52 protein-coding genes and 1 pseudogene are annotated in these 57091 nt (G+C 60.9%); 26 read left to right on the top strand and 27 right to left on the bottom strand.

The features are described 5' to 3' along the window. Window positions 1–257 precede the first annotated feature (257 nt). The 3 genes from GR197_RS21530 (at window position 258) to GR197_RS21520 (ending at window position 4285) form a co-directional block, all read left to right on the top strand. Window positions 258–665, top strand: coding sequence for a carboxymuconolactone decarboxylase family protein (locus GR197_RS21530; protein WP_164013175.1), 408 nt, complete (start codon window positions 258–260; stop codon window positions 663–665). Between the two features lie 273 nt (window positions 666–938). Continuing rightward, window positions 939–1760, top strand: coding sequence for a DUF1206 domain-containing protein (locus GR197_RS21525; protein WP_164013173.1), 822 nt, complete (start codon window positions 939–941; stop codon window positions 1758–1760). A gap of 200 nt (window positions 1761–1960) precedes the next feature. After that, window positions 1961–4285 (top strand): bifunctional diguanylate cyclase/phosphodiesterase, encoded by a 2325-nt coding sequence (locus tag GR197_RS21520; protein WP_164013171.1) that lies wholly within the window; start codon window positions 1961–1963, stop codon window positions 4283–4285. A 40-nt stretch (window positions 4286–4325) separates the two neighbouring features. Here GR197_RS21520 and GR197_RS21515 read toward each other — a convergent pair whose 3' ends face one another. Together GR197_RS21515 and GR197_RS21510 are read right to left on the bottom strand one after the other, a co-directional pair. Then, on the bottom strand, window positions 4326–5048 hold the full coding sequence (locus tag GR197_RS21515) for a response regulator transcription factor (protein ID WP_164013169.1): 723 nt from the start codon (window positions 5046–5048) through the stop codon (window positions 4326–4328). Between the two features lie 11 nt (window positions 5049–5059). Further along, the gene (locus GR197_RS21510) at window positions 5060–6298 is read right to left on the bottom strand and encodes a GAF domain-containing sensor histidine kinase (RefSeq protein WP_164013167.1); all 1239 of its coding nucleotides are present in this window, start codon (window positions 6296–6298) and stop codon (window positions 5060–5062) included. Window positions 6299–6575: 277 nt separating this feature from the next. Between GR197_RS21510 and GR197_RS21505 the strand changes: the two genes are divergently transcribed. From GR197_RS21505 to ligD (GR197_RS21470), 8 genes are all read left to right on the top strand, one after another. After that, window positions 6576–7592, top strand: coding sequence for an ABC transporter substrate-binding protein (locus tag GR197_RS21505; protein ID WP_164013165.1), 1017 nt, complete (start codon window positions 6576–6578; stop codon window positions 7590–7592). Window positions 7593–7664: 72 nt separating this feature from the next. Beyond that, window positions 7665–9119: a sugar ABC transporter ATP-binding protein gene (locus GR197_RS21500; RefSeq protein ID WP_164013163.1), complete on the top strand. Its 1455-nt coding sequence runs from the start codon at window positions 7665–7667 to the stop codon at window positions 9117–9119. Next, a complete protein-coding gene (locus GR197_RS21495; protein ID WP_164013161.1) occupies window positions 9116–10063 on the top strand; it encodes an ABC transporter permease in 948 nt (315 codons plus the stop codon). Before GR197_RS21500 ends, GR197_RS21495 begins: the two co-directional genes overlap by 4 nt. Continuing rightward, complete coding sequence (locus tag GR197_RS21490) at window positions 10060–11010, top strand: ABC transporter permease (RefSeq protein ID WP_164013159.1); 951 nt, start codon at window positions 10060–10062, stop codon at window positions 11008–11010. The genes GR197_RS21495 and GR197_RS21490 overlap by 4 nt, the downstream gene beginning before the upstream one ends. A gap of 14 nt (window positions 11011–11024) precedes the next feature. Beyond that, complete coding sequence (locus GR197_RS21485; RefSeq protein WP_164013156.1) at window positions 11025–11939, top strand: SMP-30/gluconolactonase/LRE family protein; 915 nt, start codon at window positions 11025–11027, stop codon at window positions 11937–11939. 311 nt (window positions 11940–12250) lie between these two features. Further along, entirely contained in the window at window positions 12251–13147 is an 897-nt protein-coding gene (locus tag GR197_RS21480) for a Ku protein (protein ID WP_164013154.1), read from the top strand. A 14-nt stretch (window positions 13148–13161) separates the two neighbouring features. Next, window positions 13162–13992: a Ku protein gene (locus tag GR197_RS21475; RefSeq protein WP_164013152.1), complete on the top strand. Its 831-nt coding sequence runs from the start codon at window positions 13162–13164 to the stop codon at window positions 13990–13992. Further along, window positions 13989–15044 (top strand): non-homologous end-joining DNA ligase, encoded by a 1056-nt coding sequence (ligD, locus tag GR197_RS21470; RefSeq protein ID WP_164013150.1) that lies wholly within the window; start codon window positions 13989–13991, stop codon window positions 15042–15044. Before GR197_RS21475 ends, ligD (GR197_RS21470) begins: the two co-directional genes overlap by 4 nt. Before the next feature lie 61 nt (window positions 15045–15105). On the opposite strand, the gene GR197_RS21465 is transcribed toward ligD (GR197_RS21470), so the two are convergent. The 5 genes from GR197_RS21465 to GR197_RS21445 form a co-directional block, all read right to left on the bottom strand. Next, window positions 15106–16296, bottom strand: a complete 1191-nt coding sequence (locus GR197_RS21465; protein WP_164013148.1) for a M20 aminoacylase family protein — start codon at window positions 16294–16296, stop codon at window positions 15106–15108. A 71-nt stretch (window positions 16297–16367) separates the two neighbouring features. Beyond that, a complete protein-coding gene (locus GR197_RS21460) occupies window positions 16368–17147 on the bottom strand; it encodes an amino acid ABC transporter ATP-binding protein (protein ID WP_164013146.1) in 780 nt (259 codons plus the stop codon). After that, complete coding sequence (locus GR197_RS21455) at window positions 17144–18073, bottom strand: amino acid ABC transporter permease (protein WP_164013144.1); 930 nt, start codon at window positions 18071–18073, stop codon at window positions 17144–17146. Before GR197_RS21455 ends, GR197_RS21460 begins: the two co-directional genes overlap by 4 nt. Then, window positions 18070–18960, bottom strand: coding sequence for an ABC transporter substrate-binding protein (locus GR197_RS21450; protein WP_164013142.1), 891 nt, complete (start codon window positions 18958–18960; stop codon window positions 18070–18072). The genes GR197_RS21455 and GR197_RS21450 overlap by 4 nt, the downstream gene beginning before the upstream one ends. A gap of 60 nt (window positions 18961–19020) precedes the next feature. Then, a complete protein-coding gene (locus GR197_RS21445; RefSeq protein WP_164013140.1) occupies window positions 19021–19983 on the bottom strand; it encodes a phosphate/phosphite/phosphonate ABC transporter substrate-binding protein in 963 nt (320 codons plus the stop codon). A 100-nt stretch (window positions 19984–20083) separates the two neighbouring features. On the opposite strand from GR197_RS21445, the gene GR197_RS21440 reads away from it, so the two are divergent. Next, window positions 20084–21409: a PLP-dependent aminotransferase family protein gene (locus GR197_RS21440; protein WP_164013138.1), complete on the top strand. Its 1326-nt coding sequence runs from the start codon at window positions 20084–20086 to the stop codon at window positions 21407–21409. Window positions 21410–21427: 18 nt separating this feature from the next. Here GR197_RS21440 and GR197_RS21435 read toward each other — a convergent pair whose 3' ends face one another. The 5 genes from GR197_RS21435 to GR197_RS21415 form a co-directional block, all read right to left on the bottom strand. Next, window positions 21428–21709, bottom strand: a complete 282-nt coding sequence (locus tag GR197_RS21435; protein WP_164013135.1) for a hypothetical protein — start codon at window positions 21707–21709, stop codon at window positions 21428–21430. A gap of 173 nt (window positions 21710–21882) precedes the next feature. After that, window positions 21883–22347 (bottom strand): NUDIX domain-containing protein, encoded by a 465-nt coding sequence (locus GR197_RS21430; protein ID WP_164013133.1) that lies wholly within the window; start codon window positions 22345–22347, stop codon window positions 21883–21885. A gap of 269 nt (window positions 22348–22616) precedes the next feature. Beyond that, window positions 22617–25877, bottom strand: a complete 3261-nt coding sequence (locus tag GR197_RS21425; protein WP_164013132.1) for an error-prone DNA polymerase — start codon at window positions 25875–25877, stop codon at window positions 22617–22619. After that, window positions 25877–27391 carry a Y-family DNA polymerase gene (locus GR197_RS21420; RefSeq protein ID WP_164013130.1) on the bottom strand — a complete coding sequence of 505 codons (1515 nt, stop codon included), beginning with the start codon at window positions 27389–27391 and terminating at the stop codon, window positions 25877–25879. The genes GR197_RS21425 and GR197_RS21420 overlap by 1 nt, the downstream gene beginning before the upstream one ends. Continuing rightward, window positions 27312–28073, bottom strand: coding sequence for an ImuA family protein (locus tag GR197_RS21415; RefSeq protein ID WP_164013128.1), 762 nt, complete (start codon window positions 28071–28073; stop codon window positions 27312–27314). Before GR197_RS21415 ends, GR197_RS21420 begins: the two co-directional genes overlap by 80 nt. Window positions 28074–28246: 173 nt before the next feature. Here GR197_RS21415 and GR197_RS32420 point away from each other — a divergent pair, with 173 nt between their 5' ends. Then, a complete protein-coding gene (locus GR197_RS32420; RefSeq protein WP_246724653.1) occupies window positions 28247–28510 on the top strand; it encodes a hypothetical protein in 264 nt (87 codons plus the stop codon). Between the two features lie 3 nt (window positions 28511–28513). Beyond that, complete coding sequence (dinB, locus tag GR197_RS21410) at window positions 28514–29605, top strand: DNA polymerase IV (protein ID WP_164013125.1); 1092 nt, start codon at window positions 28514–28516, stop codon at window positions 29603–29605. Window positions 29606–29650: 45 nt separating this feature from the next. Here dinB and GR197_RS32780 read toward each other — a convergent pair. Next, a pseudogene (locus tag GR197_RS32780) lies at window positions 29651–29749 on the bottom strand (SOS response-associated peptidase family protein); the annotation flags it as partial. A 51-nt stretch (window positions 29750–29800) separates the two neighbouring features. On the opposite strand from GR197_RS32780, the gene GR197_RS21405 reads away from it, so the two are divergent. Next, a complete protein-coding gene (locus GR197_RS21405; RefSeq protein ID WP_164013116.1) occupies window positions 29801–30391 on the top strand; it encodes an SOS response-associated peptidase in 591 nt (196 codons plus the stop codon). A 50-nt stretch (window positions 30392–30441) separates the two neighbouring features. On the opposite strand, the gene GR197_RS21400 is transcribed toward GR197_RS21405, so the two are convergent. After that, on the bottom strand, window positions 30442–30840 hold the full coding sequence (locus GR197_RS21400; protein ID WP_164013417.1) for a RidA family protein: 399 nt from the start codon (window positions 30838–30840) through the stop codon (window positions 30442–30444). A gap of 156 nt (window positions 30841–30996) precedes the next feature. Here GR197_RS21400 and GR197_RS21395 point away from each other — a divergent pair, with 156 nt between their 5' ends. Then, window positions 30997–31590, top strand: coding sequence for a TetR/AcrR family transcriptional regulator (locus GR197_RS21395; protein WP_164013114.1), 594 nt, complete (start codon window positions 30997–30999; stop codon window positions 31588–31590). Window positions 31591–31604: 14 nt separating this feature from the next. Here GR197_RS21395 and GR197_RS21390 read toward each other — a convergent pair whose 3' ends face one another. The 8 genes from GR197_RS21390 to ligD (GR197_RS21355) all read right to left on the bottom strand — a co-directional run bounded on the left by GR197_RS21390 (window position 31605) and on the right by ligD (GR197_RS21355) (window position 41541). After that, the gene (locus GR197_RS21390; protein ID WP_164013112.1) at window positions 31605–32285 is read right to left on the bottom strand and encodes a redoxin domain-containing protein; all 681 of its coding nucleotides are present in this window, start codon (window positions 32283–32285) and stop codon (window positions 31605–31607) included. 125 nt (window positions 32286–32410) lie between these two features. Then, window positions 32411–33310, bottom strand: a complete 900-nt coding sequence (locus GR197_RS21385) for a carbohydrate ABC transporter permease (protein WP_164013110.1) — start codon at window positions 33308–33310, stop codon at window positions 32411–32413. A gap of 10 nt (window positions 33311–33320) precedes the next feature. Beyond that, entirely contained in the window at window positions 33321–34253 is a 933-nt protein-coding gene (locus GR197_RS21380; protein WP_164013108.1) for a carbohydrate ABC transporter permease, read from the bottom strand. Between the two features lie 86 nt (window positions 34254–34339). After that, complete coding sequence (locus GR197_RS21375) at window positions 34340–35644, bottom strand: ABC transporter substrate-binding protein (protein ID WP_164013106.1); 1305 nt, start codon at window positions 35642–35644, stop codon at window positions 34340–34342. Window positions 35645–35785: 141 nt separating this feature from the next. Further along, entirely contained in the window at window positions 35786–36853 is a 1068-nt protein-coding gene (locus GR197_RS21370) for an ABC transporter ATP-binding protein (RefSeq protein ID WP_164013104.1), read from the bottom strand. Window positions 36854–36930: 77 nt separating this feature from the next. Next, window positions 36931–37923: a D-erythronate dehydrogenase gene (denD, locus tag GR197_RS21365; RefSeq protein ID WP_164013102.1), complete on the bottom strand. Its 993-nt coding sequence runs from the start codon at window positions 37921–37923 to the stop codon at window positions 36931–36933. 51 nt (window positions 37924–37974) lie between these two features. Next, window positions 37975–38703: a FadR/GntR family transcriptional regulator gene (locus tag GR197_RS21360; protein ID WP_164013415.1), complete on the bottom strand. Its 729-nt coding sequence runs from the start codon at window positions 38701–38703 to the stop codon at window positions 37975–37977. Window positions 38704–38895: 192 nt separating this feature from the next. Then, the gene (gene ligD, locus GR197_RS21355; protein ID WP_164013100.1) at window positions 38896–41541 is read right to left on the bottom strand and encodes a DNA ligase D; all 2646 of its coding nucleotides are present in this window, start codon (window positions 41539–41541) and stop codon (window positions 38896–38898) included. Between the two features lie 223 nt (window positions 41542–41764). Between ligD (GR197_RS21355) and GR197_RS21350 the strand changes: the two genes are divergently transcribed. Further along, window positions 41765–43531 (top strand): SLC13 family permease, encoded by a 1767-nt coding sequence (locus GR197_RS21350; RefSeq protein WP_164013098.1) that lies wholly within the window; start codon window positions 41765–41767, stop codon window positions 43529–43531. 64 nt (window positions 43532–43595) lie between these two features. Here GR197_RS21350 and GR197_RS21345 read toward each other — a convergent pair whose 3' ends face one another. After that, window positions 43596–43835 carry a hypothetical protein gene (locus GR197_RS21345; protein ID WP_164013096.1) on the bottom strand — a complete coding sequence of 80 codons (240 nt, stop codon included), beginning with the start codon at window positions 43833–43835 and terminating at the stop codon, window positions 43596–43598. 138 nt (window positions 43836–43973) lie between these two features. On the opposite strand from GR197_RS21345, the gene GR197_RS21340 reads away from it, so the two are divergent. After that, complete coding sequence (locus GR197_RS21340) at window positions 43974–44459, top strand: DMT family transporter (protein WP_164013095.1); 486 nt, start codon at window positions 43974–43976, stop codon at window positions 44457–44459. After that, window positions 44456–44896, top strand: coding sequence for a DMT family transporter (locus GR197_RS21335; RefSeq protein ID WP_164013093.1), 441 nt, complete (start codon window positions 44456–44458; stop codon window positions 44894–44896). The genes GR197_RS21340 and GR197_RS21335 overlap by 4 nt, the downstream gene beginning before the upstream one ends. 49 nt (window positions 44897–44945) lie before the next feature. On the opposite strand, the gene GR197_RS21330 is transcribed toward GR197_RS21335, so the two are convergent. The 4 genes from GR197_RS21330 to yghX all read right to left on the bottom strand — a co-directional run bounded on the left by GR197_RS21330 (window position 44946) and on the right by yghX (window position 49059). Next, on the bottom strand, window positions 44946–45170 hold the full coding sequence (locus tag GR197_RS21330; RefSeq protein ID WP_164013091.1) for a hypothetical protein: 225 nt from the start codon (window positions 45168–45170) through the stop codon (window positions 44946–44948). Window positions 45171–45570: 400 nt separating this feature from the next. Continuing rightward, window positions 45571–47331, bottom strand: a complete 1761-nt coding sequence (locus GR197_RS21325; protein ID WP_164013090.1) for an MOSC and FAD-binding oxidoreductase domain-containing protein — start codon at window positions 47329–47331, stop codon at window positions 45571–45573. 306 nt (window positions 47332–47637) lie between these two features. Beyond that, a complete protein-coding gene (mug, locus tag GR197_RS21320; RefSeq protein ID WP_164013088.1) occupies window positions 47638–48159 on the bottom strand; it encodes a G/U mismatch-specific DNA glycosylase in 522 nt (173 codons plus the stop codon). A 12-nt stretch (window positions 48160–48171) separates the two neighbouring features. After that, the gene (gene yghX, locus GR197_RS21315; protein WP_164013086.1) at window positions 48172–49059 is read right to left on the bottom strand and encodes a YghX family hydrolase; all 888 of its coding nucleotides are present in this window, start codon (window positions 49057–49059) and stop codon (window positions 48172–48174) included. A 330-nt stretch (window positions 49060–49389) separates the two neighbouring features. Here yghX and GR197_RS21310 point away from each other — a divergent pair, with 330 nt between their 5' ends. The 7 genes from GR197_RS21310 (at window position 49390) to GR197_RS21280 (ending at window position 56967) form a co-directional block, all read left to right on the top strand. Then, window positions 49390–50547 (top strand): Gfo/Idh/MocA family protein, encoded by a 1158-nt coding sequence (locus GR197_RS21310; protein WP_003594794.1) that lies wholly within the window; start codon window positions 49390–49392, stop codon window positions 50545–50547. A 13-nt stretch (window positions 50548–50560) separates the two neighbouring features. Then, window positions 50561–51445 carry a carbohydrate ABC transporter permease gene (locus tag GR197_RS21305; RefSeq protein WP_164013084.1) on the top strand — a complete coding sequence of 295 codons (885 nt, stop codon included), beginning with the start codon at window positions 50561–50563 and terminating at the stop codon, window positions 51443–51445. Then, window positions 51442–52299 (top strand): carbohydrate ABC transporter permease, encoded by an 858-nt coding sequence (locus GR197_RS21300; RefSeq protein ID WP_164013082.1) that lies wholly within the window; start codon window positions 51442–51444, stop codon window positions 52297–52299. Before GR197_RS21305 ends, GR197_RS21300 begins: the two co-directional genes overlap by 4 nt. Before the next feature lie 73 nt (window positions 52300–52372). Further along, the gene (locus GR197_RS21295) at window positions 52373–53578 is read left to right on the top strand and encodes an ABC transporter substrate-binding protein (RefSeq protein ID WP_164013413.1); all 1206 of its coding nucleotides are present in this window, start codon (window positions 52373–52375) and stop codon (window positions 53576–53578) included. Between the two features lie 91 nt (window positions 53579–53669). Beyond that, window positions 53670–54803: an ABC transporter ATP-binding protein gene (locus tag GR197_RS21290; RefSeq protein WP_164013080.1), complete on the top strand. Its 1134-nt coding sequence runs from the start codon at window positions 53670–53672 to the stop codon at window positions 54801–54803. A 110-nt stretch (window positions 54804–54913) separates the two neighbouring features. Next, the gene (locus GR197_RS21285) at window positions 54914–55630 is read left to right on the top strand and encodes a hypothetical protein (RefSeq protein WP_164013077.1); all 717 of its coding nucleotides are present in this window, start codon (window positions 54914–54916) and stop codon (window positions 55628–55630) included. Continuing rightward, entirely contained in the window at window positions 55627–56967 is a 1341-nt protein-coding gene (locus tag GR197_RS21280) for a DEAD/DEAH box helicase (protein ID WP_164013075.1), read from the top strand. The genes GR197_RS21285 and GR197_RS21280 overlap by 4 nt, the downstream gene beginning before the upstream one ends. The last annotated feature ends 124 nt before the right edge of the window (window positions 56968–57091 follow it).

Here is a 57091-nt window from a genome sequence, read left to right as displayed (position 1 = left end):
CAGTTCACACGCACCCAAGGATGCATCCATTGGGCGTTCGAAATCTCATCGCTGAAGTCGACGGGGCTATGAAACCTTGTAATCTATAAAATATGTAGACAATAATTTCTATTTTTACCTGTTTTCCTGAAACAGCCGTCTTCGATTTCCTCGCCGGCGGGAAGTCTGGCGGCCGCGGTCATTTCTTCGTATCTTCCGCCGCTGCGTGGGATCGCCGCGCAAAAATCATGCTTGAGGCGCCCGGAAAGGAACTTTCGATGGCAACTGTCAAACTCCTGTCGGACCAAGAGGCCGCGGCCATTCCGGCCGTGCAAGCGGTGTTCGATGATATCAGGGCGACCCGCAAGACCGACTTCATCAACAATTTCTGGCGTGCTCTTGCAAACGATCCCGCAAATCCCAAACGCGTATGGGAAACGCTCAAATCGGTCATGACGGTCGAAGGCGCGATCGATCCGTTGACGCGCGAGATGATCTACATAGCGGTGTCAACCGCCAATGCTTGCCAGTACTGCGTTCAATCCCATACCGCTGCCGCCCGTGCGCGGGGCATGACCGATGCTCAACATGGCGAACTCCTGACGATCATCGGGCTTGCCGCCCAGACAAATCATCTCGCTCTTGCGATGCAGGTTCCGCCCGATCCGGAATTCGAGGTGCGATAGGGAACAAGGATGTGGCGCGCATCACATGCGCCGCCGTAATTAATCCCATCTGCAGTCTCACCTCCATAAACGCGGGAGTGGTGCTGCAATTTTTAAAGCAATAATAGTTCAATTTTAAAGTGTAAATGTGGCGTAATCTGTCTTATGGAACTTGTGGCAAATAATCATTCCTAACCGCCAACGACGGCGTCGCCCGGTCGCGAGTCCTTTCAGCAAACTTTCGGAAGGCTGGCGCGTTACTCTCGCGCACTGGTGTCGGATTGGGAAATGTTGATGAGCAAAAGTCTTCGATTTGATGTGCTCGCTAAGGGCGGCTACACGGCGCGTGGTGTCGTTTTCCTGCTGATAGCGGGGCTTGCGCTCTTCTCCGGCGTCGCCGGCGGGCGGCCGGAAACGAAGTCGGCGCTCTCGACGCTGCTTGGCCAGCCGTTTGGCCGTGTCTGGGTCGGATTGATTGGTCTTGGACTTCTCGGATTTGTCGCTTGGAGGCTGGCCCAGTCCTTGGCGGATAGCGATGGCCACGGCCGGGACGGAAAGGCGTTGGTGATCCGAGCGGCACTCCTTGGCAGCGCCATCACCTATCTCGGGCTTGCCGGATATGCACTCAGTCGTGCCGTCTACTTGAGCGGAGGAAGCGAAGGTTCCGGTGAGAAGGGGCTGGCGGGATGGATCATGTCGCAGCCGTTCGGTTCCTACTTGGCGATTGCCGTTGGCGCTGGCTTTGTCATCGGCGGCATCGTGACGGTCGTGAAGGGCATTACCCGAAAGTTCGAGCGCTACGTCAAGATACCGGACAACAAGGGCATCGTGACATTGATATGCGTCTACGGTCTCGTCGCCCGCGGTGTGGTATTTGCGATCACCGGCCTGCTTTTCGCCTATGCCGGCTTCCGGGTGGATCCGCAGCAAGCCGGCAGCATGGGCGACGCCTTGGAATGGGTCCACCAGCTTCCGTTCGGATCCTTTCTCTACATCATTGTTGCCGCCGGATTGTCAGCCTTCGGAATATACAACCTTGTCGCGGCGCGGTACCGCGTCATCTCCGGCCCATCATTGGCAGACGCCAAGCGTTCTCTGCCGCTGGCGGGCTCCTGATATCACCTTGCCAGAGGTCGGTTTTCTTCGGCCGAAGCCGCGGAGCCGCGGTTGCGGCCACTTCATTCGCGGTTTTCGGAGCGGCACTTGCTTCTTGTCTTTTCCTTGTGGTTTCTGCATGGATTAGTTGCATTTTAATGAAGGCTATATGATTTCGTTAGGGCCGCTTTGGCACCCTCCCCGCACCTTCGGGAGATGCCATGTTCACTGTGCTTTCATGTATCGCCGACCAGCATGACTGGACGTTGCTTTTCGTTGCTCTGTCGATCTGCTGCTTCGGCAGCCTGACGGCCGTCTTCATGCTGACGCGTGCGCAGGAATGTGTGCGCCACCATCACCACTACTGGCTCATCGCCGCTGCCGTCGTTCTCGGCGCCAGCACCTGGGCAACCCATTTTATCGCGATGCTGGCTTATGCCGGTCCGGTGCCCATCGGCTACGACGGTCCTCTGATTGTTCTGTCGATTATCGCCGCCATCGTTCTGTTTGCGGTAGCGGTTGAAATCGCTTTTATGAATGGCGGCCAGCTTGTCCAGGCGTCCGGCGGGGTCCTGTTCGGCGTTGCCATTGCGGCAATGCATTTCGTCGGGCTGCTTGCCATCACGCCTTTCAGCATGGTCTCGCTCGCCGCAGATAAATCGATCGTCGCCTGTGCGTTGGCAATCGGCTTCGGCATTGTTGCGGTTGCGGTCGTGCGGCATAGCGCAAGCAGGCGTTTCTATATTTTTGCCAGCGCGGCGTGCATCGTCCTGGCGATCTGCAGCCTGCATACCGTGTCGATGAGCGGTGTCCAGATCACCCCTTCCGCCGAGCCCGTCCATGCCGATCTCTCCTCCGTCGACCGGATCGCCATCGCCATTGCTGTCTCGATCATCTCGACGTTGATCCTGCTCGGAGCCGCCGCAGCCCTGTTCCTTGACCGTCATTTGACCGATCTGCGCGGGCTGGCGAATGCCTCGTTCGAGGGGCTGGTCATTGCCCAGGAGAATGTCGTCATCGATCTCAACGAGAAATTCGCGGCGATGGCCGGTAAGGCAGCCGCACTTCTGAAAGGGCAACCGGTCGAGGCGGTGCTTGCGATCGAAAGACGCCTTGGCATCGAGACCTGCCAAGGCGCCGTGTTCTGCGAGGGCCAGGACACGATTCCGGTCGAGGTCCTTGCTCGGACGATCGAGTATCGTGGGCGGGAGTGCCAGGTGATCGCCGTGCGCGATCTGACCGAGCGCCATGAGGCGAGCCGCAGGATCGAGCATATGGCGCGCCATGACCCATTGACCGGCCTGGCGAACCGTCGCGAGTTCGACCGGCGTTTCGAGATGGCGATTGCCGGCGCTGCCGAAACACCCAGCGGGCTGGCGCTGCTTGCCCTCGATCTCGACCGTTTCAAACTCGTCAATGACACATTCGGCCACGCCGAGGGGGATGCGGTGCTTCAGCGGGTCGCGCGGATCCTGGTCCGCACTTTGCCGCCCCATGTTACGATCGCTCGCATGGGTGGAGACGAATTCTGCATCATCCTGGAAAACGCGTCCCGCCAACAGACGGAAGCGTTGTCGGCCGCTCTGCTGAAGGCTTTCGCCGACGAGTTCGCAGATCTCGCAACCTCTTCGGGATTCGGCGCCAGCATCGGCATTGCCTTGTACCCGGAGCACGGGATTACCGATCGACGACTCAGAAACAACGCCGACATGGCCCTTTACCGGGCCAAGAGCGGCGGCCGCGGCAGAGCCTGCACATTCGAGCCGGCGATGGACATCGAGTTGCATGCCAAGCGGCAGCTCGAGCATGATCTGCGGCACGCACTCGGCAAAGGAGAGCTGTTCCTCGTCTACCAGAGGATCGTCGACACATCCTCGCAGGAGCCGTGCGGTTACGAGGCGCTGTTGCGATGGCGCCATGCAAGCAGAGGCATCCTTGCACCGGCAGACTTCATCGCTGCCGCCGACGAAACCGGCTGCATCATCCCCATCGGGATCTGGGTTCTGGAAGAAGCGTGCAGCGAAGCAGCCTCGTGGGAAACCCCGCTGACGATCGCGGTCAACATCTCGCCGGTTCAGTTCCTGATGCCGAACCTGGTGGAGCAGTTCTCGCAAATCCTTGCGAAAACCGGGCTGCAGCCTGACCGCCTGGAGCTGGAGATCACCGAGTCGGCGCTGTTTCACGATCGGGCTGCCGTCCTTTCCACGCTCAGTCAGCTGCGGTCGATGGGGATCCGGATCGTCCTGGACGACTTCGGGACCGGTTATTCCTCGCTCAGCAACCTCCGCGATTTTCCGTTCGACAAGCTGAAAATCGATAGACGCTTCCTTGCCGGCATCGGCGTCGATCCCACCATCAGGGCGCTGTTTGAGAATGTCATCGAGATGGCGTCGACGCTCAACCTGCCGGTCATTGCCGAAGGGGTCGAGACGCAGGAACAGCTTGCGATCCTGCATGCAAGCCATCCGGCGCAGATGCAGGGCTTCCTGTTCGGCAAGCCCGAGGCAGCGCCGAGCAGCCGCGCGCCGTTGAAAGCCATCGCCTGATCCGCCAGGGCAGAATTATGGGCTCTCCAGCAGCTCCGGGCTACTTTCCGTCCAGCCACTCCTGCAGCTCTGCCTCGGCGCGCTCCAGAGCGCTGTAGTTCAGCAGCTTGCGCAGGAAAGCCACCGTGATGGCGCGGGCGCGGAGATTGAAGCGGCCGTCCTCGTGGTCGTCGCCGGCGCTCTGGTAGACGTCGAGCTTGTCGTAGAGCTGCTGCAGGCGGTTCTGCACGCTGCGCAGCGACAGGCCGCGCCGTTTGGCGATGGCCCGGTCGGTCAGACCGAGCGCGATATCGACGAGGATCTCGTATTCGGAATCGGTAAAACCGTTGGTCTGGCCGAGGCTCTTCTGCTGCAGGCCGCGCACCTCGCGGTCGATGACGCATTGGCTCTCGATGAAGATCGAGCGCAGTGCCAGCTTCAGCCGCTCGTCAGAGGCGGATTTCAGCACATAGCCATAGGCGGCGCCATCCGGCACGATGCGCGAAACGCCGCGCACATAGGCCTCGTCCGAATAATTCGACCAGAACAGGATGCGGGTCTCCGGCCGCTCCTTCCAGATGGTGCGCGCCGCCTCGATGCCGTTGCGGCTGACCATCTGCAGGTCCATGACGATATGCGCCGACTTATGGTCGCGGGCGAGCTTCTCGCCGACGGTGCCGTTCTCAGCCTCGATCACCGTATCGCATTCCGGCAGGGCGGCGTTGACAGCCTCATGCAGATAGGAGCGGTGCAGCGGGTCGTCTTCGACGATCAGAACCTTCATCGTGTCAATCCTCAGTTTAGCCCGCTCGCCGGGTCGTGCGGCGTAAGCGGCAGCGCGACGCGCACCACAGTCCCGCGATTGTTGTTGCCGGGCCCGGTCGTGAAGCGCGCCGAAATCAGCCGCGCACGGGTCTTCATATTGTCGATGCCGCCGCCGATCCGTCCCCGCGCCTTGGCGAGCCCGGTCCCGTCGTCGGAGATTTCGATCGACAGCCGCTCCTCGTCGGCCTCGAGCCGCACGGTGACGGCCAGTGGGGCGGCATGGCGCACCGCATTGTTGATCGCCTCCTGGGCGATCCGGAACAGCGCGACGCTGACGGTGGGTTCCAGTCGTTCCAGTGCGCCGTGCGTCTCGTCGACGAGGCCCCACTCGATGGCCGATCCCGTGTCGCGGGTCGATCGGTCGAGATGATGCTCGATCGCCTGTGCGAGACCGAAGAGCTGGAGCACCGAGGGTTTGGCCTGTTCGATGATCTGCCGCAGATCCTGCATGCAATGCTGCAGCGAACGCGAGACCGGCTCCAGCGCCTCGGGCGTCACCTCGCCGTTGCGCGACAGCCGGTCGATCCGGCGGGCAAGCCGCGTCAGGTCGGCAAGCGTCTGGTCGTGCAGGTCCATGCCGATCCGCTGGCGTTCCTGCTCCAGTGCCTCGGTCAGCTTCAGCGCGCCCTGCCGCAGCCCCTCTTCGCGGGCGCGGGCCTCCGCCTCGACGATGGCCGAGCGTTGCGCCTGTTCGGCAGCCTGCAGTGCGAAGAAATAGGGTGTCAGCAGGTCGGCGATGATGCGGGCGCGTTCGATATCCTCCATCGTATAGACACCAGCCGTTCGCGACGAACAGGAGAGCGCGGCGATGATCGTGCCCTGAACCTTCATCGGCACGTGCAGGCGGCTCCGCAGCGACTCCTCGACGATCGGCCGCTTGAAGGCGCCCTCGAAGTGGAAACGCGGGTCCGTCATGGCGTCGTCCGCCAGCAGAAAGTCCACCTCGCCCCAGAGCAGCGACCGGATCGGGCTGTTGATCACGGGCGCGCCGGCAAGATCGCCCCAGGCGGTTTCGATGCCCGTTTCATAGGCCGTGTGGTAATTGCCGCCCTCAAGGAGCACGCAGACATCGAGATGGTCGTGCGGGATGATATGAGCGACCTCGGCCGCAACCGAACGGATAGCCGAGCGGAAGTCGAGCTGGCCCGCGAGCAGCCGGGAAATACCGAGATAGTGGTCGAACATGGCTGCGGGTGCGAGATGCAGCATGATGGTTCCTCCCCGAGACGGCAGGCTCCTCAACCCGCCGCGATCCCTTTGCAGTAAGCGCCCGCGGAAGCGCCGCCGTCTTGCGTAAACCCGCAGCTAATTGCGCAAAACCCGCAAACGACTTGCTGCCTTGCCCCTGTACAGGCCGATCGATCTCCCGCATCCTGCCCTTACTGAGAGGAGGAAGCTCAGTGCAAGAACAATTTTCACTCGAGCCCGATTGGGTCGGCAGGAGTGAAGCGATCCGCTGACCAGCGCGATCATCAGGGAGGAAGACATGACAATCCGCAAGATGCTTCTGGCATCGGCCGCAATTGCTTGCGCCGCTATGCCCGTTTCCGCCTTTGCCGACACAGCGGCCAAGAAAATCGCCCTTTCCAACAATTATGCCGGCAACTCTTGGCGCCAGGCCATGCTGACGAGTTGGGGCAAAGTGACGGGCGAGGCCGTGAAGGCCGGCGTCGTTGCCGCTGCCGATCCCTTCACCACCGCCGAGAACCAGGCGACAGAGCAGGCGGCGCAGATCCAGAACATGATCCTGCAGGGTTATGACGCCATCGTGCTGAACGCCGCCTCGCCGACGGCGCTGAACGGCGCGGTCAAGGAAGCCTGCGACGCCGGCATCACCGTGGTGTCCTTCGACGGCATCGTCACCGAACCCTGTGCCTGGCGCATCGCCGTCAACTTCAAGGAAATGGGCCGCAGCGAAGTAGAGTACCTGTCGAAGAAACTTCCTGAGGGCGGCAACCTGCTCGAGATCCGCGGTCTGGCCGGTGTCTTCGTCGATGACGAGATCTCGGCAGGCATCCACGACGGCGTCAAGCAGTTCCCGCAGTTCAAGGTCGTCGGCTCCGTTCATGGAGACTGGGCGCAGGACGTGGCGCAGAAGGCGGTTGCCGGCATCCTGCCGAGCCTGCCTGATATCGCCGGCGTGGTGACGCAGGGTGGCGACGGTTATGGCGCCGCACAGGCGATTGCCGCGACCGACCGGAAGATGCCGACCATCATCATGGGCAACCGCGAAGACGAATTGAAATGGTGGAAGGAGCAGAAGGACGGCAAGGGCTACGAGACCATGTCCGTGTCCATCGCGCCAGGTGTGTCCACGCTCGCCTTCTGGGTCGCTCAGCAGATCCTCGACGGCAAGCAGGTCAAGAAGGACCTCGTCGTGCCCTTCCTGCGCATCGACCAGGACAATCTCGAAACGAATCTCGCCAATACCCAAGCCGGCGGCGTCGCCAACGTGGAATACACGCAGGCCGATGCAATCAAGGTCATCGAGTCGGCGAAGTAAATCTCCCGGCGAATGCCGCGCGGCCGCAAACGGCCGCGCGGCATTCTTTGTGAAGCAGATGTGGCGGGCAGCATGGATGAGGTTTTGAAGGCGGTGATCGCCGTCGATGGCGCCAAGGTAAGCTTTGGCGCGGTCAAGGCGCTCGACGGCGTCACGCTCCGCGTCATGCCGGGCGAATGCGTCGGGCTCGTCGGCCATAATGGCGCTGGCAAATCGACGATCGTCAGCGTGATCAACGGCGGGCTCACGCCGCACGAAGGAAGTGTGGCAAGCGACGGCGAGCGGCTGGAGCGCTATGGCATAAACGCTGCGCGAGCCCGCGGCGTGCGCTGCGTCTTCCAGGAACTTTCGCTCTGCCCCAACCTTTCCATCGTCGAGAACGCCCGCATCATGCACCGTCATCTCGGTGGCCTCGGCTGGCGCAGGCGCGCCGCTGAAATCATCGAGAAGAGCCTCGATGCCGTCTTTCCCGGCCATGGTATCGACAGCAGCCGGGCTGTCGGCGATCTTTCGATCGCCGAGCGGCAGATGGTCGAGATTTCAATGGCCTTTTCCGATGCCGGCATCGCGCCGCGGCTGGTGATCCTCGACGAGCCCACTTCGTCGCTCGATGCAAGCCTCGCCCGCCAGATGCTCTATCATGTCCGCCGCTTCATCGCCGCCGGCGGATCGGTCATCTTCATTTCGCATATCCTGCACGAGATCCTCGAAACCTCCGACCGCATCGTCGTGATGAAGGACGGCCGCGTCGTCGCCGAGCGTCCGGCTGATGGATTCGACCATCACGGCCTCGTGGAAGCGATGGGCACCGTCGCCAAGGAGGAAACCAGGCAGCGCCCGGGGCGCGAACACTCCACCGCTCCGCTCATTCTGTCCCATCAGACGAAAGGCCTGCCCTTCGCCGCCCGCAAGGGAGAAATTATCGGACTGGCGGGACTGGCCGGCCACGGGCAGACCGAACTGCTGCTTGCCCTGCATGCCGCCCAGTCCGGCAACTGGCTGCCTGCGCGCAATCCGCTCGTCACCTTCGTCGCCGGCGACCGCCGCCTGAACGGGGTCTTCGAGCTCTGGAGCATCCTGCGCAACTTCTCCATAGCCTCGCTCGGTGACCTGTCGCGGCGAGGCCTCATCGTCGCAAACGAGGAAGAGATGAAAGGCGCCGACTGGAAGCGGCGGATCGAAATCCGCACGCCCGATATGGCCGCCAATCGCATCCTGTCGCTTTCCGGCGGCAACCAGCAGAAGGTGCTCTTTGCCCGCGCGCTTTCAACGCGCGCGCCGATCGTTCTCATGGACGATCCGATGCGCGGCGTCGACGTCGGGACCAAGCAGGAGGTCTACGCCATCATCCGCGACGAAGCGGCGCGCGGCCGCACCTTCATCTGGTACTCGACCGAAATGGACGAAGTCAGCCTCTGCGACCGCGTCTACGTCTTCCGCGAAGGCCGCATCACCGCCGAACTTGCCGGCGACGCGGTCAACGAGAAGAATATCATCGCCGCCTCCTTCCAAGGGCTCGCCGCATGACGTTCCGGCTGTCGTTCGACGCCATGCGTCTTGCCATCCCTGCTCTGTCGCTGACGCTGCTGCTTGCCGCCGTCTTCTGGCTGCAGCCGCGCGCCATGAGCTATGTCGGGCTCAACCTGCTGTTCAATCTGGCTGTGCCGATCGCGCTGGCGACGATCGCCCAGATGCTGGTGATGGCGGTCAACGATCTCGATCTGTCGATGGGCACCTTCGTCAGCTTCGTCGCCTGCGTCACCGCAACCTTTCTGCGGGATGCTCCCCTGATCGGCATCCTGATCCTTGCTGGCGCGATTGCCATCTATGCGGCCCTCGGTGTCGTCATCCATCTGCGCAACCTGCCGTCCATTGTCGTCACCCTCGGCATGAGCTTCGTCTGGGGCGGCCTTGCGGTGCTGTTGCTGCCGGCACCCGGCGGTCAGGCGCCGGACTGGGTGCGCTGGCTGATGACCGTCAAGCCGCCACTGGTGCCGATGGCGATCGTTGCCAGCATCGTCATCGCCGCTGTCGCTCATCTTCTCGTCATGCGCTCCTCGCTCGGCGTGCTGATCCGCGGCATCGGCGGCAACCAGCGCTCGGTCGAGCGCGCCGGCTGGTCGATTGTCGCGGCGCGCGCCGGCGCCTACGGTCTTGCCGGACTGTTCGCCGTGCTTGCCGGCATCGCCCTCGTCGGCCTGACGACCTCGGCCGATGCCAATATCGCGCTGCGCTACACGCTGCTGTCGATCGCCGGCGTCATCCTTGGCGGCGGCGAGTTCATCGGCGGCCGCGTCTCCCCTGTCGGCGCCGTCATCGGCGCGCTGACACTGACGCTCGCCGGCTCGTTCCTGTCCTTCCTGCGCATCTCGCCGGACTGGCAGATCGGGGCACAGGGCGCGATCCTGATCATCGTGCTCGCGCTTCGCCTGATGTTGAATCGCTTGGAGAAGCGGGAGAAACGCCGATGACCCCGCTCCTCAGCCTCTTCGGCAAACCCTGGATCTGGTCGTGGCTCGCCGCCTTCATCGTCTGGTTCCTGACGATCATGGTGACGCTTGGGGCCAGCACGCTCGGCCTGTCGCAGGCAGCCCTCACCTTCGCGGCCTTCTCGGTCATCGTCGGCCTTGGCCAGATGTTCGTCATCACGCTCGGTCCCGGCAACATCGATCTCTCGGTTCCCGCCACCATGACGCTTGCCGGCACGGTGGCGCTGAAGCTGATGAATGTCGAAAACGGCATGATCCTGCCCGGCCTTCTCATTGCCGTCGTCATCGGCCTTGTCGTCGGCCTCGGCAATTATGCGCTGATCAAGGCGCTGCGTATTCCGCCGATCATCGCGACGCTGTCGATGAGCTTCATCGTCCAGTCCGCCGCGATCTGGACGAACCGGGGATTACGCATCAAGCCTCCGAGCATGCTTGCGGAGTTCACCACCTCGAACACGCTCGGCGTGCCGAATGTGGCGATCGTCGCGTTCCTCGTCTCGCTGCTTGCCTGGTTCCTGCTCGACAAGACGATCTACGGGCGCTGGATCTCGGCGATCGGCCAGAGCATGCCGGCGGCGCGTATGGCCGGCATACCGGTCGATGGAACACGCTTCGTCACCTATCTGTTCTGCGCTGTGCTCGCCGCGGTCGCAGGCTACCTGCTTGCCTGTTTCTCCGGCGGCGCGGCGCTCAACATGGGCTCGGAATATCTGCTGATGTCGATCGCCGTCGTCGTGATTGGCGGCACGGCGGTCGCCGGCGGCGATTCTAACGTGCCGGGCATCTGGGGCGCATCGCTCTTCATGTTCCTGGTCGTCTCGATGCTCAACACCTACGGGGTCGGCGCCGGCATCCGCCTCATCATGACCGGCCTCATCATCATCAGCGTCATCATGCTCGCCGGCGGTCGCCGGGCCGGCATGCGATAAACGGAAAGACCGCCATGGCCGAGGCCAGCATCTACGAAATCCACGACCCGCGCTTCCGGCAGTTGATCGTGACGAGCGCCGCTCTCGACGAACTTTATTCCGGTTGCCGCTGGGCGGAGGGTCCCGTCTGGTTCAACGATGCGAACCAGCTGCTGTGGAGCGACATTCCCAATCAGCGCATGCTGCGATGGACGCCGGAGAGTGGCGTCTCCGTCTACCGGCAACCCTCCAACTTCGCCAACGGCCATACACGCGACCGGCAGGGGCGGCTGATCTCCTGCGAACATGGCGCCCGCCGCGTCACGCGCACCGAGGTCGATGGCTCGATCACCGTGCTCGCCGATCGTTTCGAGGGCGCCAGGTTGAATTCGCCGAACGACGTGGTGGTAAAATCCGACGGCACTATCTGGTTCACCGATCCCACCTACGGCATCATGTCGGACTATGAAGGCTATCGCGCCGTGCCCGAGCAGCCGACCCGCAACGTCTACCGGCTCGATCCGGCGACCGGGGGGCTTGCGACTGTCGCTACCGACTTCATCCAGCCGAACGGCCTGGCCTTTTCCCCCGACGAGACGATTCTTTACGTCGCGGATTCGGCGGCAAGCCATGATGAAAGCCTGCCGCGCCATATAAGGGCTTTCGACGTGGTCGACGGCCTCAGGCTTCAAAACGGCCGCGTCTTCTGCCTGATCGACAACGGCATTCCCGACGGCATCCGCACCGATGTGAACGGAAACCTCTGGTCGAGTGCCGGTGATGGCGTGCATTGTTTCGATCCGGCCGGCAAACTGATCGGCAAGATCTGCGTGCCGCAAACCGTCGCCAACCTCACCTTCGGCGGGCCCATGCGCAACCGGCTGTTTATTGCGGCGACGCGTTCGGTTTATTCGGTCTATGTCGCCGTCAGCGGTGCGCAGCTGCCGTGACAGCGTGATCTTGCTGGCGGACGCCCCCGACAGGGAGGGCTCGTTGCCTCGTCAGTGCTGGACGGTCCGGTCGCCGCGGTCGCCCTCACCGGGCTTCGCTTTGGTCGCTTGGTGATGTCGTTCATCCCTGTGGTTGCCATCTCCTTAGAACGCACGCCACGGCAAAAAGACGCATGGAATCAAAAGCATCTCGCGACTCGCAAAACGGAAGCTTGGGCGCGTTAAGTGCTTGAATTTAGATTCGTTTTGACTCGGAACAAATCGCGGGGTGAGCCGTTGACTCGCGTTGGTTGCGTGAGGGAGGCGGGTCGATGGTTGCGCCGCGAGCGAATTGGAAGGGCTATATCAAGTTCGGAGAAGTCGCGTTTCCTGTTGCGCTCTACACGGCCGCATCCTCTTCCGAACGGATCGCCTTCAATACCCTGAACCGAAAGACCGGCAATCGTGTCCGGCGCGAGTTCGTCGATAGCGAAACCGGCGATGCCGTTGAGCGCGACGACCAGGTCAAAGGTTTTGAAATCGAGGATGGGCGATATGTCGTCCTCGAACCCGACGAAGTTGCGGCCGCGATTCCAAACAGCGACAAGACGCTGAAGGTCGAAGCATTCATTCCCATTGACGAGGTCGACGACGTCTATTTCGACAAGCCCTATTATCTCGCGCCTGACAAGATGGGCAGCGATGCCTACAAGCTGTTGCGCGACGGCATGACGAAAGCCAAGGTCGCCGCAATTGCGCGCACGGTTCTGTTCAGGCGCCTGCGCACCGTTCTCATTCGGCCGCATGGCAGCGGCCTCATCGGCTCCACCTTGAACTACGACTACGAGGTCCGCTCGTCGGAAAAGGCTTTCGAGGAGATGCCGGATCTGAAGATCGAGGGCGAGATGCTGGAGCTTGCCAAACACATCATCAACACGAAAAAAGGCCAGTTCGATCCCAAGCAGTTCGAAGACCGGTATGAAAAGGCGGTGGCGGAGCTGGTGAAGGCCAAGATAGAGGGCCGCACGCTGCCGAAGAAGAAGGTGGTCGCGGCGTCCAAGCCGAGCGATCTTCTGCAGGCGCTGCGTGAAAGTGCGGGAATGTCCGCGCCTGCCAAGACCAAACGCACCGCGGCCAACGCCAATGCCGGCAAGAGCAGGCAAAAAGCCACTCGGGCGTCCGGATCCAAGAGCCGCGGCACTGGCGCCCACCAGCGCCGTGCTAGCTGATCGAGGAGGACGTGATGGCGCCCCGCCCCCACTGGAAAGGCTATCTGAAGCTGTCGCTGGTAACCTGCCCCGTTCAGATGACGCCGGCCACCTCGGAAAACGAAAAGGTTCGCTTCCATACGTTGAACCGGGAAACCCAGAATCGCGTCGTGAGCCACTATGTCGATTCCGTCACCGGGAAGGAGGTCAAGGAGGAGGACGAGGTCAAGGGCTATCAGCGCGGTGAGAACGAGTATGTGATCCTCGAAGACGAGGAACTGGAAAACGTCGCGCTGGATAGTACCAAGACCATCGACATCGAGGTCTTCGCACCGCGCGACGGTGTCGAGTGGATCTGGCTCGATACGCCCTATTACCTCTCTCCGGACGACCCGGTCGGTGAGGAGGCGTTCACCGTCATCCGCGACGCGATGGCGGCCGAGAATATGGTCGGTATTTCCAGGCTGGTGATCTCGAGGCGGGAACGCGCCGTCATGCTCGAGCCACGCGGCAAGGGTATCGTGCTCTGGACGCTGCGTTACGGTGACGAGGTTCGCGACGCCGAGACCTATTTCGAGACGGTCGACGACGAAGCAGCCGACAGCGAGATGATGCCGCTGGTCCAGCAGTTGATCAAAAAGCAGACGCAGCACTGGAGCCCGAAGATGGTCTCCGATCCGGTTCAGGACAAGCTTCTCGATATCATCGACGCGAAGCGGAAGCAGATGAAAAAGCCGGGCAAAGCGAAGCCCAAGGCGAGCGAAAAGCAAGAGCCGGCGCCGAGCAACGTCATCAACATCATGGATGCGCTTCGCAAGTCGGTCGAAGCGGAAAACCGGTCCGGGAAGGGCAAACATCCCTCATGACGCGTTCGCGCCGCCCCTCATTGCCATTCCTCAACGAGTCCAACACAAGGCTGCAGTCTCGTCCGATCCGCAAGCGCGATCCCGACCAGCCGAGCCTTCCGTTCGATCCAATGCCGGCGAGGATCGAGCCCTGCCTTGCACTGCTCAAACCCACCGTGCCGCTGGGCTCGGATTGGCTCTACGAGGCGAAATGGGATGGCTACCGGCTGGCGATCCACATCGAGCCGAAGGGCGTTCGTGTCATCACGCGCGGCGGCCATGACTGGACCGACCGCTTTCCCGCCATCGCAGCGGCAGCCAAAGAACTGGGTGTGGCCACCGCCATACTGGACGGGGAAGCGGTGGTTATGGACGAGCACGGCCGATCGGATTTTGGCGCGTTGCAACGTTCGCTCGGCGGTCGAGGCGGCAAGCGGGCTTCGACCGAGTCCATTCTCTACGCCTTCGACCTTTTGTATCTTGACGGGCATGACCTCACCGGCACTGAGCTCGCGGTGCGCCGGCACCTTCTTGAGGACCTGATACCGGAAAGCGGCAATCGGACGATCCGCTTTTCCGAAGAGATAGGCCTGCCGGCCGAAGACTTGCTCGAGCATGCCTGCAATCATCGGCTGGAAGGCATTATCGCCAAGCATCGCGACCGGCCCTACCGCAGTGGCCGCACGGGCGACTGGCTGAAGATCAAGTGCGTTGAGAGCGAGAGCTTCATGATCGTCGGTTACGAACAATCGGCCTCCGCCCGCGGCGGTATCGGCAGTCTGCTGCTCGCCGGCAAGAAGGGTTTCGACTGGATTTCCGTGGGGTCGGTCGGCACCGGTTTCAGCACCAGCGATGCCGAGCACCTGAAAAAGACGCTCGACCGATTGAAGACCAGCCGACCGGTCGTTCCCCTGAAGGGCAAGCGCTACGTCTTCGTGCAGCCGACCCTGATCGCCGAGATCGAATTTCGCGGTTGGACCGATGATGGCAGTCTGCGTCACGCCTCGTATAAGGGGCTGCGTGAGGTCCAGGACAATGCGGCCGTGTTCGATATGACCGGCTTCGGCAGTTGAGGATCATGATCGCCCCTTGGGAAGCTCCAAATCCAAAGCGGCAAGCCGGGCGGCGGCGGCCTCAGACGTCGTCCTGAAGGTAGCGCTCCGCGAGCCTTGCCCACATTGCCGCGCCAACCGTCAGGCTGGCATCGGCGAAGTCGTATTTAGCGCTATGCAGCATGGCGGAATTCATGCCATTGCCGAGACGCAGGAAGCTGCCCGGCTTGCGTTCGAGAAAGTGTGAAAAATCCTCGCTGCCGGGAATGAGCGGGCAAGTCGCGACCTTGTCTTCGCCGATCAGTTCAACCGCGACCATCCGGGCAAAATCCGTCTCGACAGGCGAATTGACGACGACAGGATTGCCGCGATCGTAGTCGATCTCGATGGAAGCATCGTGACCTTCGGCGACTGAGCGGGCCAGCTTGGTGATGCGCTCCTGCAGAAGATCGCGGATGCGCGGCTCGAAGGAGCGCACGCTCAATGCGAGCTTGGCATATTCCGGAATGACGTTGACCGCATCGCCGGCATGGATCGTGCCGACGGTAACGACCGCCGTCTGGGTCGGATCGAGGTTGCGCGAGATGATTGTCTGCAGCGAGACGACGAGGTTGCATGCCACGACCACGGGATCGATGGTCAGGTGCGGGCGCGAAGCATGGCCGCCTTTGCCCTTGATGGTGATATTGACGGTATCCGACGCTGCCATCATCGGGCCGGATCGCAGCAGAAGGGTGCCTTCGGGAGCGCCGGGGTGGTTGTGCAGACCAAAGATTGCGTCGAACGGAAACCGCTCGAACAGGCCGTCGGCGATCATCGCCTGGGCGCCGCTATTCTTGCCCGCCTCTTCCGCCGGTTGGAAGATCAGCGTCACCGTGCCGCTGAAGCGGCGGGTGCGGGCAAGATATTCGGCTGCGCCGAGCAGGACGGTCGTGTGGCCGTCATGGCCGCAGGCATGCATCTTGCCGAGGGTGCCGCTGGCATAGGAAAGCCCGGTTTCCTCGACGATCGGCAGGGCATCCATATCGGCGCGGATGGCGATACTCTTGCCACCCTTGCCGGCGCTGAGCCGCGCGACAACGCCATGGCCCCCGACATTGCGGCTTACGTCATAACCCCAGCCTTCCAGCTTTTCGGCGACATAACGCGCCGTTTCCGCTTCTTCGAAGGAGAGTTCCGGACGAGCATGCAGGTACTGGCGGGTCGCCTTCAGCTCCGCCTCCATGGCTTCGAAATCGGAAACGCGGGCATAGGCATTGTCGAGCGTGGGCATGAACACATCCAGTCGTGATCGAAAGAACCGTTGCTCCGGCCCGGCGGGCCGAAGCAGCTGAGGGGTGCCGGTCAGAGAAACCGGGCGAGAAAGGCCTGGGTGCGAGGATGTTGCGGATTTCCGATGACATCCTCAGGCTTGCCCATCTCGACGACATTGCCGCCGTCCATGAACACGACCCGATCGGCCGCCTCACGGGCGAAACCGATTTCGTGGGTGACGACGATCATCGTCAGACCCTGCCTGGCGAGATCGCGCATGGTGGCCAGCACTTCGCCGACCAGTTCCGGGTCGAGCGCAGAGGTGGGCTCGTCGAACAGCATCAGCTTCGGCTTGATCGCCAGGGCGCGGGCGATGGCGACGCGCTGCTGCTGACCGCCGGAGAGCTGGCGGGGATAGCTGGTTGCCTTTTCCGACAGGCCGACCCGCTCCAGCAGCCGCATGGCGTTCTCCGTCGCGGCCTTACGGCTTTCTCCGTGCACGCCGACCGGGGCCTCGACGATGTTCTGTAGCACCGTCATATGCGGATAGAGATTGAACTGCTGGAACACCATGCCAATCTTGCGCTGCTGGCGGGCGATCCCGTTGCTGGACAGCTTTTCCAGCCGGTCCTTGCGGAGGCGATAGCCGATCTGTTCGCCATCGACCTCGATGAACCCCTTATTGATCGCTTCGAGATGATTGATGCAGCGCAGGAAGGTCGATTTTCCCGATCCGGACGGGCCGAGCACCACGACGACTTCACCCGGCATGACGTCGAGGTCGATCCCCTTCAGCACGTCGAGCTGGTCGAAGGACTTGTGGACGTTGCGGGCCCTGACGAGAGGCTTTGTGGTTTCGGCGGCGGTCAATGGCTTGCCTCCTCGACAAGGGTCTCGGATTTGGCGGCTGCGGTATTGCTGCGCCGTTCGCTGCGGCCGTAATAGGCCTCGATATAACTCTGGCCGAGATTGAGGATCGAGGTGATGAAGAGGTACCAGAGGACCGCGACAAGCAGCATCGGCACGATCTCGAACGTACGGTTGTAGATCGACTGGACGGAATAGAGCAGATCGGCCATCGCGATGACGCTGACGAGCGAAGTCGCTTTGATCATGCTGATCAGCTGGTTGCCCGTCGGCGGCACGATCGAGCGCATCGCCTGCGGAATGATGATCCGCCACAGCGCCCTGCCCTTGGTCATGCCGAACGCTTCCGCCGTCTCGAACTGGCCGCGATCGACGGAGAGAAGGCCGCCGCGAATGATCTCGGCCATGTAGGCCGCTTCGTTCAAAGCCAAGCCGCCGATCGCCGCCGTCATTGGCGTGATCACCGAATTGGTCTCCCAGCTCGCCAGCGTCGGGCCGAACGGAATGGCGATCGAAAGTTCAGGAAAAAGGGTCGAGAGATTGTACCAGAGGATCAGTTGAACCAAGAGCGGCGTGCCGCGAAAGAACCAGATGAACAACGATGCCAGCGACCTTGCGAGCCGGTCATTCGACAGCCGAGCGATCGCCAGGCCGAGGCCGAGAACGATGCCGATGGCCATCGCGACCACAGTTAGGCCCAGGCTGACGTAAAGGCCTTTGATGACTGTCGGATCGAAGAAATAGGCCGCGACAACAGGCCAGCCGAAATTCTCGTTATGGGCGACGATCCACAGGAAGTTCGCGGCAACGAGGAGCACGACAACCCACAGGACGAGCCGGCCGGTTCGAAAGGGCTTGTGGGCGTTGGCGACATCCCGAAAGTCCGCACCGCCCGAAGGCGGTGTGGCAGTCGTGCGGTCATTGCTCATTTCGGCAAGGCTCCACCAAGATTGAGGCCGGGCTGCTTGATCATGTTGTTCTCGAGACCCCACTTTTTCATGATGGCGGCATAGGCGCCGTTATCCATCAACGCCTTGATCGCGTCGAGCAGAACGGGGCCGAGCGGCGAGCCTTTCGACACGACGGCGCCCTGATAGAGATCGTCGAACCCATTCTTCTGGCCGACACCGCTCAGTTCCAACTGGCCGTTTGCCTGAGACACGAAATAGGTCAGCGGCGCCTGCGAGGAGAAGAAGGCATCGGCGCGTTTGGAGCGGACCGCCAGGATCGAGCTGGGCTGGTCGGTGTAGGACTGCACTTCAAGTGCTGGCTTGCCGTCCGTCTTGCACTTTTCGACCTGAGCCTGGATCACCTTTTCGGCGGAGCCGCCGGCCATGACGGCAATGCGATTGCCGCAGGCGCTGTCGAGTGAACCGATGTCCTTCGGATTGCCCTTCTGGACGGAAAAGACCACGTATTCCTGAACCCAGTCGACGAAATCATTGGCCTCTTCGCGGGTCTTGAAGTCACCGATCGGACCAAAGGCGAACTGGTATCGGCCGGAGTTGACGCCGGCGAGCAATGCGGTCAATCCGCTAACGGTTTCGTGCTCGATCTTGACGCCGAGCATCTGGCCGATCGCATCGGTAAGATCGGCGCTGGCGCCGGTCAGTTCCGTGCCGGTGACGATCTCATAAGGGGGAAATGAACCATTGTTGACGGAGATCATCTTGCCGTCTGTGCGGATTTTCTCCGGCAAGCGGGCGCGAAGCGCGTCGTTGACGGTCTGTTTCGGCACGGCTGCCTCCTGGGCGAACACCGACGTCGTCATCATCAGGCCCAACAGGGCGGCGGAAGCGATCAGTTTCGAATGCATGTCATTCCCCTTTTTGGTTTTGCGAAAATGGTGGCTCAACGATGACGCCTGCGAGGAGCTTCACCGGGCCTTGGCGTGCCACGGAAACAGGTCGGCGGGTGTCAAAAGGCGCGGCATGATCTTCTGTTCGTAAAGTTCCTCGGCGAAGCCGGCGATCATTGCCTCGTTCTCGGCAAGCCCGCTGACGTTCCAGGTCGGCGGCAGGTCGGCTGCGCAACGGCGCAGTTCGTCGATCATCCACGGCGTGGTGTCCGCGTATTTCTCGCGCTTTTCCAGCCAGATACGCTGGGATTCGTCGATCAGCTCGCTGAGCTCATCCATGATCCAGGGATGCTCCCTGACGATTTCCGCCTTGAAGCCGATCAGATGCATGCCCGGAATATAACCGACCGCGTTGAGGTAAGCGACTTCAGCGGAGCGGAAATCATCCAGCACCTGACGCAGCGGCGAACCCTGATCGAAAAAGCCCTTCGGCATGAAAGGCGTGAAAACGGCGTCCAGCCGACCATCCAACAACAGATCGACCATCGGGCGTTCGCCGGGAGCAGCTTCGATGCGGCCGGGCCGTCCAAAACCATCGAGCCGGTCGACGATCGGATGAGCTTCCGTCAGGCGCCCGGCATACCACATGGCGTCCTCGACACCGACGCCTTCGCGGCGTAACGCAGCGCGGGTCCAGATGTTTCCGGAATCGCGCCAGCCGGTCACGCCGATATTCTTGCCGCCCAGATCGGACAGCTTGCGGATCGGACTGCCCTTGGCAGTGATGATGCAGCGATGGCGGAAGCCGCGCATGATGAAGTTCGGAATGCCGACGACCCGAGCATCGCCATCATGGCGCATCTGCGAATAGCGGCTGAAGGACATTTCCGCGGCATCATGAGCCTCGTCATCGGCGAGACTGGAGACCAGCGTGCCCACACGATCCACTTTGATTTCGAGACGGGAAGAACTGACATCACCGAGCACCAGCGGTGTCATGTAGTCCCAGTCTCGGAGGGCGATGCGAAGCGTTACAGGCATGCGAAGAACTCACGAAATTGCTCGACGAGGGGCAAATTAAATGTTCAAATTAATGAGTACAAATGTTATTACGTTATTGAACATTTAAAGTGAGAACAAAATGGGCGACGCGGTCGAAGCCTCCTGGTTTGCTGAAAAAATAACCGACAGCAGCATCCGCGGGATCGCTCTCGAAACGAGTGCACTGATCCGTGCCGGCGCCTTGCCCGTCGGCACGCGTCTGCCGGCGATCCGCGATATCGCCTATGAATTGCGCGTCAGCCCGGCAACGATCTCGGAAGCCTGGAGTGAACTGCGGCGCCAGAAGATCATCAGCGGCCGGGGGCGTAACGGTACCTGGGTCAGCGGCGACCGCTTTGTCGCCAAGCCGGAGCGTCTTGCGAGTTCGGGAAATTATGCGGCGGGTGTACTCGACCTTACCTCTGCCGGGCCGGATGTTGCACTTCTTCCCTGTCTGGCCAAAGCAATGGCCCATGGCGCGTCAGCCGCCGACCTCAACAGCTATGAGCGCAGCCGTATCGTGCCGGAGCTGAAGGATGCCATTTCGGAGCGATGGCCCTATGAAGCGGAGGCGTTTCTTGCCACCAATGGCGGCTACAATGCCGTCTATACGGTGTTGCACGCGCTGGTCTCTCCGGGGTCGTCGGTGGCGATCGAACATCCGACCGCGATGCGGCTGCTCGATATCCTGGAAGATCTCGGCGTCAGGGTCATTCCCGTCGCCTGCGACAACGATGGTCCCTTGCCGAATTTGCTTCGCGAGGCATTGCGACAGCGGCCGGCAGCCTTCCTGTTTCAGCCGCGGCTGCATTCCGTGACAGGGGTCACCGTCAGTGCATCCCGCCTCGACCAGCTCGGAGCCGTGCTGGAGGATAGCGATACGCTGATTATCGAGGACGACGGCGTCGGCGACGTGTCGGCAGCACCTCCGCATTCCCTGGGTGGTCGATTTGCGGAACGCACGATCCATATCCTGTCACACTCGAAAAGCCTCGGACCGGATCTGCGTCTCGCCGTCTTGTCGAGTTCTGCGCCGATCGTCGACCAGATCCAGTCTTACCGCTCCTTCAGCGCCGGTTGGACCAGCCGCATCCTGCAAGGGGCCACCGCCTGGCTATTGCGCGATCCGGCAAGCTGGCGGCTCATCGCCGAGGCGCGCGACCGCTATCAGCAGAGGCGCGACGCTCTTGCCGATGCGCTCAGCGAACGGGGAATACCGATACCCGCAGGCCAGGGCCTGTGCCTCTGGGTGCCCGTTGTGTCCGAACCATTCGCGATGGTGACGCTCGCCGCCCGCAATATCGCCGTCAATCCGGGCAGCAAGTTCACCGTCCTGCCAAGCGGTCATATTCGTGTCGCGACCAGCACGCTCAGCGCTCGCTGCGAGGAAGTCGCCGATGCCATCGCTCTGGCCCATGCACCATGAAGGGCCGGGACTAAACACCTAGTGGACCATTCCGCCTGGTTTCGTTCTGTTGGAAAATTGGTGGACGAGCATGATGCCCTGCTCGAGCAGCAACTCGGCCGCCCGCAGATCGCGGGGCGCAAGCTCCCCCGATAGTCCCCGGATCGTATTGGCGATACAGATGGAGTTGGCGACGAAGCGGGCATCGCCCTCCCCTCCTGCCTCCTCAGCGGTTGCCTCAAGGGCGTCGGCGACAGTGTCGAGCAGGCTCGAGCGTTCGATAAGCGTCATGTCGTTCAGGGTTTTGGAAATCTCGTTCATATTGTCTCCTCGCGCGTGCCCAAGCCGGGTCGGAGCGCCGATTTTCTCGATTGGAGTCGGATGGCTTTGACTGTCAGATGGCGATGGACGTCTGTAGAAGCAACGCATAGCTGCCGCGCGCCTTACGCATGCGTGCGGCGAGCGAGGTGGCTCAATCCATAATTTCGCGCCGATCATTCCTGATGCTTCAGGAGGTCGGCAAGCATCGGTCGCTGGCCTTTCAAAAGCTTGGTTCCCGCGTCGGCGAGGGAAAACCAGCCGGCGCGATCGACCTCCGGAAAGCTCTTGAGCCGGCCCGATTTGGGCGGCCATTCCATTTGAAATTCAGAGCTCCGTATGGCGTTCACGTCCAATGCCGGATTGGCTTCGATCGACCACGCGACGACGATCTTGCCGCCAGGCTGCCGGTATTCGCCCAGCGGCCGGAAGGTGCCGTCGACTGCTACACCCAGCTCTTCGGCCGTCTCCCTCATTGCCGCCGCCAGTTCATCCTCTTCCGGCTCGACCAATCCCTTCGGGATCGACCAGGCAGCCTCGTCTTTCCCAGTCCAGAAGGGACCGCCTGGATGGACGAGAAGGACTTCGAGGTCATTGGACACGCGCCGATAGATCAGAAGTCCGGCGCTGCGGATTGCCATCGCGTTATGCCCTTCCTGCGTTCATCACGAGGCCAGACATTCCTCGCAGATGCCGCAGCCGTCATCGTCCATCCATCGGCACCGGCGCTTGCAGCACAGGCAAACACGGCCATCGGGCTGGTCATTTCTGTCTTCCGGAGGAATGATCTCGATCGCCGTATCGAAGAGAGTGTCAACCACAAGTTCCACCATCTCGTCGCTCCATCAGTCTATTGGACATGAGATAGGGGCGGCTAGCGATGTCGGCAAGTTCTCGAAAGGACCGGCCGTTATTGAAAGTTGCGCGGCTTTACCTTGAGAGTCTCGATATGCAGGTCCGGGATGAAGATGTCCCTTGGCTTTGCGGCTGCCAGCCTGTCCCTTGAGTCCGGACTTCCGGGCGAACCGTGGGTGAACTCGTCGCCGCGGCCGGTCGGCAGCCGGAATGGTCCGTCGCGATCGGCAAGGCCCGACAGATCGGCCGAGAGATCGAAGAGCTGCTGGGCGACGAGGTGAACAACCTCGCCCTCCCTCTGGATCCTGCCGTTGATCGCCATCATGCTGGCGCCAAGGACGATGCGGCGCGACCGCTCGAAGAGCTTCGGCCAGACGACGATGTTGGCGACGCCGGTCTCGTCCTCGATGGTGATGAACATCACGCCCTTCGCTGACCCGGGGCGCTGGCGCACCAGCACCAGCCCGGCCGCCATCAGCCATTGCCCGTCTCGTCCCGTCATGGCTTTGGCGCAGGTGACGATCCGGCGGCTGGCGAGATCGCTCCGCAGAAAACTCAAAGGGTGTTGCCGGAGCGTCAGGCCGGTATGGCTGTAATCCTCGACGACGTTATGGCCATCGGTCATCTGCCGCAGTTCGACTGCCGGCTCCTGCTGTTCGGCGATCGCCCGCGCCTCCCGTTGCGCCGCCGCGGTGAACAGCGGCAGCGGCTCGTCGCGCAACGCCTTGATCGCCCAAAGCGCGTCGCGCCGCTCAAGACGGAGAGACGGAAGGAAGGCGTCGGCTTCGGCAAGCTCGACGAGTGAGGCGACCGGCACACCCGATCGCCGCCAGATATCATCAACCGAGGCGAAGGCCTGGTCGGCGCGGGCGGCAACGATGCGGGCCGCGTCGGCGGTCGCTAGTCCGCGCACCAGACGCATGCCGAGCCGCATCGCATGCCGGTCTGTGCCGCCGATCGGCTCCAGCGTGCAGTCCCAGCGCGAGCGATTGATGCAGACGGGGCGCACTTCGACCCCGTGTTTTCTGGCGTCGGCGACGATCTGCGCCGGGGCATAAAATCCCATCGGCTGCGCGTTCAGCAGCGCTGCACAGAAGACCTCGGGAAAATGGCATTTGACGTAGCTGGAAGCATAGGCGATCAGCGCGAAGGAGGCGGCGTGGCTTTCGGGAAAACCATAGGAGCCGAAGCCTTCCAGCTGAGAGAATGTCTTTTGCGCGAACTCCGGCGAATAGCCGTTGCTGATCATGCCAGAGACAAGCTTGTCGTGGAATTTCGAGACGCCGCCGGTGAACTTGAAAGTTGCCATGGCGCGACGGAGCTGATCGGCTTCGCCTGCCGTGAAGCCGGCGCAAATCATCGCCACCTTCATGGCGCTTTCCTGGAACAGCGGCACACCTAGGGTCTTTCCAAGCACGGCCTCCAGCTCGGGCGTCGGATATTCGACCTTTTCCTTGCCCTCTCTGCGACGGAGATAGGGATGCACCATGTCGCCCTGGATCGGGCCCGGGCGGACGATCGCCACCTGGATGACGAGGTCGTAGAATTGTCGCGGCTTCATGCGCGGCAGCATGGCCATCTGCGCCCGGCTTTCGATCTGGAAGGTGCCGAGCGTATCGGCCTTGCGGATCATCGCGTAGGTCGCCGGATCATCGGCAGGGATTGTCGCCAGGTCGAGATCGTCAGGCTTGTGCGCTTTGATCAGGGCGAATGCCTTGGCCATGCAGGTCAGCATCCCGAGCCCCAGCACATCGACCTTCATGAACTTCAGCACCTCGATGTCGTCCTTGTCCCATTCGATCACCTGGCGGTCGACCATGGTCGCCGGTTCGATCGGCACTAGGTCGTCGAGCCGCTCATGCGTAAGGACGAAGCCGCCGGGATGCTGACCGAGATGCCGCGGCGCTCCCATCAATTGCTGGGCGAGTTCCAACGTCAAAGCGAGCCGCCGGTCCTTCGGATTGAGGCCGAGCTCTGTGACCTGTCGTCCACTGACGACATCCGACCAGGACCAGATGCCGGAGGAGAGCACCTTGATCAGATCCTCCGGCAAACCGAGCGCCTTGCCGACATCGCGGATTGCGCCTTTCGCCCGATAGCGGGTGACGGTCGAGCAAAGCGCCGCTTTTTCGTGGCCGTAGGTCCTGTAGATCCACTGGATTACTTCTTCGCGTCGTTCGTGTTCGAAATCGACATCGATATCCGGCGGCTCGTCGCGCTCCCTGGAGACGAACCGCTCGAACAGCAGATTGCCGCATTGGGGATCGATGGAGGTAATGCCGAGCACGTAGCAGACGGCGGAATTGGCGGCCGACCCTCTGCCCTGACAGAGAATGCCTTGCGATCGGGCGTAGCGGACGATCGAGAAGACGGTCAGGAAATAAGGCGCGTATCTCATCGCCTCGATCAGCGCCAGCTCATGGCGGATGGTCTTTTCGATATCCGCCGGCAGGCCTCCGGGATAACGCGTTTTTGCGCATTCTGAAGTGTAGTGCTCCAGCGACTGCTGCGCCGTCATGGCGGGAACCAACGCCTCCTCGGGATATTGATAGACCAGCTCCTCCAACGAAAATCGGCAGCGCTCGACGATCTCCATCGTCCGCGTCAGAGCTTGACCGTCCCGAGGAAACAGACGCGCCATTTCCTCCGGCGGCTTCAGATAGCGGTCGGCGTGCCGCTCGCGCTGGAAGCCGACATCGTCAATGGTGGTCCGATTGCGGATGCAGGTGACGACATCCTGCAGCTGCCTGCGCCCGGGTTCATGAAACAACACGTCATTGGTGACGACCGTCTTCACAGCATGTTTCACCGCCAGGTTCGACAGTTCATGCAGCCGCATTTGATCATTCGGGCGGCGGCGCAGACAGAGCGAGACATAGGCGCGGTCGGTGAAAACCTCCGCCATCTTCCTGAGCTGCGAGGCGCAGGTATCATCTGCCAGATCAGGGACAAGGATGCCGATCAGGCCTTCGGCGTAGAGCGCCACGTCATCGAAATGCAGGATGCACTTGGCCTTCCCGCCTCTGCTTTTGCCCAATGTCAGCAGTCGTGTCAGCCGCGAATAGGCGGCGCGATCGGTTGGGTAGAGGAGGATCGACATGCCGCCTTGAAGATCGAGCTGACAGCCGACAACGAGCCGCAGGCCGGTGGCGCGCGAGGCCTCCAGTGCCCGGACAATGCCGGCAAGGCTGTTGCGGTCGACGATACCGAGCGCCTCGATTCCGAGCAGCTTTGCCGTCGCGAACAGTTCCTCGGCTGAACTTGCGCCTCTGAGGAACGAGAAATGCGTGGTGACCTGAAGTTCTGCGTAGCGCATCAGGCAAACATCCCGTGCAGAAACCATTTGTGCGATCCGGTGTCCGCATCGACACCATCGCCGGATCGAAAGATCCAGAAACGCTCGCCGCCGTCGTCCTCGACGACGAAATAGTCGCGAACGGCGATCCATTCAGCGCTACGTTTCCACCACTCCCCGAAAATCCGCTCCGGCCCGTCGGCGCGGCTCATCCGTCGCCGCTTGCCGCGCCAGGTAAAGGAGACCGGCGGATGATCGGGCAAAAGCGCAATCACCTCGATCGCTTCGGGACGCGGGAGAAGCCGGGGCGGCCGCAGCCATTGCAGCGGCCAGGTGGCGCCATTCTCCTCGGCGGTCGGCGCGATCCTCTGGACGCTGCGCTCCGGGACGTCGCTGGCGATCGGGGCAACGCGGAAAATCCGCTGGCCGCCACGATTGCCGAGCACATCGATGAGCGGCGTCACGTCCGTTACCTGTTCTTCGATCAGCGACGAGGCCGACTGCGCTTCGCCAAACTCTTCGACGAGGGTGGCGGCCAGGCTCAGCTTGTCGATACCGAAGCCGGGCTCGATCGTCTCGATGCGATCTCGGAAAAGTTTCGTCAGCCAGACGGTGTCGCGGACCGGCTTGGCGGTGCCGGCCCTCAAGGCCTGGATGGTGTTGTCAACACGGCGGACAATAAGATCGGCGCGTCGCACGCCAAGCCGGCGTTTTTCGAGTTCCAGACAGAGCTGTTGCACGAGGCGGGTGATGTACTTCTCGATGGTCTCCGGCGCGCCGATCGGTTCGGCAAAGAACTTATGCACCTCGACGAGTTCGGCGGGGCGGATCGGCTCGATCGGCTCGGCAGCACGGCCGAAGGTCTGATCAAGGCGCCGCCCTATCTCCGGTCCGAAGCGCAGCGTCAACGGCGCCCGCGGTGTCGCAGCCAGATCGCTGACGGTGGCAAAGCCGAGGGTTCGGAGTCCGGCGACGGTCTCGGTCGGCAGTCGCAACGACGATAGCGGCAACCGCCCGACAGCTTTGGCGATCCCACCGCGCGGCACGACCACCCACTCCTTCGCCGCCGCGCGCGCCATGGCATGCGCCGCACCCCAGGTGTCGGCGATCGCCGCATGGGCAGCAAGGCCCCGGCTGCGGAGCCGGTTGACAAGGCCGGAGAGCATCAGCTCTTCGCCGCCTTGAAGATGGTCTGCGCCGTCAGTGTCCATGACGATGCCATCTGGAGGATCCATGGCGGCGGCGGGGGAATATTGCGACAGTGCCCAGAGCGTCAGGCGCTCCAATGCTTGCAGATCGGCGGAGGGATCCGCATCCGCCATCACCAATCCCTGAACGAACGCCTGGGCTTTTGCCGCCGGCATGCCGACACGAAGGCCGAGTTTCAGAGCGGCCCGATCGGCTGCCGCAATCCATCGCTTCGATCCGCTCCTGGCGATTACCACCAGCGGCGTGTCAGCGTGAAGCGATGGATCGGCTCGCCTGATCCGGTCGGTCGGCAACGTCGGAAGAAAGACAGATACGACCCTGGCCATCGCATGCTCCGATGATGAATTGATTTCCCTCCCCGGCCCTTACCCGGATCAGCTCGGCCAGCCACCGCGCCCGCCCGAGGCCTGGAACCGGCAGCGGCTCGGCTGGCAGCACGGAGACGCGCCACCGCGTTGCTGCGGCCGTCGGCGAACCGAAGCCGGCGGCTTCCGTCTGTCGCCGCCATCGGCGGATCACCAAGCCCAGTGTTCCTGACTTCTCGGCCGCCAGTTGCAGCCGGCGCGATACCGGAAGCGGAAGCCGCACCAACTCGGCAATAACGGCGCCGAGGCCGCCGTAACGCAAAGCCTCTTCGAAGCTCGCCAGCACCGTCTCTTCCTTGTCGCCCTCAACGAAGATGACGCGATCGGGATGCAGCCCGATCTGGGCAAAGGCCGGAAAGAACAAATCAAAGCGCGTCAGGCACCAGACCACCTTGCCGCTCGTGCGGGCGGCAATACCGCCAACAAACAAGGCCGCTGCTGCGCCATCAATCGCGCCATTTCCACCACCGGCGACCTCATGCAGCGCGCCATAGGCCAATCCGCCTCCCGGAAGCTGCGCATCAATGTCGCCGACACCGAAGGGCAAAACGTTGCGCTTTCGGGGAGCCGCGCCCTGCAGATGCGCAATCTTCTCGCGGAGCTCATCGAGGGTGGGATTCGGGGCGACAGCGGCTGGGGTCATGATCTCCTTCGACGGCAACCCGTTTTCGGCTTGAGAAACAGTAATATGTTCTGTATCTGTTCTACTGAACTAAATGAGTCAATGCGCATATAGCTCGCGTAAGTTGATCGAAAGCGTCCTGCGGCGAATCTGTGAACAGATTCAAACCGGTGGCAGGAAAGGAATATTTTCGTATGCGCCGAAATCGGCTTGTGGATGATACGGTGCCGACATTGCGGGATCACCGCGCGCCGACGGTCGAATTGACCTGCCGCAGCTGCGATCGTCATTGCTCGCATGAGCGCAAGCTATTGGTCAGAACGTTTGGCGCCGGTGCGAGCTTGGCGGAAATCCGGCGCCGCATAGCCATGGGATGCGAGCGCCTGCAAACTCCGGAGGGTGATAAATGTGGCGCGCATTTCCCATCTCTAGCTGATGGGGATCGCGATGGAACCTAATCCGTGACGAACGTTGAGGCGAGCGACAGGCCGCGCAAGATCGTGCATGTCGATATGGATGCCTTCTATGCATCCGTCGAGCAGCGCGACAATCCAGAACTGCGTGGGCTGCCGGTTGCCGTCGGCAGTCCAGCCGCCCGTGGCGTGGTGGCGGCCGCCAGCTACGAAGCACGAAAGTTCGGCGTTCATTCGGCCATGCCATCGGTCACAGCGCAAAGGAAGTGCCCTGACCTTATCTTCGTCAAACCACGCTTCGATGTTTACAAAGCGGTGTCGTTACAGATCCGGGCGATCTTTGCCGAATACACGCCGATGATCGAACCTCTATCGCTCGACGAGGCCTATCTCGACGTTACCGAAAATCTGAAGGGCATGGAAATCGCCACAGAGATCGCCGATGAGATCCGCGCCAGGATCAAGGCGACGACAGGGCTCACCGCCTCCGCCGGCATTTCCTACAACAAGTTCCTGGCGAAGATGGCCTCGGGTGAAAACAAGCCGAACGGCCAGTTCGTCATCACCCCGAAGAACGGCCCGGCCTTTGTCGAACGTCTCCCAGTCAAGAAATTCCATGGCGTCGGGCCGGCGACCGCTGAAAAGATGCATCGTCTCGGGATCGAGACCGGCGCCGATCTCAAGGAGAAGGCGCTGGAGTTTCTCGCTGAACATTTCGGGAAGTCTGGGCCCTATTTTTACGGAATTGCCCGCGGCATCGACAATCGCCAAGTCAGGCCGGACCGGGTGCGGAAATCCGTCGGCGCCGAAGACACGTTCTCCGAGGATATTCATACCTACGAACCGGCGCGCGGAGGTCTCCAGCCGCTGATCGAAAAAGTCTGGGCTTACTGCGAGGCCAATGAGATTGGCGCCAAGACGGTGACGCTCAAGGTCAAATATGCCGACTTTAGCCAGATCACCCGCAGCAAGACGGTTACGGCGCCTCTGCCCTCGGTCGGCGATCTCGAGGACTTGGTTGGCCTGCTTCTGGCGCCGATCTTTCCGTCACGCAAAGGCATACGCCTGCTTGGCGTGTCGCTGTCCTCGCTGGAGCGGCGGAGACCTGAAACGCAACCGCAATTGCGGCTGGCGCTTTAGACGGCCAGCATCGTCTTTGAGGAAGCGCTCGGCTGAGGTCTGAATTGGATCTTCCACCATCTCTACATCGCCGTCATGGCGTCTTATGATGCCGCGGCGCTCATCAAACGGGGCGTCGGACTGGGAAACCTTCGCACTTATTATAGATCGATCAGGAACATCACCGCGAACAATCAGGACCGAAACGGAGGACGCATGTGCAATGATTATCGACTTATGGTGGACGTCGCCTCGATGTTCGAGGACTTCGCCGACCTCAAAATCAAGATCCGTTTCGGTGAGGGCGCGCCGAACGTTGAAGCGCGCGAGGACATCAAGATTACCGATACGGCGCCGATCGTCAGGTCGATTGACGATAAACGTGATGAGGGCGAACTCGTGCAGCGGCGCTGGAGCTGGCCTGGGCCGAACAAGCGGCCGGTCTATAACTTCCGCTCGGAAGGCCGGGAGTTCAGCTCTAACCGCTGCCTGATCATCGCCGACGGCTTTTACGAATTCACCGATCCAAAGGATCCAACGAAAAAACGCAAAGACAAATGGCTGTTCACCAAAAAGGACGAGCCGATCTTCTGCATTGCCGGCATCTGGCGCGAGACCGCTGAGGTCGGCCAGGCCTTCACCATGCTGACGATGGAGCCGGGGCCGGACATCGCACCCTATCACGATCGCCAGATCGCCATTCTGGAGCGGAGCGCCTGGGCCGACTGGCTCGATCCAACGGTCTCTGCGAGGTCGCTGATCAAGCCCCTTCCGGCCGGCACCTTAACCGTCGAACAGGTAGGCTAGCAAAATCGGGCGATGATGATGCCGATCCCGTGCCGCCAGGCTCGGCGATGTCAGTTGCTTGCCGGAATACGGGCGATGACCTTTATCTCGAAGTCGAAGCCGGCGAGCCAGTTGACGCCGAGTGCGGTCCAATTCGGATAGGGCGGCTTGCTGAAAATCTGTTGTTTGACGGCCATGATCGTTGCGAACTGGTTTTCAGGATCCGTGTGGAAGGTGGTGACATCGACGATATCATCGACAGTGCAGCCGGCTGCGCTGAGCGTGGCCTTCAGGTTTTCAAAGGCCCGCCGGACCTGGCGTTCGAAATCGGGTTCGGGTGTTCCATCCAAACGGCTGCCAACTTGGCCGGACACAAACAATAGATCACCGGATCGGATCGCGGCGGAATAGCCGTGCTGCTCGTAAAGAGCGTGTCGGTCAGCAGGAAAGATTGCTTCGCGTTGGGTCATTCTGATCTCTCTTTCTTGTTGGTGGCGACCGATGAGCACGGCCTAGCGCTTCACAAGCTCGCTCATTATTTGATATACGGGACGTATGTGTGCTATCCTACATACGTAGCGTATGTCAAGTCGATATACGCTGCGTATGTGAATTCGAGAGGGGCAATGGCGAAAACACGCGGCGAAACGATGCAGGAAAACCGCGCCAAGTTGATCGCGGCAGCGCGAAAGGCTTTTGCGGAAAAGGGGTACTCCACAGCATCGATGGACGAGCTGACCGCTGACGCCGGTCTGACACGGGGCGCGCTTTACCACAATTTCGGAGACAAGCGCGGGCTGCTGGCAGCGGTTGTCGATCAGATCGACATGGAAATGGCGGCGCGCGCCAAAGAGCTTGGAGCTCTGGCGGGTAACGATTGGCAGGGCCTGCTCGCCGAGGGTGCGGCCTATATCGAGATGGCGCTCAATCCGGAAGTCCAACGCATCGTTCTGCTCGACGGACCTGCGGTGTTAGGCGATCCCTCGCAGTGGCCGAGCCAGAACACCTGTCTACAGGTGACCAAGAGCACCGTCGAGCGCCTGATCGCACAAGGCATCCTCAAGCCGCTTGACGCAGAGGCGACGGCCCGGTTGCTGAGCGGCGCGGCTCTCAATGCTGCTCTCTGGATTGCCGCCAGCGAAAATCCGCAAAACGTGCTGCCGAAAGCGGTCGAGGCCTTTCATGCCTTGGCGGCGGGTCTGCTTTTGCAGCGTTTGTGATCGTTCGCTGCAGGTCAGCGTGCAAGGCTGCCGGCGGCGGCGATGATCTCCGCCGTCGTGGGGAAGGTGGAGAGGCTGTTCGGTCCGTCGAGTGCCTCTATACGTGCCCAGCCGATCGTGCCGTTCGCATTGACCAGGAAGTGCCCGACGAGCTGGGTAGCGTGGTTCGCGAAGATCGCATGGTCGGCTTCGACAAGCTCGAAGCGGTCCTTGGCGTTGAGTATCGTGTTGGCTTCCATCGGGTGCAGCGGTTCCGGCAGTTCGCCGGTGGGGTTGATGCGTGCCGCCTGGAACTGCGCCATCGTTGCAGTATAGGGCCATTCGGGCTGCTCGCGGCTGCCATCGGGTTGGAACTCGGCATGCGGCACACCGTAGGCCCGATGCGTGCGGCAGTCCGGGTCACATAAAAGCGTTACCGGCGTCGGCCGGTGGCGGAAATACAGGCGGGCTCGTTCCACTGGCGTGTTGATAACGGCCACGGTCTCCACCCCGGCGGCGCGCAGGGTCGGCTCTACGCCGGCAAGCTGTTCCAGTTGACGCCGGCAGAACGGGCAGTGCAGCCCGCGAAAGAAGCCGATCAGGAACGGGCGACCGCTCAAGTCGGCGAAAGAGACCGTTCCGTCGAAGTTGGCCGTGGCCAGTGCGAATCCGGGCGCCGCTTCTCCAGGGTGCAGCGGGTGTCTCTGGTCTCCCATGGAATAATTCCTTTATCGTATCGTCCGGATGGACAACCGAAAGTTAACTATACCACGTGTCGCAACAAGGCCCAGTGCTCGACGTCGAGACCGCCGAATGGGGTTCGGCCTGCCATTTTCCGCGGTCACTCCTTCACCGCTCCGGTCATCGAGGACACGTAATAATCCACGAAGAACGAGTAGAGAATGACCACAGGGAGCGAGCCGAACAGGGCCCCCGCCATCAGCGCCCCCCATTCGAAGACATCGCCACGCACCAGTTCGGTCAGTACGCCCACGGGAATGGTTTTATTCTCAGATGACTGAATGAACGTAAGGGCATAGATGAATTCGTTCCAGGACAGCGTAAAGGCGAAAATCCCGGCCGAAATCAGCCCCGGCACGGCGAGCGGCAGGATGATCTTGGTGAGAATCTGCCACCGGTTGGCGCCGTCCACCAGTGCGCTTTCCTCCAGCTCGAATGGGATCGAGCGGAAATACCCCATCAGCAGCCAGGTGCAGAAGGGAATGAGGAAGGTCGGATAGGTGAAGATCAGCGCCAGCCGGGAGTCGTAGATCCCGAGCTTGAAGACGATGAAGGCAAGCGGGATGAAGAGGATCGATGGCGGCACGAGATAGGCGAGGAAGATCACCAGGCCGACCGAACGCGAGCCGGTGAAGCGGACGCGCTCAATGGCATAGGCGCCCAACACCGAAGCCACCAAGGAGAGCAAGGTGGAGCAGACCGCCACCAGCATCGTGTTCCACAGCCAACCCGGATAGGATGTCTCGAGGAACAGGTATTTGATGTGCGCGAGCGTCGGTCCGACCACCCAGAAAGGACTGTAATTGTTGTAGTCGGTCAGTTGGTCGTTGGGTTTCACCGCGGTGACCGCCATCCAGTAGAACGGAAAGAGCAGAACGAAGACGAAGACGGCCATCGGCAAATAGAGCATCACGATCCGCCGCGGCAGGCGGTTCAGATAGCTCATGCCTTCGGCATTGTCGGTCACGACCTGATCGGCGGTGGTTGAATTTGTCGACATCGTCATTCTCCTAATCCTGGCCGCCCTGCTGCCATTTGCGCCGTTGCAGGCCGAAGAAGCTGAACATGATCGCGCCGAGCAGGAAGGGCACCATGGCGACGGCGATCGCCGCGCCCTCGCCAAGCTGGCCGCCGGGAATGCCGCGCTGGAACGAGAGCGTCGCCATCAGATGCGTCGCGTTGACGGGGCCGCCCTTGGTCAGCACGTAGATCAGCTGGAAATCGGTGAAGGTGAAAAGCACCGAGAAGGTCATCACGACGGCGATGATCGGCGTCAGCATCGGCAGCGTCACATAGCGGAAACGCTGCCAGCTCGTGGCGCCGTCGAGCGAGGCTGCCTCCTGCAGCGAGGCCGGGATCGTCTGCAGCCCGGCAAGCAGCGAGATCGCCACGAAGGGAATGCCGCGCCAGACATTGGCGACGATGACCGATATGCGTGCATTGATCGGGTCGCCGAGGAAGTTGATCGGTCCGCTGATCAGCCCCAGCTTCATCAGCGACCAGGAGATGATCGAGAACTGGGCGTCGTAGATCCACCAGAAGGCCAGCGCCGACAGCACCGTCGGCACCACCCAGGGAAGCAGGACGATGGCCCGGAAGAAAGATTTGTAGGGCAGGTGCTGGTTGAGCAGCATCGCCAGCCAGAGGCCGAGCGCGAATTTCAGCACCGAGGCGACGGAGGTATAGAGGATGGTGTTGAAGACCGACAGCCAGAAGACGGAGTCGTCCATCAGGAACTGGTAGTTTTCCAGCCCGATGAAGACGCCGTCGCGGCCGATCCGGGTATCGGTGAAGCCGAGCCAGACGCCTAGCCCCAGCGGGTATGTGAGAAAGCAGACAAGGAACACCGCCGCCGGCAGCATGAACAGGAAGCCGAGCACATTGTTGTTCTGCAGGAGCGAGGAGACCGGCCCACGCCTATCCCCCGATTTTGCCATCGACATTGCTTATCTCCAGATCGCGTTTTGGATCTCCCGGAGGAGCTTGCGGCATGCCGAAAGGCCGGCACGCCGCCTGTTTGAAGCAGGGCTCAGACGCGATAGTAGCGGTTTGCCCGGCGTTCAGCTTCTTTCATCGCATCCTCAGGCGACATCTGGCCGGTGACGGCGGCGGCATACATGTCGACCAGAACATAGTCGGCCATGGTGGCTGCCGAGGCGTAGCCGAGCGGGCCGGCATAGCCGTTCGGGCGCAGCTTCTCCGAGGCGCGTGCGTAGGGCGCGTGCACCGGATCGGCGGTCCAGATCGGGTTCTTGGCGAAGGCCTTGAGCGGCTGGCAGCAATAGGCGCTGGAGCCCTGGATCCAGGCATTCATCTGGTCGGCTTCCATCATGAACTTGATGTAGGCCTTGGCCGCTTCGGGATATTTGGTGTGCTTGAAGAGAAGCAGCGAGCTCGTCTGGCAAAGTTCGACGCTCTTGCCGACAGGGCCGATCGGGAAGTTCGTCGTGCGGATGTCTTTGGCGATATCGGCGAGCTTCGGATCGTTCTTGGCGGTGTAATAGACCGAGACGCCGTTGGCGATCAGCGAGACCTGGCCGGCCAGGAAGGCGCGGTTGTTGTTGACGTCCTGCCAGCTTTCCGTACCCGGAATGAAGGTCGCATAGAGCTCCTTGGCATAGTTGATCGAAGCCAGCGTCTCCGGGCTGTTGATCGTCACCTTGCCGCTTTCATCGACCATCATGCCGTTATGGCTCCAGAGCAGCCAGTGGGCGTAGTTGTTGCCGTCTCCGACCGCCTTGCCGTGCGGGAAGCCGGCGGGCGTGCCCTTTGCCTTCATCGCCTTGCAAAGCTCGAGGAAGCCTGCGGTATCGTTGGGGAATTCGTTGAAACCGGCCGCCTTCACATGGCTGTCGCGATAGACCACCGCATTGCCGATCGCCGTCAGCGGCATGGCGATGAAGGCGTCGCCGCGGGTCGCATAACCCTTCACACCGTCGTACCAGCCCTCATATTTATTGCCGAGATAATTGCCGAGTTCGGTGAGATCGACCAGCTTGTCCGGGTACTGATGCGCGTCGTCGAACCAGCACATGATGAGATCGGGGCCGGAGCCGACATTGGCTGCAACCGCAGCCTTCGGGCGGATGTCTTCCCAGCTTTCCTTGTCGATGCGCACTTCGACGCCGGTTGCTGCGGTGAACTTCTTGGTGTTGGCGATCCAAGCCTCCTCGTCGCCCTTGACGAAGGGCGTCCAGCGCAGCAGACGAAGGCTGGCACCGCTTTCCGGCGTGTAGCTCGGTTCGGCCTGGGCGAGCGATGGCCGAATGCCGAGGCCGGCGGCGCCGGCGACGGCAGCCGAGGCGGCAAGAAAGTCACGTCTTTTGATCCTCATGAGATTCCTCCTCATCAAAACGCGGGTGCGAACTCCCCGTCGTTCACCTCCCGCTTGGTGAACGACGGTCCTTGCATCCCTGAGAGGGGATGCGGCCGACCTCTGGCTGCGAGAGCTCCTCCGCCCCGCCGCCGGACGGCGTCAGTCGGTTAATCTTCGGCCGCTCTCGGCATCGAAGAGATGAACATGCGCGGCGTCGATCCCAACGCGCAGAATTTCGCCCGGCCGCGCGTTGACGCGTTCGCGGAAGACGCAGCTGACATCACTGCCGCCGAGCTTGAGGGTGAGATGCGTCTCATAGCCGGTTGGCTCGATCACCACGATTTCGCCGGGCAGGCCATGGGCGTCGAGCAGGATGTATTCCGGGCGAAGCCCGTAGACGAGGTCGCGGCCGATGGCAGCGGCCGGCGGATGGGCGACCGGCAGCGCCGTGCCGTCGGATGCCCTGAATTGCGTCGGGTTTTCCGGATCGAGCCTCCCCTTGATGATGTTCATCGCCGGCGAGCCGATGAAGCCGCCGACGAAGAGATTGGCCGGCGTGTCGTAAAGCTCGAGCGGCGTGCCGATCTGCTCGACGACGCCGTCATGCATGACGACGATCTTGTCGGCCATGGTCATGGCCTCGATCTGGTCGTGGGTGACGTAAACCGTGGTGGTTTTCAGCCGCTGGTGCAGCTCCTTGATCTCGGCGCGCATGGCGACGCGCAGCTTGGCATCGAGGTTGGACAGCGGTTCGTCGAACAGGAAAACTTCAGGATCACGCACGATCGCCCGGCCCATGGCGACACGCTGGCGCTGGCCGCCGGACAGCTGGCGCGGATAGCGGTCGAGCAATTTGTCGAGGCCGAGGATGCCGGCGGCGTATTTCACCCGCTTCTCGGCCTCCGCCTTCGGCGCCTTGTTCAGCATCAGCGAGAAGCCCATGTTCTGCTCCACCGTCATATGCGGATAGAGCGCATAGTTCTGAAACACCATGGCGATGTCCCGGTCCTTCGGCGGCAGCGTGTTGACCACGCGTCCGCCGATCTTGATCTCGCCGCCGGAAATGTTCTCCAGTCCCGCCAGCATCCGCAGCAGCGTGGATTTACCACAACCCGACGGGCCGACCAGGATCACGAACTCACCATCGGCGATGTCGATATCGACGCCTTTGATGACCGGAAATGCCCCGAATGATTTCCGCACATCCGCGAATTGAACGCCTGCCATACTCACTCCTCCCAGAAATCGAGCGCTACATGCTTATGTCTTCGTCTTGTCGCTATGATGAGGCTCCCGCCCTCACCTCAATCTCCTCGCGGCGCACCCGGTGCGTCTTCGGCGAGATAAACCTCGATCAGTTCGTCGACGCTGGTTTCGGCGGTGAAACCCAGTTGCGTCGCGCGTTCGGGCGCAAAGGATTTCGGCCATCCGGCGACGATCCTTTCGATGACCTCGTCGCGGCGACGGTCGATCAACTCAGCCGCCTCGGGGCCGGCAACCCGGCGCAACGCGGCGATCTGATCGGCAACGGTGGCGGCCACTCCCGGCATAGTCAGCGTGCGCCGCGCACCCAGTGACGATGTGTCGAGCGTCGCGGCGTGGATCAGAAATTTGACGGCGGAACGTGGGCTTGCCAGCCAGTGCTTGACCGTTTCCTCCACCGGAAGAACCGCCCGCTGGCCAGCCAGCGGCTCCCGCAGGATTCCCGAAAAGAACCCCGATGCGGCGGCATTCGGGGCACCCGGCCGGATCACGATGGTCGGCAATCGAATTCCCACGCCGTCGATAAAGCCGCGGCGTGAATAGTCGGCGAGCAGAAGCTCGGATATCGCCTTCTGCACGCCGTAGCTGGTGAGCGGCGCCTGGACGTAATCGTCGGGGATCGGATCCGGAAACGGCGACCCATAGACCGCAATCGAGGAGGTGAAGACGAACCGGGGAACATAGACTTGCCGGCTTCCCTCATGACGGATTGCCTCCAGCAAAGCACGCGTGCCGTCGAGATTGACCCGATAGCCGAGTTCGAAATTGCGTTCGGCCTCGCCGGAAACGATCGCCGCGAGATGGAAGATCACGTCGGCCCGGCGAGCCGCCAGGGCTTCCGCGACATTGCCTTCGGAAATATCGGCAGCCAGCGCTTCCACCGACGCAACGATGCCGGCTGGCACCGGCGGGGGCGCGATATCGGCGAGCGTCATGCGGGTGATCGTATCGGCGCCGAGGAAACCGCTGCGCGCCAAGCTGGCGGCGAGCTTCCGGCCGATCATGCCTCCCGCCCCGATAATGAGAATATGCATCCTATTCCCCCTGTCTTCGATGTCTCGTCTCAGCCGCTCTTCGCCTGCGGACTACGCGAGGAGCAGCTTGGTTGTCGTATAAATGCGGGTTTCGTGGATCGCGAAGGCCGCGCATGCGGCGTCCGGATCCCCAGTCTCCAGGCCGGCGAGGATCAGCCGGTGATCGGCGATGCTGGTGGCGATCGTCCCGGGCTGCGATACGACGCGCCGTCGGTGGCTGAGAAGATAGGAATAGAGGTCGGCTGCCATGTCGGCGAGCACCGCATTGCCGCTGCAACGGTAGATTGCGGTGTGAAACTCCCGGTCGCAGATCAAGAAACGGACGGGATCGTCAAAGGCGGCTTCCTGCGCCGCGATCGACTGGCGGAGATATTCAAGTGTCGATGGATCCATCCTGACCGCGGCAGCCCTGACCACCTGCGCTTCGATCAGCAGCCGCGCCTCATGAACATTGTCGAGGCTATAGGCTGCAATGTCGCGATAGCGCGCCGCCTGAACAGCCAATTCGCCGACATCTTCCGATGCCACCACCGTGCGCGTTCCCTGCGCAACCGAGAGGATTCCATGCGTGGAAAGGATGAGGATCGCACCGCGGACGGTCTCGCGGCTGACCGAAAGCGCGGCGGCCAGCTCACGTTCACTCGGCAGCGGATCGCCGGTCTTGAGGATGCCGGTGGCAATGAAGGTCGCGATCTTCTGAACGACGAAGTCTTTCATCGACTTCTTCGGCGCCCCACCAAGCGTCGCAACGTTATCTTCGAGCATTGCTCGAACATCCATCGCCATCACCCTCCCCCTGAGGTCTACTGGTCCGGTAAGTGGGCCAGTAGACCTCAGAGGTAAAGGATTGTCAAACGCTTGATGTCGGCAATCCACTCTGCAGTAATTTGGAACGGTTTGGCGAAGGGCAATATCGGCCCTCGGGAAAATTCATTCCGACAGAGACAGCTGGCCGCGGACTGTTATTCCCGCTCAAGCCGCGTTCGAGACTTTGCCGAGGCGTTTGATCGCCTGCTCCAGCGGCCGCTGGCCGTCGCAGTAATCCTCCCAGGCCGACGATTTCGACAGCAGCGCCGGCACGGTGCGGATGGTGAAGCGTTTGGGGTCGAGATCCGATTTGACCTGGGTCCAGGTCAGCGGCATCGAGACGGTTGCGCCCGGCCGGGCGCGCGGCGACAAAGGCGCCACGGCCGTCGCCATCCGGTCATTGCGGAGATAGTCGAGGAAGATGCGGCCATTCCTCAGGCTCTTCGTCATCTTGATCAGATAAAGTTCCGGATTGTCGCGCGCCATCTGCTGGCAGACGTCGTGCGCGAAGCTCTTCGCTTCTGCCCAGGAAAGCGGCTTGCGTTTGTTGATCGCAATCGGCGTGACGACGTGCAGGCCCTTGCCGCCGGTCGTCTTGCAAAAACTGATCAGCCCCAGCGCGTCGAGACGATCGCGCATTTCTCGGGCCGCTGAAACGACCGCGGAAAATGGCAGATCAGGGCCGGGGTCGAGGTCGAACACCAGCCGGCCCGGCACCTCCGGCTTATGCGGTTCGCAATTCCAGGGATGCAGCTCGACGGCGCCGATCTGCGCGACAGCTGCCAGACCCTCGACCCGGTCGATCTGCAGATAGGGCTTTTTGTCACCGAAGACCTTGACCAGTTCGAGCAGGTTCGAGGTGCCGGGCATCGCATGGCGCTGGAAAAACTGCTCGCCGCCAACCCCGTCGGGCGTGCGGATGATCGAACAGGGGCGACCCTTGATGTGCTCGATCATCCAGGCGCCAACAGCTTCGTAATAGCGGGCCAGATCCTCCTTGGTCACGGCTCTGCCATCATTGGCATCCGGCCACAGCGGCTTGTCGGGATTGGAGATCAGCACACCCATCACCTCGGCCTTGGTGCCTTTGCGGCGAACGGGCCTGGCCTTCGCCGCCACCGAGGGCTCCGGCACTTCAGTCTCTGCGGGTTTCGCCGGCCGTTCGGCCCTGACCTCCCTGGCCGGTTTGTCCTCGCGCAGACCCTTGAAGGCGGCCTGGCGGGCCTGACCGTCGGCGGTCCAGCCGGCGAATTCGATTTCGGCGACTAGCTCCGGCTTCAGCCAGGTGACCTCGGCTTCCTTTTTCGGCGCGCCGATGCCGGTAAAGGGCGATTTTGCCGTCTCGAGCGCCTTCAGCTTCGGAAGCAGCGTTTCCACTTTCTTCGCGCCATATCCCGTGCCGACGCGGCCGACATAGACGAAGTGGTCGCCGCGGTAGACACCGACCAGCAGGGATCGGAATTTGCCGTTGGTTTTGGCATAGGCGCCGATCACCACTTCGTGGCCGGCGCGGCATTTCGATTTCGCCCAGCTTTCGGTGCGGCCGGATTGATAGGGTGCATCGCCCTGTTTGGAAACGATGCCTTCCAGCGAGAGCTTGCAGGCAGAGCGAAGCACCGCATCGCCGCCGGTCTCGAAATGTTCGACAAAACGTATCCTAGGGTCATCGCCGGCATCCGACAGGAAGTTCCGAAGCCGCGCCTTGCGCTCGATGAGAGGCAGAGATCGCAGGTCCTCGCCCCCCTCATAAAGAAGATCGAATGCGAAGTAGACGAGATCGCCGGTTCTGCCTTCCGAAATGGCTGCCTGCAGGGCTGCGAAATCCGGTGCGCCATGGTCGTCGAGAGCGCAGATCTCGCCGTCGATGATGGCGTCGGGCAGCGCCGATGCCGCCTCGGCGATCTGCGGGTACTTGCCGGTCCAGTCGAGGCCTTTTCTCGTCTTCAGCGTCGCTTCGCCATTCAGCACGCGCAACTGTATCCTGTAGCCGTCGAACTTGATCTCGTGAATCCAGCCGGTGCCGGCCGGCGGCCGCTCCAGGGCCTGGCAAAGTTGCGGCTCAATGAAGTCCGGAAGGTCGACCCTCGCTGCCGTCTTCAGCTTGCTCTCGGCTCGGGCCTCCTCCTTTCGCTCGTCAGTGGCCAGCCCGTGATTGCTGTCCCAGACGGCATCCGCTTGAACATCACCACCCTTGATCATGAATGGTTTTGGCTTGCGGCCTTTGCCGGCGGCGATCGCGTCCATCGTTCGGCCGGAGGCGACCGAGGTGTCGTTCTCTTCCAGGATCGCTGCGCCATTCTCATCGACCGAAAACGCGTCGTGGTGTTTGATCAACAACCAGTTGGTTCGCTTGCCGCGATCGCGATCATTGCGCATGCGCACCAGTACGAAGCTTCCGTGCAGCCTTTCGCCGTCCAGGGTGAACTTGAAGTCCCCCTTGGCCAGCGCCTGCTCCGGACTTTTCTTTCCCTCCGGCTCCCAATAGCCGCGGTCCCACAACATCACCGTGCCGCCGCCATACTGCCCTTTCGGGATCGTGCCTTCGAAATCGCCATAATCGAGCGGGTGATCCTCGACCTCGACGGCCAGCCGCTTGTCGTGCGGATCGAGCGATGGGCCCTTGGTGACCGCCCAGGATTTGAAGACGCCGTCGAGTTCGAGCCGCAGGTCGTAATGCAGCCGGGTGGCATCATGTTTCTGGATGATGAAGCGACGGCGATTGCTGCGCGCGATCTGCTTCTCGCCGCTCGGCTCCGCCGTCTTTTGAAAATCGCGCTTCGATCGATATGTCGAGAGGTTGTCACTGGCCATGGTCGTTCCCCAAACAGCATATCCAAGCACGGAATGCCGGCTGACGGCTGGAAGTTCCATGATGGCCTGCTCTCGCTGAATATTGGCAACATGCGCGCTATTCCAAGCCTTACCGCATCGCAAACGTGGCCTTCGATACTTCGAATGACGGCGAAGAAAATTCGCCGTCGCGTCGTATCGTTCTCATGCTTCAAACGTTAGTTGCTACCACAGGAATGCAAACATGCGCGTTGATCAATGGCTTTCCCTTCTCATCATCGCGCTCATGATGGGCGCCTTCGTATGGGGGCGTTATCGATACGATATCGTCGCCGTGAGTTCGCTGCTCGTTGCAATCATCGCCGGCGTCGTGCCTGCCAAAAGTGCCTTTTCCGGTTTTGCCGATGACATTGTGATTATCGTTGGCAGCGCGCTCATCGTCAGCGCGGCGATATCCAGATCGGGGATCATGGATGTCGCGTTGCGCCGATTTTCTCCCGAAAGACGCGGGCCGCGGATGCAGCTGATCATATTGGTTGCCATTGTTGCGGCCCTGTCGGCTTTCGTCAAAAATATCGGGGCGTTGGCAATCATGATCCCGGTTGCCGTGCAAATGGCGCGGAAATCACGCGTATCCCCGTCGATGTTCCTGATGCCGATGTCCTTCGCCTCTCTGCTCGGCGGGCTGATGACGCAGATCGGCACGTCGCCGAATATCATCGTTTCCCGGGTGCGTGAGGAGATCACCGGGCAGCCGTTCACGATGTTCGATTATACGCCTGTCGGCCTGGCGCTTTCGGTCGCCGGCGTTGTCTTTCTAGCGCTGTTCTACAAGCTGCTTCCGGAAAGAACCCGGGCGGAAACCTCGATGGACGAGGCGGTGGCGATCAAAAACTACACGACCGAGGCCAAGGTCACCACGCCGTCGGCGGCGATTGGCCGATCGGTCAGCTGGCTGCAGAAGCCGGCCGGCGGCGATGCGATGGTGACCGCGATCATCGGCGGCAGCGGCCAGAGGCGAACGCCGCTGCCCGACACCGTGCTCAAGGATGGCGACCTTCTGATCATCGAGGGAGAGCAGAGCGCTCTCGATAAGATCGTCAGTGAAGCCAAGCTTCAACTGTCCGATCGTAAACACCAGCCGGAGACACGCCAGGACATCAGTTCCGTTGAAGCCATCGTCGGCGAACATTCCCGCTTGATCGGCGTCAGCGCCAAAGACGTCTCCCTCTTCCATAATACCGGCCTCAATCTTCTTGCCGTCAGCCGCCGGGACCGGCGCTTCACCGAGCGTCTGGGCGAGATCAAGATCCGCAATGGCGACGTCGTGGTCCTGCAGGGCGACTTGCAGAAACTGCCGGACCTTCTGCGCGAATGGGGATGTTTACCGCTGGTCGAACGAGATTTGAAGCTTGGCAACGCCCGCAATGGCATGATCCCCGTCATCATCCTGTTGGCCACCATGGGGGCGACGGCCTTCGGCGGCATTCCTGTCGCCACAGCATTTTTTGCCGCCGCCTTTCTGATGGTGGTCACCGGATCTATTCCGTTGCGCGAAGTCTATCATCATCTTGATGCGCCCATTCTGATCATGCTGGCCGCTCTCATTCCGATCAGTGACTCGCTCAGAACCACCGGAACCACCGACATCATCGCCGACCTCCTGTCGCGGATCGCCGAAATGCTCCCGCCGTTCGGCGCTCTGGCTCTGATCCTGATTGCGGCCATGGCCGTGACACCGTTTTTGAACAACGCGGCCACCGTTCTGGTCATGGCGCCGATCGCTGCGACCTTTGCCGCCAAGCTGGGCTTTCGGCCCGATGCATTTCTGATGGCGGTGGCCATTGGTGCCGGCTGCGATTTCCTCACGCCCATCGGACATCAGTGCAACACGCTGGTCATGGGGCCGGGCGGGTATCGATTTGGCGACTATGCGCGATTGGGCCTGCCACTCTCGCTGATCGTCGTGCTTGTCAGTGTGCCTGCCCTGCTGGCAGTCTGGCCGATCTGACCCGGCGGATTCGGCCCACTCCACGAGGCAATGCAGGCTGCGCCAGCGGCGCAGCCTTGCCGCACTACTTCCACTGCGTCGCGTCGGCGGCAGCGCAGCCATATGGTGGCAGGGAACCGGCAAAAGTGATTTTCAGCTTGGCGCAGCCCCAGCTGTTGATCGGGCCGGGCATGGAATTGTTGAGGGTGATGCCGATTTCGTCATAGGGGCTATCGGTGTTGGAGATATAGCGATACCAGCGGAAACCGGTAAAAACGACGAGAGCAAGAGCGATCGGCAGCAGCAGGCGAATTAATTTTTTCACGATATTTCCTTATATGCGGCGGTCGCCGTTTAGCACTCCCATGTCGAAGCTGATAGCTCCGGCCAGGTGCAAGACGCGCGTTCTATAATGGCAGTTTGAAAAATATCCGGCGCAATCGATTCTTTGACGGGATCTGCAATGACCATCGAAGCAGCACGTAATTCGCATCCCATCTATTTCATCGGAGCTTTTGCGACGGGTGGGCTCTTAACGTTCATGGTGCATCTCAACGGGGAGCTGGCGCGGTACGGCAATCCGCTGTTCTCATCCTGGACCGCTCACGGCACAGGCATGGTCGCGGCCGTCATTCTTCTTTTGGCACTCTACCGCCGACGCACGCCGATGGCGGGAAAAACCGCTAAAGCGCCCTTATGGGCCTATCTCGGCGGGGTATCCGGGGCCGCAACGGTCATTTTGACCTCGACCGCGGTCAACTCGCCGCTCGGGCTTTCCGGCACCTTGGCTTTGGGTTTGGCAGGCCAGGTCGCTTTCAGCCTGGCGGCCGACAATTGGGGACTGTTCGGTTTGCCAAAGCGGCGCCCGGACATACGGGACATCGCCGCGCTCGGCCTGGTGGTTACCGGCGGCGCACTCATTATCCTGTTTGGGCGAGGTGCGGCGTGACAGTGTTCGTTCTTCTGGCTTGCCTCGGCGGCGTGCTCGTCGGCCTCAGCCGTCAGCTCAATGGGCGGTTGAGCATATCCACCACGCCGCTGATCGCATCCTTCTGGAACCATGCCGTAGGCTTTGCTGTCCTCACCTGCCTTGGTCTTATTGTCGGAGGCCTGCTTCCTGCCGGCGCCGCCGAGGCGCCTTGGTATGCCTTTTTGGGTGGTCCGATCGGCGTCGTTTTCGTGGCGGCAGGCAGCTGGGCGATCGCTCGCATAGGCGCGATCAATGCAGCGCTGCTGATCATTGGCGGCCAGATGGTAACCGGGGTGGCGTTTGATTATCTCAGCGCCGTGCCGACGTCGTTCTGGGCGAACGCCACCGGAATTGTTCTCATCGTCGGCGGAATGGTGGTCAGCCGCAGGCGGCGCAAAGCCGGCGGCTCGCAATAGCCGACAGCAATTCTGCCTGAGTGGTCAGAGACAATGGATTTCTCGGAGTTTATCGGCCGGTTCGTTCGTCGAGGGTCGAAAGAGCATCCTGCAGTCTCAGCGCCGCAAGTGCCTTCGTTGCCTCATCTGGAGACCATCCCGCTTCGAGCGCCGCGGATAGAACCAGCGATTCCGTTTGGAGCTCGAGCTTCTCATAAAGCGGCTCGATGGCTTCGCGCGCGGTGACGACGTGCTGGTCAGGTGGGGTGATGGGTGTCGCAGCAACCGTAGGCATGAATGCACCTCCTTTTGAACGCTAAGGTTCGAAACCCAATGACAGGCATCCTTGTTCCGTGCAGATCGCATTTTGGCCTGTCATCGATGACAGAACGTATTCTGAAATCTCGACGGTCGATACTTCGTCGTCTGAGGCCGTCTCTAGCGTCGAGCGAAACCCTTCGCTCGATGAAAGCCAGCAGACAGGCTACCGCATAATTGTGTAAATCGGAAGCGGCTTGAGGATTGTGCCGCGATTCAGGGTCTTGCAGCGGTCTTTGCGCATCATGAAGAAGCGAGGAAGCCTCCCATATCCCGCACCACGAATATTCGTTCGCCCTTGGGCAGCATCGCATCTCCATGCTTGCAAGGCCGTGACAATCAGGCGTCCGCCAGAAAGACCACTAAGAATCCTGCCTCTACAAATCGATCACGATATCGCCCTTAGGCTTCGAGCAGCAGATGAGCACGTTGCCATCCGCCGGCGCATCGACCGGGTCGGGCCGGTAGCCGACGCTCCCTGCTACAAGCCCGGTCTCGCAGGTATGACAGACGCCGGTTCGGCACGACCATCGCACCGGCACGTCGCAGGCCTCCGCCAGTTCGAGCAGGCTCTGGAATATCGGCTCCCAGCGCACATTGAGACCGGTGCGCGCAAACGACACCAGCGGCCCCGAGCCTGGAGACCCTGCCGGTGAATGTGGCGGACGAGGCGGCGAAGCAGACATTCCGGGGGTTATCGATGGACCGGCGCCGAACATCTCGCTGTGGATGCGATCCGGGGCGATGCCCAAGGCTGTCAGTCCGTCGGTCAGATCGCTCATGAATGTCGAGGGTCCGCAGATATAGACATCACAATCGCGCGGCAGGTCGAGCGCTTTCAGCGCCTGCACATCCAGACGGCCGTAAGCGTCGAAATCCAGCTCAGGCCGATCCTCGGGATCTGGCAAACTGTAGCGAATGTGGCTGCGATGGTGAGCAAGCCTCCCGAGCAGCCCGCGCGCCTCCTCGGCAAACGGATGTTCGCGGCCGTTGCGGGTGACGTATAACCACCAGACTTGCCGGGTCGACGCTTCGGTTGCCAGAACGTGAAGCATCGCCAGCACCGGCGTCACGCCGATACCCGCACTCAAGAGAATAATTGGCGAGGCGCCCGGCTGCAACGTGAAACTGCCGCGTGCGGCGCTTGCCTGCACGACGTCTCCAACCTGGAGCTCGTCATCGATGTAACTGCTGGCAAGGCCATGGGGCTCCCGTTTGACGCTGACGCGATAATGGCTGGCGCTGGGCTCGCCTGACAGAGAATAGCTGCGCATCATCGCCGGCGCAGAAGCTGGCCCGAGCCGCAGCACCACGAACTGCCCGGGCAGTGCCGCCGCAACGGGTTGGCCATCCGTCGGTTCGAGCAGGAGGGAGGTCACGCTGCCGCTTTCGCGCACCTTGCGCGCCACACGCATAGGGCGGAAACCGCGCCATGCCGGCGGCGGACCGGACGCGGCGGCGAGCCCGGCATTTCCCGTCGTCGTCCCCTCCTCCCGTTTCTGCTTGAGCAGCGCCTCGAATGACCCACGCCAGCCGGCGCTCAGCGCCGGGATGCGCAGCGCGCGCTCCAACTGGTCCCGAGGGTGGCCGGGCATATAAAGCAGCGCGTTGATCGTAAAAATGCTCATGCCTTCGGGGCCGGACGCAACCTTTGTGATTTCGTCGCCTGCCTGCACGTCCCCTTCCTCCAGCACACGCAAATAGAAGCCGGGACGGCCATGTTTGACCAGCAACGCGGCCATCTCCGGCTCGTCCATGCGTATGCCAAGCCGGTAGCAGGTGACGCGCGGCTGCGTCACCTCGAACAATGCGGCGCCGATCCGATAACGGTCTCCAACGCAGACTTCTGCATCAGGCAAACCATCGATGGTAAAATTCTCTCCGAACTGCCCGTAGACAAAGTCGTCGCGACGCAGTTGCTTCTGCCAGTACCGGTAGGAATCGATCTGATAGACAAAGACCGCACGGCCTTCACCGCCATGGCCGGCGAGGTCGGCTTGTCCATCGCCGTCCACGTTCAGTCGCCGCACCATGCGGGGGCCCTCGACCGGCGTTTTCCAAATGGCGGTGTTGACGATCTTGCCTTGCCAAGTGATGTCGCGCGGCAGGCCCACATTGACCGAAAGCAAGCGTAGCATGACATTTCTCCCGAATGATGATCATCGCAATTTCGAGATGGATGGAAGATCGGCTGCAACAACAGGTCGCGTCTTGGCAAGGACGCTCCAGCCTGACGTCTTCCAGTGGTGGCGCGGATAATAGGCCCATCGATAGAATAACCGAAGGGGTCGTCGATCGATTATACGGTGGCGTCGCCGCAGCTCAGCATCGGCACCCGTCCAGTCGAAACCCAGCAATCAAAACCTGCGGTTTCCCTGCCTTCGAGAAACGGAACGCCGCAACCCGGAAGCCGAGACTGTTGTCCTGGCCGCGGCGGACGCGGCTCAGAGCGTCGATCTCAGCTCGCGATAATGTTCGGTTAATCCGACCAAGCTGAAAGCCCTGTTGAGGCCACTTGGATTAGGCAGCAGCCAGATGACGGCGCCCGTAAATTCCTCGGCCTGCCGACCCCATTCGACATCGGCTCGAAGGCTGATGGCCGCGTATGCCGCCTTTCCAAGAAAGGCCAGATTGGCCGGCGCAAACGTTTGGATCTTCTTCTCCAGGACAGGGGCGGCGCTTAGGTAATCCTGCCTCTTCAACTCACTCGCGCTTTTCGTGGGACGTGAAACCGCCGATGTCAGGCCGCAGCCATAGTGCAATAAGGCGCGCTCTTCTTCCGCCCGAAGCAACCGCGGCGTAAATCCAGCCAGATGCAATACGCGCCAAAAGCGGTTGCTCGGGTTCGAGAAATTATGTCCGTCCCGAACCGCGGACAGGGCAGGGTTCAATCGGCAGAAAACGACGGAGAGGCCGGGAGCGAGGATTTCCGACAATCCGCTGTTTGGCGACGTGGCATCGTTCAAACCGCTGCCTCCTCAGGCGAGGTATTTCGTGAACCAGTCCACCGTTCGCTGCCAGGCGAGCTTGGCGGCCGCTTCGTCGTAGCGCGGCGTGGAATCATTGTGGAAGCCGTGATTGACGTCGGGGTAGACATAGGCCTCGTAGGTTTTTCCCGCTGATTTCAGCGCAGCTTCATAGGCTGGCCAGCCTTCGTTGATGCCCTTGTCCAGCCCGGCATAATGGAGAAGCAAGGGCGCCTTGATCTTCGGCACGTCCTCGGCGCGCGGTTGCCTGCCGTAGAACGGCACGGCGGCGGCAAGTTCCGGATAGGCGACCGCCGCAGCATTGGCGACGCCGCCGCCGTAGCAGAAGCCGGTGATGCCGACCTTGCCGGTGGTGAGGTCGCTCTTCATCAGAAACTCCACAGCCGCGAAGAAGTCGTTCATCAGCTTTTCCGGGTCGACCTTCTGCTGCAGGTCCCGCCCCTTCTCGTCGTTGCCGGGGTAACCTCCGACCGAGGTGAGTCCATCCGGCGCCAGCGCGATGAACCCGGCCTTTGCCGCGCGCCGCGCCACATCCTCGATATAGGGGTTCAGGCCTCTGTTTTCGTGCACGACCACGACGGCTGCGACCTTGCCGGCGGCGTTTTTAGGGCGGACGAGATAGGCGCGGACATCGCCATTTCCTTTCGGCGAGGGATAGGTGATGTATTCGGCTGATATGTCGGGATCGGTGAACTCGACCTGGGTCGCCAGCGCATAGTCAGGGCTCAGCGACGAAAGAATGGCGGCTGCCGTCAGCCCGCCGACGGCGAATTTGCCGGCCCGGTCGAGAAACTCGCGCTTGGTAATCCTCCCATGCGCGTAATAATCATAGAGTTCGAGAAGTTCCTGAGGGAAATCCTTGGCTGTCATGCGGGTCATGATGGCTCCTCCTTGCCTTCGGGTCTCGCGCCATCCTACACACGTAAACTCACGTGTCTTTTCAACATTTCGCGAGTCCCGCGTGTGGCTGTCGGGACGACCGCCGCCTGCGGCAACGGACGCTGAATTCACCGCTGCTGCTTCAGTCGGTGCGCGCTATTTCCTTCGGCAATCCGCATCCGGCCCGTCGCAGCCAACAATCGGCCGCCGTCCGCAGGTCTATGAAAATTAATTTCATGCTTGCGCTTTGAGGCCCGTTTTCTATTGACGCCTCTCGATTTTTGTCCCAACTTAAAGAAAATAAATTACTTAATTGGGAACTTGATCGGCATGAAAGTGGGAATCATCGGGCTGGGATTCCGGCTCGGCTATCTCGGATATGTGTTCAAAGCGATCGATAGCAGCTTCGACATTGTCGGCTATGTCGATCCGGAACCCGCCGGACTTCCCGGATTGACGGAAAAGGGAGTCTCGGTCGGCAAAGCCTATGCTTCGCCGGAGGAGTTGCTGGCGTCCGAAAAGCTCGATCTGCTGATGATCGGCTCTCCCAATCACCTGCATCTCGATCATATCAGGCTCGGGCTTCAAGCCGGTCTTAAAGTCTTCTGCGAAAAGCCGATCGTTACCACGATTGCCGAAAGCATCGAGCTTGCCCATCTGATGGCGAAGTTCGGCCATGAGCGGCTGATGGTCGGTCTGGTGCTGCGTTATTCCCCGCTTTATAAGGATCTGCGCGCCATCCAGGCCGAGGGAAAACTCGGCCAGATCGTCTCGATCGAGGCTTCCGAGCATATCGAGCCCTATCACGGCGCCTTCTTCATGCGCGACTGGCGCCGCTACGAGCGCTATTCCGGCAGCTTCATGCTGGAGAAATGCTGCCACGACCTCGACCTTTATAATGGTGTCGTCGGCGCAAGGCCGGAGCGCGTGGCAAGTTTCGGCGGCCGCAAGAGCTTCATTCCGGCCAACGATCCGGCCCGCGAGGGCATCAACGATCTCGAGCTTTTCCATCGCAAGCCGAGCGGCTGGATGGGATCGGACAAGGTCTTCGACAGCGATGCCGACATTATCGATTACCAGGTGGCGATCGTCGAATATGAAAATGGCGTGGGCATGAACTTCCACACCAATCTGAACGTGCCCGACCAGTTCCGCCGTTTCGCCATCATGGGTTCGCGCGGCATGGCCGAGGGCGATTTCGTGCGCGGCTATCTCGATGTGCACGAACAGCTGACCGGCAAGAAGGTTGTGGAAAACAAATATGCTGCCACCGAGCTCTCCCAGCACTACGGCGCCGACGAACAGATGGCGAGCGATCTCTTGGAAAGCGTGCGCACCGGGCTCGAACTTCCCGTTTCCACGCTGAATGCGCTGGAAGCCGGTATCCTCGCCCTGGCGATGGATGAGGCGAGGATGAAGAAAACCGTCGTCGACCTGCGTCCCATCTGGGATCGCTTCGACGAGGCGCTCCACGCAAGAGCGGCTTGAGGAAGGCGGCAAGATGAGTGTCCAAAGAAGCGCCTTCATCTTCGCCTGGATCCTTCTTCTTCCGGCTGTTCTCTATGTTCTCGCCATCGTCGCCTATCCCCTCGTCGATACTTTCATTCTCTCCTTCACTGACGCGTCGCTGAAGAAGACCACCAACTGGGTCGGCTGGGTCAATTACCAGAAGATCTTCAACGGCAGCTTTGCGGAGGTCATCGTCCGCACCTTCATCTGGACGTTTTTCTCGGTCGCCTTCAAAATGATCATCGGCACCTTCGGCGCGACCATGCTGAATGCCGCCGTGCCCGGCCGCTCGCTGTTCCGGCTCTTGACCATGCCGCCATGGATCGTGCCGATGGCCATCGGCATCTTCATGTGGGGCTGGATGTATAATGGCCAGTTCGGGATGATATCGGGCGTTTTGCAGCGCTTCGGGCTGGTCGATGGTCCGGTCGCCTTCCTCGCCTATGGCAGCACCGCCTTCTGGGCAACGATCATCACCGACGTGTGGATCGGCGTGCCGCTGGTGACGATCTACTTCCTGGCGGCGATCCAGTCTATTCCGAAGGATCTCTACGAGGCCGCCTGGACCGACGGCGCCGGCCGCTGGTATCGCTTCCGCCGCATCACCCTGCCGCTGATGGTGCCTGCCATCATCACCATGTCGATGCTGTCGCTGATCGCCACCTTCAATTCGTTCGACATCATCTGGATCTTGACCCAGGGTGGGCCGAGCGGTGAGACGACGACGATGATCATCGATACCTATCAGACCGCCATCGGCTCGAAGAAATACGGTGAAGGTGCAGCGCGCGCCGTGTTGATCTGCATCTTCCTGTCGCTCTTCTGCTTTGCCTATTTCCGCGTTACCCGCCGCCTCAACCCGGAGAAGCGCGCATGAGCAATGCTGCCATGATCGACCGATACCGCTGGTGGGAGATCATCCTGATCTATTGCGGCATCGCGCTGTTTCTGTTCTTCGTGCTGGCGCCCTTCTTCGAAGGCTTCATGGTGTCGCTGAAACCCCTCAGCCAGCTCTTCTCCTCTCCCTACCGCTTCTGGCCGGAGAACGGTTCCTTCGAGGCTTATCGGACGATGTGGATCAGCGTGCCGGGTTTCGGGCGTTATATCTTCAACTCGTTCTTCATCTCGATCATCGTCACGCTGATCGTGCTCTGCCTGGTCATTCCGGCGGCTTATGCCTTCGCGAAGTTCGAATTCAAGGGCATGGGGATCCTGCTCGGCGCCTTCCTGACGGTGAACATGTTCTCCGGCGCCGTGCTGTTGATCCCGCTCTTCCGGCTGATGCGCAGCATGGGCGTGCTCAACACCTATCTCGCCATGATCGTGCCTGGTGTTGCCTTCCTGATCCCCTCGGCGATCTGGTTGCTGCGCACCTACATGATCCGTATCCCGCAGGAACTCAATGAAGCGGCCTATATGGATGGCGCCAGCCATTTCTACACGCTTCGCCGCGTCATCCTGCCGATTGCGATGCCGGGTATTATCGTCGTCGCCATCACCACCTTCATCGGTGCTTACGCCCAGCAATTCATCTTCGCGCTGACCTTCAACTCGAAGACCGAATACATGCCCCTGCCGGTTGGCCTTTTTGCATACTTCGGTAAGCAGGAGGTCATCTGGAACGAACTGATGGCGGCTTCCTTCGTCGGTATCGCGCCGGCGATGGTCGTCATCTTCTTCCTTCAGCGCTACCTTGTCGGCGGGCTGACCGCCGGTGCGGTGAAACAATAAGACCAAAAAACGAGTGAACAGCTAACACAAGAACGGGAGTCACGACGTGAGTATATCAATCAGGACAGGCCTTATGGCGCTCGCCTTGCTCGGTTCGACGGCAATGACTGCGGTCACTGCCCATGCAGCCGACAAGGAAATCAGCTGGATCTATTGCGGCGACACGATCGACCCGGTCCACGTCAAATTCATCAAGCAGTGGGAAGAAAAGAACACCGGCTGGAAGGTTACCCCCGAGGTTGTCGGCTGGGCGCAGTGCCAGGACAAGGCAACGACGCTTGCCGCCGCCGGCACGCCGGTCGCCATGGCCTATGTCGGCTCGCGCACGCTGAAGGAATTCGCGCAGAACGATCTGATCGTTCCGGTGCCGATGACCGATGACGAGAAGAAGACCTACTATCCCCACATCGTCGACACGGTGACCTTCGAGGGTAACCAGTGGGGCGTTCCGATCGCCTTCTCCACCAAGGCGCTTTACTGGAACAAGGATCTCTTCAAGCAGGCCGGCCTTGACCCCGAGAAGCCGCCGAAGACCTGGGCTGAAGAAATCGAGATGGCAAAAACCATCAAGGAAAAGACCGGCATTCCGGGCTTCGGTCTCTCCGCCAAGACCTTCGACAATACCATGCATCAGTTCATGCATTGGGTTTACACCAACAACGGCAGTGTGATCGATGCCGACGGCAAGGTCACGCTCGACAGCCCGCAGATTCTCGCCGCGCTGAAAGCCTATAAGGACATCGTCCCCTACTCCGAAGAAGGCCCGACGGCCTATGAGCAGAACGAAGTCCGCGCCATCTTCCTCGACGGCAAGGTGGCGATGATCCAGGCCGGCTCAGGTGCGGCCGACCGTCTGAAGAAGACCCAGATCAGCTGGGGCATCACGACCCTGCCGCTCGGCCCCGACGCCAAGGGTCCAGGCACGCTTCTGATCACCGACAGCCTGGCGATCTTCAAGGGCTCCGGCGTCGAGGACAAGGCGACCGAGTTCGCCAAGTTCATCACCTCCCCCGATGTCCAGTCGGAATACGAGCTGCAGGGCGGCGCCGGCCTCACGCCGCTGCGCCCCTCCGCAAAGGTCGACGAGTTCGTCGCCAAGGATGCCAATTGGAAGCCGTTGATCGATGGCATCAGCTATGGTGGTCCGGAGCCGCTCTTCACCGACTATAAGGGCTTCCAGAACTCGATGATCGAGATGATCCAGTCGGTGGTGACTGGAAAAGCCGAGCCGGAGGCAGCACTCAAGAAGGCTGCCGGCGAAGTCGAAGCCTTCAAGTAAGGCCTCCCGAGGCTCCCTGGGGTCGCGGCATAAGCCGCGACCCCTCCCCTATATCGAGCGTGCGACGAAGGCCGCCGGCGGAGACAGATTTTTGGGACAGCTCGTTCTTAACAAAGTTCAGAAATTCTACGGCGACTACGAGGTTCTGAAGGGCGTGCAGCTCGATGTGAAGAACGGCGAGTTCGTCGTCTTCGTCGGTCCGTCTGGCTGCGGCAAATCCACTCTGCTGCGGATGATCGCCGGCCTCGACGCGACGACGGCGGGCGATATCGTCATAGACGGTATCAGGGTCAACGACCTGCCGCCGGTCAAGCGCGGCATCGCCATGGTGTTCCAGTCCTACGCGCTCTACCCGCACATGACCGTCTTCGAAAACATCGCCTTCCCGCTGCGCGTCGAGAAGATGGAAGAGGCAAAGCTCAAGGCCAGGGTGGAAAATGCGGCGCGCATCCTTCACCTGGAACAGCGGCTGCAGCAGAAACCCGGCGTGCTATCCGGCGGCCAGCGCCAGCGCGTCGCCATCGGCCGCGCCATCGTGCGCGAACCGAAAATATTCCTGTTCGACGAGCCGCTGTCCAACCTCGACGCGGCATTGCGCGCCGATATGCGCATCGAGCTTGCCAAGCTGCACCGGCAGCTGAAGGCGACGATGATCTATGTGACGCACGACCAGGTCGAGGCGATGACCATGGCCGACCGTATCGTCGTGCTCGACGCCGGCGATATTTCCCAGACGGGCGCGCCGCTGGAGCTTTACCACAAGCCGGCCAACCAGTTCGTCGCCGGCTTCATCGGCAACCCGAAAATGAATTTCCTGCCCGTCACCTGCAAGGGCGTCAGCGCCAGCGGCGTCGAGGTGGAGTATCAAGGCCAGACCGCCCTTCTGCCGGTAACGCCGCGTGACGGCATGGCCGGCAAGACCCTGACGCTCGGCATCCGCCCGGAGCATATTCAGCTCAACGGGGGCGATATCGTCTTTACCGTGACGCCGACGGTGATCGAACGCCTCGGCGCCAATACCGTCGCTTATGCCTCGCTCAACGGCGAGGCCGAGAACTTCTGCGCCATGCTCCCCGGCAGCGTCGGCATCCGCGCCGATGTGCCGGTATCAACCGGCATCAATGCCGCGGATTGCCACCTCTTCGACGAGGCGGGTATTGCTTTCGAGCGGCGCGTGGAACTGACCGAAATCGATATGAACGTGATCAACCCGACGGCGGCTTGAGGCGACTGGCTCTGTTTCGGCCCTTGCTTATTAAACTGGGACCGCAATACAGATATTTCCTGACTAGTTAATTCTCAGTCATGTTCGCAACAGTCATACAGGACCTCGCTGTGACCGGCTTTTCTTCGACCCTAGATTCCGGCGTATTGGTCAATCTAGGCGACCCGGACTGCGATGCGGCTCACAAGGCATTGCTTATCGAGCTGCAACGCCTGCGGGTTCCCTTCTTGGATGACGGAACCGCTCTGACTAATCGGCAAAAAGGAAATATCGGAGAGTTCGTCACGCTTCATGTTGCGAGAGGCCTACAGTTCGGCGCAATGCATAAGCAAGCGGGAAATGCTCTTGAGCCTTTGTCAGATATCAGCAAGGCCGGTCTAGACTTGGTGTATGTCTATCTTGACGAAAGCAATTCCCAGAATGACCTAATATATATCCAAGAGATAAAAACTACAGGGCAGAACACTCTTGGTTATTGGGACAAGCTAACAGTAGATTACGAGAAGCTATTCGCGACTGATCTCAATTTGACTTTGCAATCGCGTATCCAGACATTGGCATTCCGGTTCGAGATTGAGCAGAACAACGACGAATATGCGGAGCGCGTCAGGCGGCTGGGAGCAACAACTCCGCAAGGCTGCACGAACGTGAGGCTGCTCCCGACGGGCATCCATGACGTAAATGTCGGTAACCCTGTCCAAAAGCTCGTAGCTATCCGATCTGCCATCACTGTTTTCGGCTGGAGCGCCGCTCAGATCGCTCCTTGGGCGATGGGATTGTCCGACTTGGAGCAACGCCTACTCCGTCTGGCCAGGGGGAAATTTTGACTCTGAACGAAGAGTTGCTCCGAGCCGAGCGGACTGCATGGGGGATGGCGCGTGGTCTAAACGTCGAGCCCGCATCGTGGGGATATCTCCTCGCAGTTGCGCAACGCGAGATCGGATACTATCAAAAGCGACTCCTGCTGCCCGACAGTGAAAAGTTGCTGAGTGAAGAAGTCGCTTCACCTCTGATTGCAGCGGCGCGAATAATTCTTGAAGTCGCGGACAGCTTCGACCGCGTCGCATTGGATACCCTGGATGCTGAAAAAGCAAGACAACGTGTACTTCTGCTGACGTTGGCAGGCTGCGCTTTTGGGATGTATGGGAATTTTCCATCTGCAGCTGCAGTACACAAGAAATTAGACGACCGGGAGCTGCGTTCAGATGGTCTGTGGCTTGCCGCAGCGGTTAGCAACCCACGCCTGATACCTCGGGCGCTCTTATCATCTCACATAACAGGTCAGACACGAGCGTTCATCGAACGGTTGAATTACTTTTTGCGAACGGGTGACGAGGGCGAAGGTGACAGGTTAGTTCGTCATTTGGAGGAGCTAATGGTTGCAAATCGATCGCCAGCTGAAATGACCATGCTAGGCTGCGCTCGACTTGCCCTAAAGCAAATTACAACGCTTGCGATAGCAAAGTTAATGAAACGCGACAGGAGCACGATCTTTCACCGGTATATATCGAATATCATCGAGGACCAGCGACACTGCCTTCTGCCGCCTCAATACAACGTACTAAAAGATGACGACCTACTTGAATCCGAAAACAATTGCATCATTACCTTGCCGACCAGCACTGGCAAGACCCTAATTGCCGGACTCATTATTGCCGCCCGAATGAGCAGTGCCCCGAGAGTGGCGATCTATGTGGTTCCGTATATCGCGCTGGGAAGACAAGTCTACGAGACGCTCCGTAGGCATGCACCAGATCACGTCGCAGTGCTTGGGTATTTTGGTGTGTTCAATTCGCATACGACAATACCTTCAGATGCCTACTCCATACTAGTTGTGACCCCTGAGCGACTGGACGGCATTCTGCGTACATCCAGCAACATATATCAACGTCTTGACACAGTGGTCTTTGATGAAGCCCATGGAGTTGAAAATGGCTCTAGAGGCGCGCGACTGGAAGCAATTATAACCCGCTTCCGACTACAACAGCAAAAGTCCTATCCTCTGAGAATAGTCTTACTTTCAGCTGTCCTTTCTGACGTCGTCCATTTGCGGCGCTGGCTTGGTACGGACGCTGAGCACTACAGCGACACTTGGAGACCAACAGCGAGACGACTTGGAATTTGGACGCATGAGGGAGTGCTGGCCTGGATATATGGAACATGACCTGCCACTGAGGATTTCCTCCAGAATTGATTAGAGTCCGGCCCATCAAAGGACGGACGAATGAAGAAGCAGAGATTTACCGAAGAGCAGATTATTGCGGTGCTGAAGGAGCAGGAGGCTGGTG

This window comes from Rhizobium phaseoli, assembly GCF_010668805.1.
Taxonomy (GTDB): domain Bacteria; phylum Pseudomonadota; class Alphaproteobacteria; order Rhizobiales; family Rhizobiaceae; genus Rhizobium; species Rhizobium phaseoli_A.
This window is presented reverse-complemented; position numbering and strand designations above follow the sequence as displayed.

Bases quoted from the DNA above. Each gene is read 5' to 3' on its own strand.
- GR197_RS21530 (WP_164013175.1), top strand. From the start codon at position 258: ATGGCAACTGTCAAACTCCTGTCGGACCAAGAGGCCGCGGCCATTCCG.
- GR197_RS21525 (WP_164013173.1), top strand. From the start codon at position 939: ATGAGCAAAAGTCTTCGATTTGATGTGCTCGCTAAGGGCGGCTACACG.
- GR197_RS21520 (WP_164013171.1), top strand. From the start codon at position 1,961: ATGTTCACTGTGCTTTCATGTATCGCCGACCAGCATGACTGGACGTTG.
- GR197_RS21515 (WP_164013169.1), bottom strand. From the start codon at position 5,048: ATGAAGGTTCTGATCGTCGAAGACGACCCGCTGCACCGCTCCTATCTG.
- GR197_RS21510 (WP_164013167.1), bottom strand. From the start codon at position 6,298: ATGCTGCATCTCGCACCCGCAGCCATGTTCGACCACTATCTCGGTATT.
- GR197_RS21505 (WP_164013165.1), top strand. From the start codon at position 6,576: ATGACAATCCGCAAGATGCTTCTGGCATCGGCCGCAATTGCTTGCGCC.
- GR197_RS21500 (WP_164013163.1), top strand. From the start codon at position 7,665: ATGGATGAGGTTTTGAAGGCGGTGATCGCCGTCGATGGCGCCAAGGTA.
- GR197_RS21495 (WP_164013161.1), top strand. From the start codon at position 9,116: ATGACGTTCCGGCTGTCGTTCGACGCCATGCGTCTTGCCATCCCTGCT.
- GR197_RS21490 (WP_164013159.1), top strand. From the start codon at position 10,060: ATGACCCCGCTCCTCAGCCTCTTCGGCAAACCCTGGATCTGGTCGTGG.
- GR197_RS21485 (WP_164013156.1), top strand. From the start codon at position 11,025: ATGGCCGAGGCCAGCATCTACGAAATCCACGACCCGCGCTTCCGGCAG.
- GR197_RS21480 (WP_164013154.1), top strand. From the start codon at position 12,251: ATGGTTGCGCCGCGAGCGAATTGGAAGGGCTATATCAAGTTCGGAGAA.
- GR197_RS21475 (WP_164013152.1), top strand. From the start codon at position 13,162: ATGGCGCCCCGCCCCCACTGGAAAGGCTATCTGAAGCTGTCGCTGGTA.
- ligD (WP_164013150.1), top strand. From the start codon at position 13,989: ATGACGCGTTCGCGCCGCCCCTCATTGCCATTCCTCAACGAGTCCAAC.
- GR197_RS21465 (WP_164013148.1), bottom strand. From the start codon at position 16,296: ATGCCCACGCTCGACAATGCCTATGCCCGCGTTTCCGATTTCGAAGCC.
- GR197_RS21455 (WP_164013144.1), bottom strand. From the start codon at position 18,073: ATGAGCAATGACCGCACGACTGCCACACCGCCTTCGGGCGGTGCGGAC.
- GR197_RS21450 (WP_164013142.1), bottom strand. From the start codon at position 18,960: ATGCATTCGAAACTGATCGCTTCCGCCGCCCTGTTGGGCCTGATGATG.
- GR197_RS21445 (WP_164013140.1), bottom strand. From the start codon at position 19,983: ATGCCTGTAACGCTTCGCATCGCCCTCCGAGACTGGGACTACATGACA.
- GR197_RS21440 (WP_164013138.1), top strand. From the start codon at position 20,084: ATGGGCGACGCGGTCGAAGCCTCCTGGTTTGCTGAAAAAATAACCGAC.
- GR197_RS21435 (WP_164013135.1), bottom strand. From the start codon at position 21,709: ATGAACGAGATTTCCAAAACCCTGAACGACATGACGCTTATCGAACGC.
- GR197_RS21430 (WP_164013133.1), bottom strand. From the start codon at position 22,347: ATGGCAATCCGCAGCGCCGGACTTCTGATCTATCGGCGCGTGTCCAAT.
- GR197_RS21425 (WP_164013132.1), bottom strand. From the start codon at position 25,877: ATGCGCTACGCAGAACTTCAGGTCACCACGCATTTCTCGTTCCTCAGA.
- GR197_RS21420 (WP_164013130.1), bottom strand. From the start codon at position 27,391: ATGGCCAGGGTCGTATCTGTCTTTCTTCCGACGTTGCCGACCGACCGG.
- GR197_RS21415 (WP_164013128.1), bottom strand. From the start codon at position 28,073: ATGACCCCAGCCGCTGTCGCCCCGAATCCCACCCTCGATGAGCTCCGC.
- GR197_RS32420 (WP_246724653.1), top strand. From the start codon at position 28,247: ATGCGCCGAAATCGGCTTGTGGATGATACGGTGCCGACATTGCGGGAT.
- GR197_RS21405 (WP_164013116.1), top strand. From the start codon at position 29,801: ATGTGCAATGATTATCGACTTATGGTGGACGTCGCCTCGATGTTCGAG.
- GR197_RS21400 (WP_164013417.1), bottom strand. From the start codon at position 30,840: ATGACCCAACGCGAAGCAATCTTTCCTGCTGACCGACACGCTCTTTAC.
- GR197_RS21395 (WP_164013114.1), top strand. From the start codon at position 30,997: ATGGCGAAAACACGCGGCGAAACGATGCAGGAAAACCGCGCCAAGTTG.
- GR197_RS21390 (WP_164013112.1), bottom strand. From the start codon at position 32,285: ATGGGAGACCAGAGACACCCGCTGCACCCTGGAGAAGCGGCGCCCGGA.
- GR197_RS21385 (WP_164013110.1), bottom strand. From the start codon at position 33,310: ATGTCGACAAATTCAACCACCGCCGATCAGGTCGTGACCGACAATGCC.
- GR197_RS21380 (WP_164013108.1), bottom strand. From the start codon at position 34,253: ATGTCGATGGCAAAATCGGGGGATAGGCGTGGGCCGGTCTCCTCGCTC.
- GR197_RS21375 (WP_164013106.1), bottom strand. From the start codon at position 35,644: ATGAGGATCAAAAGACGTGACTTTCTTGCCGCCTCGGCTGCCGTCGCC.
- GR197_RS21370 (WP_164013104.1), bottom strand. From the start codon at position 36,853: ATGGCAGGCGTTCAATTCGCGGATGTGCGGAAATCATTCGGGGCATTT.
- denD (WP_164013102.1), bottom strand. From the start codon at position 37,923: ATGCATATTCTCATTATCGGGGCGGGAGGCATGATCGGCCGGAAGCTC.
- GR197_RS21360 (WP_164013415.1), bottom strand. From the start codon at position 38,703: ATGGATGTTCGAGCAATGCTCGAAGATAACGTTGCGACGCTTGGTGGG.
- ligD (WP_164013100.1), bottom strand. From the start codon at position 41,541: ATGGCCAGTGACAACCTCTCGACATATCGATCGAAGCGCGATTTTCAA.
- GR197_RS21350 (WP_164013098.1), top strand. From the start codon at position 41,765: ATGCGCGTTGATCAATGGCTTTCCCTTCTCATCATCGCGCTCATGATG.
- GR197_RS21340 (WP_164013095.1), top strand. From the start codon at position 43,974: ATGACCATCGAAGCAGCACGTAATTCGCATCCCATCTATTTCATCGGA.
- GR197_RS21330 (WP_164013091.1), bottom strand. From the start codon at position 45,170: ATGCCTACGGTTGCTGCGACACCCATCACCCCACCTGACCAGCACGTC.
- GR197_RS21325 (WP_164013090.1), bottom strand. From the start codon at position 47,331: ATGCTACGCTTGCTTTCGGTCAATGTGGGCCTGCCGCGCGACATCACT.
- yghX (WP_164013086.1), bottom strand. From the start codon at position 49,059: ATGACCCGCATGACAGCCAAGGATTTCCCTCAGGAACTTCTCGAACTC.
- GR197_RS21310 (WP_003594794.1), top strand. From the start codon at position 49,390: ATGAAAGTGGGAATCATCGGGCTGGGATTCCGGCTCGGCTATCTCGGA.
- GR197_RS21305 (WP_164013084.1), top strand. From the start codon at position 50,561: ATGAGTGTCCAAAGAAGCGCCTTCATCTTCGCCTGGATCCTTCTTCTT.
- GR197_RS21300 (WP_164013082.1), top strand. From the start codon at position 51,442: ATGAGCAATGCTGCCATGATCGACCGATACCGCTGGTGGGAGATCATC.
- GR197_RS21295 (WP_164013413.1), top strand. From the start codon at position 52,373: ATGGCGCTCGCCTTGCTCGGTTCGACGGCAATGACTGCGGTCACTGCC.